This window comes from Pseudomonas sp. GW821-FHT09C10 (genome assembly GCF_059418085.1).
In genome coordinates this window covers 229,637-287,307 of the sequence record NZ_JBWKPE010000007.1, presented here as the reverse complement: position 1 = coordinate 287,307, position 57,671 = coordinate 229,637, and the positions used below count along the sequence as shown (strand labels likewise).

Sequence of the window (57,671 nt, the reverse complement as noted above, 5' to 3'; positions counted from 1 at the left end):
GCAGGGCAGCCACATCATCGGCCACACGCGCATGGCCACCGAAAGCGCGGTGACCATGGAAGGCAGCCACCCGTTCTCCACCGGCGCCGACCTGTGCCTGGTGCACAACGGCTCGCTGTCCAACCACTTCCGCCTGCGCCAGGAACTCAAGCGCGAAGGCATCCACTTCGAAACCGACAACGACACCGAAGTCGCCGCCGGCTACCTGACCTGGCGCCTGCAACAGGGCGATTCGCTCAAAGAGGCGCTGGACCATTCCCTGGAAGACCTCGACGGCTTCTTCACCTTCGCCATCGGCACGCGCAACGGCTTTGCGGTGATCCGCGACCCGATTGCGTGCAAGCCGGCGATCTTGGCCGAGACCGACGACTACGTCGCCATGGCCTCCGAGTACCAGGCGCTGTCGAGCCTGCCGGGCATCGAGAACGCGCGGATCTGGGAGCCGGCACCGGCCACGTTGTACATCTGGGAACGCCCGTCAGCTTAAGGAGCGCACACATGAAAACCATCGATCTCTCCACCGCCACCGTGCGTGACCTCAACCAGGCGCTGCACGCCCAGGTCATCGACAACGAGTGGCGCGTGACCCATTCCAACGGCAAGCACAACCTCGCGGTGGGGGTGAACCAGGCCGTGTCCATCGATATCGAGGGCCACGCCGGCTACTACTGCGCGGGCATGAACCAGCAGGCCTCGATTACCGTGCACGGCAATGTCGGCGTGGGCTGCGCCGAGAACATGATGTCCGGCTCGGTGCGCGTCAAAGGCAGCGCGTCCCAGGCCGCCGGGGCCACGGCCCATGGCGGTTTGCTGGTGATTGAGGGCGATGCGGGCGCGCGTTGCGGGATTTCCATGAAGGGCATCGACATCGTCGTCGGCGGCAGCATTGGCCATATGAGCTGCTTCATGGGCCAGGCCGGGCGCCTGGTGGTGTGCGGCGACGCCGGCGATGCGCTGGGGGATTCGCTCTACGAAACCCATATCTACGTGAAAGGCACGGTGGAGTCCCTGGGCTCGGACTGCGTCGAAAAAGAGATGCGCAGCGAGCACCTGCAAGAGTTGCAGGAACTGCTCGACCGCGCCGGCTTCGCCCACCAGGCGGCGGATTTCAAGCGCTACGGCTCGGCCCGTCAACTCTACAACTTCAAAGTCGATAACGCCTCCGCGTACTGATCAGGAGCTTCACCATGACTGAACAAACCCCTCCGGTCCTGCGCGAGTCGGCCGCCTTCGACCGCCTGACCATCCAGGAAATCCAGCGTGCCGCCGAAACCGGCATCTACGACATTCGCGGTGGCGGCACCAAGCGCAAGCTGCCGCACTTCGATGACTTGCTGCTGCTCGGCGCCAGCGTGTCGCGCTACCCGCTGGAAGGCTATCGCGAGAAGTGCGGCACCGATGTGATCCTCGGCAACCGCTTCGCCAAGAAGCCGATCCACCTGAAGATCCCGGTGACCATCGCCGGCATGAGCTTCGGTGCGTTGTCGGCCAACGCCAAGGAAGCCCTGGGCCGTGGCGCGACCATCGCCGGCACCAGCACCACCACCGGTGACGGCGGCATGACCCCGGAAGAGCGCGGCCAGTCCCAGCACCTGGTGTATCAGTACCTGCCATCACGCTACGGCATGAACCCGGATGATTTGCGCAAGGCCGATGCCATCGAAATCGTCCTCGGCCAGGGCGCCAAGCCCGGCGGCGGCGGCATGTTGCTCGGCATGAAAGTCACCGAGCGTGTGGCCGGCATGCGCACCTTGCCGATCGGCGTGGACCAGCGCAGCGCCTGTCGCCACCCGGACTGGACCGGCCCCGATGACCTGGCAATCAAGATTGCCGAGCTGCGCGAAATCACCGATTGGGAAAAACCGATCTACGTGAAAATCGGCGCGAGCCGGCCGTATTACGACGTGAAGCTGGCGGTCAAGGCCGGTGCCGATGTGATCGTGCTCGACGGCATGCAAGGCGGGACTGCCGCGACCCAGGAAGTGTTTATCGAGCATGTGGGCATCCCGATTTTGTCGGCCATCCCGCAAGCGGTACAGGCTTTGCAAGAGATGGGCATGCACCGCAAGGTCCAGTTGATCGTCTCGGGCGGGATCCGCAACGGTGCCGATGTGGCCAAGGCCATGGCGATGGGCGCGGATGCGGTCGCCATCGGCACGGCGGCGCTGATTGCCCTGGGCGACAACCACCCACGGCTGGACGCGGAACTGAAAAAGATCGGCTCGGCCGCCGGCTTCTACGACGACTGGCAGAACGGCCGCGACCCGGCCGGCATCACCACCCAGGACCCGGAGCTGTCCAAGCGCCTCGACCCGGTGGAAGGCGGGCGGCGGTTGGCCAACTACCTGCGGGTGATGGTGCTGGAGGCGCAGACCATGGCCCGTGCGTGCGGCAAATCGCACCTGCACAACCTCGACCCCGAGGACCTGGTGGCGCTGACGGTGGAATCGGCCGCCATGGCCCGGGTGCCGCTGGCGGGGACCAGTTGGGTGCCGGGTTCCGGTTACTAGCGGGCCCCTGTAGTGAGCGGGCTTGCCCCGCGCCGGGTGGCGAAGCCACCCCAATAAAGCCGCCGCATTCATTGAGGTAGAAATGCGGCGGTTGGTTTACGGGCGGCTTCGCCACCCAGCGCGGGGCAAGCCCGCTCACTCCACCCAGGTACTTCCCATTTCTTTTGCAGGAGCTTTGAACATGGTCAATCGTCTTCTTGGCAAATCCCTCTTCGGTTTATTGCTGGCCAGTGCCTTTGCACCCTTGGTCCAGGCCGCTGACGCCCCCACCTTGAACACCGGCAGCACCGCCTGGATGGTCACCGCCGCCGTGCTGGTGCTGTTCATGTGCTTGCCGGGGCTCGCGTTGTTCTACGGTGGCCTGGTCCGTGCGAAAAACATGCTCTCGCTGTTCACCCAGTGCTTCGGCATCGCCGGGTTGGTGGGCGTGCTGTGGGTGATCTACGGCTACAGCATGGTGGTCGACACCACCGGCATGGTCGAAGGGCAGGTGACCTTCAACAGTTTTGTCGGCGGCCTGAGTCGCGCCTTCCTGGCGGGCATGACCCCGGAGAGCCTGGTGGGGGATATTCCGGAAGGGGTGTTCGTGACCTTCCAGATGACCTTCGCCATCATCACCCCGGCCCTGATCGCCGGCGCCTTTGCCGAACGTATGAAGTTCTCGGCGGCGCTGCTGTTCATGGCCCTCTGGTTCACCCTGGTCTATGCCCCGGTGGCGCATATGGTCTGGGGCGGTTCGGGGGCCTTGATGCATAACTGGGGCGTGCTCGACTTTGCCGGCGGCACCGCCGTGCACATCAATGCCGGTGTGGCCGCGCTGGCCGCGTGCCTGATCCTCGGCAAGCGCAAGGGCTATCAGAACACGCCGATGCCGGCACATAACCTCAGCCTGACCATGGCCGGCGCGGCGATGCTCTGGGTCGGCTGGTTCGGCTTCAATATCGGCTCCGGTGGCGGCCTCAGCGGCACCTCGGGCATCGTCATGCTCAACACTCAGTTGGGCGCCTGCGCCGGGATCCTGGGCTGGATGTTCACCGAGTGGTTCAAGGTCGGCAAGCCCAGTGCCCTCGGCCTGGCCAGCGGCGCGTTGGCCGGCCTGGTGGGGATCACCCCGGCGTGTGCCTACGTGGGCGTCGGCGGTGCGTTGGCCATCGGTTTGCTGTGCGGGGTGTTCTGTTATTTGAGCGTGACGGTGTTGAAACGCCGTTTCGGCTACGACGACAGCCTCGACGTGTTCGGCCTGCACGGCATTGGCGGGATGATTGGCGCGGTGTTGACTGGCGTGTTCTGTGTACCGTCCATGGGTGGCCTGGTGGAAGGTGTGACCATGGGCGGGCAGGTGGTTGCTCAGCTCAAGGGGGTGCTGCTGACTACGGTGTACTGTTTTGTGATCAGTTGGATCATCCTCAAGGTGGTCAATGCCCTGGTTGGCTTGCGTGCCCATGAGTCGGTGGAGGAGATGGGGCTGGATCTGGCCGAGCATAATGAGCGGGCCTACAACCACTGAAGCTCATGCGGCTCACACTGTTTGCCAGTCAGTCAAGAGTGAGCACTGTACCTGTGGTGAGGGAGCTTGCTCCCGTGACGGATCAGCAGCCGACGGCTATCCAACTGATGCCCCGCGACTAAAATGTGGGAGGGGGCTTGCCCCCGATGGCGGCCTGACAGCCGACCAGGATGTTGGATCAGATCGAGTACATATCCGTTGCTGCGGTAAAGGCGGCTATTGGTTCCGCCCTTACGGCGGCTCACTTTGGAAAAGCCCCAAAGTAAGCAAAGGGCTCTTGCCCCACCACTTGGCACCTCGCCCAGGCTCGGTGTGCCCGTAATCCGACAGTGATGTGGGGGGCCGCCGCCACGCGCCATCCATGGCGCGGGGCGGCTAAACCGGCATCCCTGCCGGTTTACCCCCCACATCACTGTCGGATTCCGGCCAGCGTGGTTAACGGGGCGCCTGAGATCAAGATCAAGATCAAGATCTACAGCAAGAGCAAGAGCGGCTCGCTTCGCATCGTGGTTAGCGTTGCGGTCAGTCAGTCAGCTTGGTTGTAGCTGAGCCACGGCCATCGGGGGCGAGTCCCCTCCCGCATTTGCCTTGCTGCGTTGCAGCTGGCTCGCCACCAGGGTGTTCTTCAGCAGGTAGGCAATCGTCATCGGTCCCACACCGCCGGGCACCGGCGTGATCGCGCTGGCTACGGTGCGTGCGCTGGCGTAATCCACATCCCCCACCAACCGCGTGCCGGTCTCGGTGGTGATGCGGTTGATCCCCACATCAATGACCACTGCGCCGGGCTTGAGCCAACTGGCATCGATCAACTGCGGCCGGCCTACGGCGGCGACGACGATGTCGGCCAAACGGCACAGCGCCGGTGCATCGACGCTGCGCGAGTGCACCACGCTGACCGAGCAGTTGGCTTGCAGCAGCAGGGTTGCCATGGGTTTGCCGACAATGTTCGAACGCCCGATCACCACCGCGTGCAAGCCGCTCAAGTCGCCGCAGGTTTCGTGCAGCAGGCGCATGCAGCCGCTGGGCGTGCAGGGCGTGAGCACTTCGATGCCTTGCACCAGGCCACCGACGTTTTCGCGGTGGAAGCCATCCACGTCCTTGATCGGGTCGATCGCGTGGATCACCGCGGCCTCGTCGATATGCGCCGGCAGCGGCAACTGCACCAGGATGCCGTTGACCGTCGCATCGGTATTCAGCTGGGCAAGCAGGTCGAGCACCTGCGTCTGGCTGGCATCCTCCGGCAGCCGGTATTCCAGGGAGCGAATTCCGACTTCCTTGGCCCGCAGCAGCTTATTACGCACGTAGACGTGGCTGGCCGGGTCATCGCCCACCAGCAATACCGCCAGGGCCGGGTAGATTTGCTGCGAGGCAAGCAGCAGGACCTCTTCGCGAACCTCGTCGAGCACCTGGGCAGAGATGGCCTTGCCGTCGATATCGCGGGCAGGCGTGGGGAGAGAGCTGGTCAAAAGCGTCACCGTTGTCTGGGGAAATAAGGCGCTGAGGGATAAGAATCCCTCAGCCATAGGCAGGCCAGAAGGCTCAGGCTACCAGTTGATGGCAGGCATACACCACCAGCACACCGGCGACCAGCGTGGCATAGGGCAGCCAGCCGGCGCGGCGCTGGCCGTCATCGGCCTGGATATACAGGTCGGTGAGCATGGCGGCGGGGAAGCGGCCCTTGTCCTGTACATAGTGGCGGTAGCAGAACACCGGCAGGATCAGCAGCGCCAACAGCAGGCCGGTGACCAGCGTGCCTGCGCCCCAGATGTCCGCGCCCAGGCCCATGCAGGCCAGGTTGACGAAGCTCAGCACGGCGCCGGCCGCCAGCAGCACGGTGGGGGCTTTGTACGGACGCACCCAGTCGGGGCGGTCCAGGCGGTGGATCCAGCCGGCATTGAGGTTGAGGAAGTTGAAGATGATGTAGCTGACATTGGACGCCGCAAGCACGAACACGTAGTCCGACATCAGCAACAGCAGCAGGTTGAACGACAGGTCGGTCCACATTGCCGCTGTCGGCGCGCCATGTTCGTTGGTGCGCCCCAGGTACTTGGGCAGCCAGCCATCCACCGAGGCCTGGTACAGGGTGCGCGACGAACCGGACATCGAGGTCATGATCGCCAGCAACGTCGCCAGCACCAGCATGATCAGCACGATATTGGCCACCACCTTGCCGCCGCCGATGCTGTCGGCCATCACCTGGCCAACGCCCATGCCGCTGTAGATCGCGGGCGAGAGCAGGCCGCTGTACACCGCGGGCGTCACGATTGCGCCACTGGCGTCGAGCACCGCCGGCGTCACCAGTTGGCCCAGCCCGAGGCTGCCTTGAAACGCCAGCGGCACCAGGGTGAATACCAGGATGCACAGCAGGCCGGCGTAGAAGATCGCCTTGAAGGTGTCGCGCTTGGGGTCCTTGAACTCACGGGTGTAGCACACCGCCGTTTCAAAGCCGTAGGTGGACCACGCCGCCATGAACAGCCCACCGGCCATCAGTGACCAGCCGGACATATCCCACGGCCCATCGATGACTTGCCCGGCCGCGTCATGGGCCAGGGGGTACAGCGGCAGGAAGTTGGCCTGGGTCGCATCCCCAGTGAACAACGGCACCACGCCCACCAGCAGCAGCGGAATCAACGAGGTGACGCCGAGCACCAGGGTCAGGCGCGCCGACCGCAGGATGCCGCCGTGCTGTACGGCAAACACCGTGAGCAAAATCAACAAGCCAATGGCGAACGTCGCGTTGATGCGCAACGACAGGCCGCTCTTCACCCAGCCCAGGTCCAGCAGGGTCAATTGCCAGGTGTTGATCAACGCATCGGCGGGAAACAGCGCCGTGAGGATATACCCCGCCGCCAGCCCCGAACCGATGGACAGCACCGGCGACCAGGCCAGCCAGTTGCACCACACCGACACCGGTGCGATCAGCTTGCTGTAGCGCACCCAGGCCACCGCGCCGTACACCGAGGCGCCGCCGGATTTGTGCGGGAACAGCCCGGCGATCTCGGCATAGGTGAAGGCCTGGATAAACCCGAACAGGATCGACACGATCCACACGATCCATGCCGGTTTGCCCACCGTGGCGGCAATCGCACCGATGGAGAACAACACCAGCGCGGGCACGCCACTGGCGACCCAGAAGGCCCCGCGCCAGTCGATCTTGCGGTGCAGGCTGCCCACCGAGCCGGCAGCCTGCGGTACAGCCTCGAACGTCGTCGCTTCCATCTTCGTATTCCCATGTCTGAATAGCGGTTAGGTTGGGGCAGTCAAAATGGGGTGGCACACACGTTTCGGGACGATCAGCTACGCACCCGGCTTTTGTCCGGGTCGTAGAAAATCGCTGCGCTGACCGTGGCGCTGATGCGCTTCTGCAGGCCATCGACTTTGCCAATCTCAAGTTCAGTGCCGGGCTCGGCGCAGCTCACGTCGACCCGGCACAGTGCGATATTGCTGGCCAGCAGCGGTGAGCGGCAGGCACTGGTGATCACCCCGACCTGGGCCCGGCCCTGGTACACCGGGTCGCCATGGTGGGCGGCCTCGTTGCCGCTCAGGTGCAGGCCAACGAGCTTGTGGCTGGGATGGGCACTGCGCCGCAGCAGGGCGTCACGCCCGATAAAGTCGTCGGTCTTGCTCTTGAGCGGCACGCTGAAACCGATACCGGCCTCGAACGGATCGGTCTGATCGCTGAACTCGTAGCCGGCGAAAATCAGCCCGGCTTCGATGCGCAGCAGGTCCAGGGCTTCCAGGCCCAGGGGCACCAGGCCCAAGGGTTGGCCGAGTTGCCAGATGCGGTCCCAGACCCGTTCGGCGTCTTCGGGCTGGCACCACACCTCAAAGCCCAGTTCGCCGGTGTAGCCGGTGCGCGAAATCATCAACGGGCAGCCGTCGAAACCGTCCAGCCGACCGACCAGGAAGCGAAACCAGCCGAGGGTTTCCACACTCGGTTGTGTGGGCGGGGTCCAGACCATCTGCTTGAGCAGTTCGCGACTCAACGGCCCCTGCACCGCCAGGTTGTGAATCTGCTCGCTGGCGGACTTGACCCACACCTTCATGCCCAGTTTCTGTGCCTGCTCGCGCAACCACACGCCGGCGTAGTCTTCGCCGCAGATCCAGCGGAAGTTGTCCGGGCCCAGGCGCAGCAGGGTACCGTCGTCGAGCATGCCGCCGTGGGCGTGGCACATCGCCGAATACACCACCTGGCCCACCGCCAGGCGCCGTATGTCGCGGGTCAGGCAGTACTGCAACAGGGCTTCGGCATCGGGGCCGATGATTTCGAATTTGCGCAGGGCGGTCAGGTCCATCACCGCCACCCGTTCGCGGCAGCCGAGGTATTCCTCGGTGACGCCGTAACCGTCGTAGCGCAGCGGCAGCCACCAGTTGCGGTAGTCGGTGAAGCTGCCGGTGAGGGCGCCGGTACGTGAGTGAAACGCGGACTCACGGGTGAGGATCGGGTCGGCATCCGCCGTGGTTCGAGTGCTCATGGCGATGGAAAAACGCTCCTTCTCGCTGTAGATGCGGACATGGATGTCGGTCGGGTTCCAGCCATTGGCCGGGTCAATGTCATCCGGGCACGAGGTACTGCCACACAGCAGGTCGGTCATGGCCCGCAGCAGCACGTAATCGCCGGGCCGTGACCAGGGTTCATCCAGGGTCATCTGCTGGTGCGCATCGATACCGGTGTTGAAGAAGAAATTGATCGCCGGCCAGCCGTTGCGCGCCTGCACGCCATGGGGGGCGAGGACGCGGCTGAGGTTGTCGCTGCAGTTGTCGTGCCCGAAATAGCCATGGGTTTCGTAGTAGCGCGCCGCGCAGGCCAGGGCGAATGAATCGTGGCGCCCGACCGTGTCTTGCACCACCTCCAGCATCGGTTGCATATGGCGGTCGAAAAACTTCGAGAACAGCCCCGGTGCCGGGTAGGCGCTGCCGTTCAGGGTGCGCGTGACGGTCTGGTCCAGGTCCAGCTCGACGCCGCGATCCAGGGCGCGCCGGTCGAGGGCGACGAAGTCCGAACACTGGCGGCCCGCGACGTCCAGCACCTGGATGTACTGCCCTTTGGCGACGGTGTAGCTGTGGGCGGTGCCCGCGCGCAGGGTGAATTCGTCGAGTACATCGCCCAACGGCTCGGGCAGGGCCGGCAGCAGCAGCGGCGACGGATTGGCCCGCGTCACGATCAGACGCAGCTCGCTGGGCCGGTATTGCCGGTCGACGGCGGTGGCCTCGGCGGGGGCGGCGACGATCACCAGCAGCGCGTCCTCGGCGACAAACTGCCGGCTGTGGCCGGGCGGGCTGTCGGCGTCCCACAGCGAGGCCGCCAGCGGCAAGGCCTGTGCATCGATGCCACGCCGCTGGAGCGCCTGGCCGATACGCCCAGGCACGCTGCACGCCGTCGACCCGCTCAGGCCCCAGCTCGCCAGGGCGCTGCGGCCGCCGGCGTCGAGGGCCAGCAGTGCGCAGGTTTGCCGGCCTTCGACGTCGATCACTTGCAGGCCGTCGCCGGGCTGCAAGTCGACCAGGGTCACGCCGCCGGCGGCCACGCGGTAGCGTTCCAGGTTCGGCGCGCGGGCAAACAGCCCGGGTTCGCGGGGCTGGGAAACACGCGGTGCATTCATCATCAGCCGACCGACTTGATGGGGGTCGCGGGCTCGCCCAGGTACGCCGCCATCGAGTCATCCAGGGCCTGCAACCACGGCGTGTGGTGCGGCGGCGACTGGGTGCCGGTCATCAGCGAGCGATAAGACTTGTCGCGATAGCCCATGATGTTTTCCGCCTTGTCGTGCTTCCAGTGCAGGAAGGTTTCGTTGACGGCGGCGATGTCGAAATTCGGGTAGTCGGTGGCGTCCACCAGTTGCTGGATATAGGCGCCCTGGTACTCGAACATCTGCTGGTTGGTTTCCAGGGCCTGTTCCCGTGCGTGCCACGCTTGGCTGTCGGCGACCATGTCGGCGTGGCCGGGCAGTTGAATGCGCCCGAGGATCACATCTCGGGCATACCAGGCCTGGGCGTCGAACATGTTGAAGGAGTACCACTGGTCCTGCATGCCGAGGTAGATCAGGCGGGGGTTGGGTTCCCAGAACACGCCCTTGTAGAGGTTCATCGGCCACAGGCGGTTGTCGGTCTTGAGGCTCAGTGCATCGGGCAGGAACGGGAAGTGGTGCTTGTAGCCGGTGCACAGGATCACCGCGTCGATGTGCTTGCTGCTGCCATCGACAAAGTACGCGCGGTTGTTTTCCAGGCGCTGGAGCAGCGGTTTTTCTTCCCAGTTATCCGGCCAGGCATAGCCCATGGGCGCGCTGCGGTAGCAACTGGTGATGCTGCGCGCGCCGTATTTGTAGCATTGCGAGCCGATGTCCTCGGCCGAATAGCTGCTGCCGACGATCAGCAGGTCCTTGTCCTTGAACTCCAGCGCCTCGCGGAAATCGTGGGCATGCAGGATGCGTCCGGCGAACTGTTCGAAGCCTTCGAAGTACGGCACCTTGGGCGTGGAGAAGTGGCCGCAGGCGTTGATCACGTAGTCGAATGTTTCGCAGGTCAAGGTGTCGCTGGTGTAGTCGTGGGCGTAGAGGGTGAAGCGCTGGCTCTGTTCGTCGAAGGTGACTTGGCGCACCACATTGTTGAAGCGGATGTAGTCGCGCACGCCAGCCTTTTCCACGCGGCCCTTGATGTAGTCCCACAGCACTTCACGCGGCGGGTAGGAACCGATGGGCCGGCCGAAATGCTCTTCGAAGGTGTAGTCGGCAAACTCCAGGCATTCCTTGGGGCCGTTGGACCACAGGTAGCGGTACATGCTGCCGTGCACCGGCTCGCCGTTCTCGTCGAGGCCGGTGCGCCAGGTGTAGTTCCACATGCCGCCCCAGTCCTGCTGTTTTTCAAAGCACACCAGCTCAGGGATGGCGGCGCCTTTGTCACGGGCCGACTGGAACGCGCGAAGTTGCGCCAGGCCGCATGGGCCGGCACCGATGATTGCAACACGTAGGGTCATGAGCGTGCCTCCTGAAGGTTTCAGCGAAAGATCACTGTCTTGTCCTGGTTGATGAACACCCGGTGTTCCAGGTGGTATTTCAGGGCTTTGGAAAGGGCCACGGTTTCGGTGTCGCGGCCGATGGCGACCAGCGAGTCGGGCAGGTGGGTATGGTCGACGCGCTGGATTTCCTGCTCGATGATCGGGCCTTCATCCAGGTCGCTGGTGACGTAGTGGGCGGTGGCGCCGATCAGCTTGACGCCGCGGTCATAGGCTTGGTGATACGGCTTGGCGCCCTTGAACCCTGGGAGGAACGAGTGGTGGATATTGATCGCCCGGCCCGACAGTTGCTGGCACAGTCCGTCGGACAGGATCTGCATGTAGCGCGCGAGCACCACCAGGTCGGTCTGGGTGTCTTCGACGATGCGCATCAGCTCGACTTCCTGGCCGGCCTTGGTGTCCTGGGTGATCGGCAGGTAGATGAAGCGGATGCCTTCGCGCTCGGCCATCGCCCGCAGGTCCAGGTGGTTGGAGACCACGGCGGTGATGTGCATGTCCATCTCGCCCTTGCGGTGGCGGTAGAGCAGGTCGGTGAGGCAGTGGTCGAACTTGCTGACCATCAGCAGTACGCGGGTCGGTTGGCGCGAGCTGAACAACTGCCAGTGCATGTCGAAGCCACCGGCCAGGTCGCCGAGGCCTTTGCGCAGGGCGCCGATGTCGCCGCTCACGCCGGTGTTGAAACGGAACACCGCGCGCATGAAAAACTGCCCGGTGAACTCATCGTCGAACTGCGCCAGCTCGCTGATGTAGCACTGCTGTTGGGCCAGGCACGCGCTGATCGCGGCGACAATCCCGGACGCCGCCGGGCAGGTGATCTTGAGGATGTAATGTTCGCGGGAGGCGTCCATCGAAAGCTCCTGAGTTCAGTGAAGGAAGGCTCAGCCCTTGGCCGTGCGCTTGGTTTTTTGCGGGTCGTCGAAGGGCAGGGCGTGGGTGCTGGCGCTGGCCTCGAGGCTGCCGCGAACCTGCAAGGCAATACCGGGTTCGGAGCAGGCGACGCTCATGCGCGCGATGGCCATCGAGCGTTTGCTCAGGCGCGAATACATGCCGCAGGTGATCACGCCGACGTGCTGGTTGCCCTGCCACACGGTGTCGCCGGCCTCGGCGGCGCGGACGCCCTCAAGCAGCACGCCGGTGATCTTGAAACGCTCCTGGCCGCGCAGGCGCAGGTGTTCTTCGGCGCCACGGAAGGCGTTCTTGCCAGGTGAAACAGTGAAATCCAGGCCCATTTCCCAGAGGGTGTCGCCGGCCTTCTGGTCGGCGAAGGGGTACATCTGCGAGTTGTCGTAGGGGAAAAACATCAGCGAGCTTTCCACCCGCAGCCAGTCCAGGGCGGTGAAGGCGCAGGGAATGATCCCCAGGCTCGCGCCTTGTTCGAGGATGCTGTCCCACAGGAACGGCGCATCGGCGGCCTTGCAGAAAATCTCATAGCCACGTTCGCCGGTGTAGCCGGTGCGCGAGATCATCACCGGGCGGTCGAACAGGCGGGTTTGCAGGTGGTGGAAGTACGCCAGTTGGCGGATGCCGGGCACGTGTTCGGCGAGGAAATCCACCGCCAGCGGACCTTGCAGCGACAGGTCGTGCAGGTCGTCATCGAACAGCACCGCCACTTGCCGGCCCTGGGCCGAGCGCACGAGCATTTCATGCCCGGTGCCGGCGCCATGCACCACCATGAACGCGTTGGGGCCGGTGCGGTAGACGATGCAGTCATCGACGAATTTGCCATCCTCGTCGAGCATCGAGGCATACACCGATTTGCCGGGGTAGAGCTTGGCAATGTCACGGGTGGTCGCCCACTGCAACAGGCTCTCGGCGTGCGGCCCCACGTAGTGGACTTTTTTCAGGCCCGACACGTCCATCAGGCCGGCACGGGTGCGGATCGCCTGGTGGTGGTCGGCCAGCTCGGTGCTGTAGGTCCAGGCGGTGCCCATGCCGTTCCAGTCTTCGAGTTGAGAGCCGAGGGCGCGGTGCCGCTCGGCCAATGCAGAAATGCGCCAGGAGTGGGTCATGTGAAGGTCCTTGTCGGGAAAATGAGGGTCAGGCGTGTGGGTCGAACTGGCTCAGCCACTCGACCAGCGTGTGGCGGTAGCGGGTCATGCCCTTGTAGTCGGCGATGGGGTCGGGCAGGTCGCGCAGGACGCGGTGCAGGCGGCAGCCCCAGCCCGGTTGCGTGACCAGTTCGTCGAGGCTGATCAGGTAGGTGCGAATGCTGAACATCACCGCGTGGCTGCGTGGCAGGCGTGCCATGACTTGCAGCTCGACCCGCAGGTGCACCTGCTGCCCGACGTTTTGCGCGGTGATCCGCCCGCGATCGGCGCCCCATTCGTGGAATGTCTCCGGGGAGGAATCCAGGCGCGGGTTGATCGTCAGGGTCCAGTTCAAGCGCCGCACCGGCTGGCCGACCTGCAGGTTGAGCAGGTATTTCAACGCGCGTTCGAACACGCCCATCTGGTGGGCCATCGGCACCGGCGCATGCCATTGCTTGAAACTCATGCCGGCGTCGAAGGCCAGCGACCAGTCGGCCGGGCTGGTGATCAGGCCGGCGTCCATGTACAGGTCGCCGTCACGCTGGTCGAGCAGGGCGAAGTCGCCCTGCACCTGGCGGCCGATGTACTCCAGCGGTGCGCAGGGCAGGCTGGTGGCGTCGCCGAAGATAAAGTGCTGGTCGATGTCCAGCAGGTGATTGCGCCACTGCCAGCGCTCGCCGTTTTGCGTCAGGCTGAACGACTGCGGGTAGTCGGCGGCCAGGTGTTGCATGATCATTTGCAGGGCATCCCAGGCGGCCACTTGCATGTGCGGCATCACCAGGTAACGGCGCGGGTCCTTGTCCAGTACCAGCGCGCGTTCGGCCATTTCCGAGCGGTAGTGTTCGTCGATGTCGAAGGCGTGCTCGTAGATGGAGCCTGGGTCACGTGAAGTCGCCGGTTCGATGTTCACCGAGTACAGGTAGCTGTCCTCGACAAACGGAAAGGGAAAACGCCGGATCGCCGCCGGGCTGTTGCGAAAGCTGAAGTCATCGCGGTAGCTCAGCACAGGGCTCGATTGCAGGGGCATGGCACTCACTCCTATAGGTCCAGCGAAACGCAGGGGCCGTTGCCGCGCGAGACGCACGGCATCAGAAATTCGGCCTGCTCGGCCGGGCTGAGGAAGCTGTCGCGGTGTTCGATGGCGCCGCCCTGGTGGCGCGTGATGCACTGGCCGCAGACCCCGCCACGGCACAGGTTGGGCACCTGCAGTCCGGCGTGTTCCAGGGCTTCGAGCAGGCTTTGCTCGGCCTCGACCCGCAGGCGTCGGCCGCTGCGCAGCAGGTGCAGGTCGAATGGCTGGCCGGGTTGTGCGCCCTTGAAGGCTTCCGAATGCACACGCCTGCTCGGCCAACCGAGGCGTGCAGCGTGTTGCTCAACCGCCTCGAGCAAGGGCTGCGGACCGCAGGTGTAGACGTGGCTGCCCAGCGGCCGGTTGCCGAGGATTGGGTTAAGGTCCGGGCGTCGGTCGTAGGTGTGCAGGCGCGGGCCGAGGCGCTGTTGCAGCTCGTCGAGATAGGCGTCGCTGAGGCCCCGGCGGAACAGGTAATGCAGTTCGAAGTCGGCCTGCTGTTGTTCCATCGCGGCGATATAGGCCATGAACGGCGTGATCCCGATCCCAGCGGCGATGAGGATATGCAGGCGCGCGGTGCCATGGGGGGCGAACAGATTGGCCGGTGGTGAAATCTGCAGGGTGTCGCCGACCTGCACCTGCCTGTGCAGGTACCGCGAGCCACCGCGCGAGGCGTCTTGCAGGCGCACGGCGATGCGGTAGTGCTGGGGCTGCGCCGGGTCGCTGGTGAGTGAATAGGCGTTGCGCACCGTGCCTTCGGCCAGCGGCAGGTGCACCTGCACATGGCTGCCGGGCGAGAAGCCGGGCAGGCTGCCCGTGGCGGGCGTCAGGGTGAATTCGCGCACCACCGGCGTGAGCATGCGTGCGGCGCTGACCCGGACGTTGAGGGCCGCGTTCATGGCTGGAACCCCGCGTAGGGCTGGTCGGGGTTGATGCACACGCCGAGATAAGCCCCCAGGCGCCGGGAAAAATGCGTGCGGACCTCCAGCCCGACGTGGCAGCCGATGCAGTTCAACAGCGGCTCCGGCCCGGCCGCCTGGGTCAGGCCGCAGTGCGCGCAATACACCTGGCGCAGGCCCGTCGTGGTGCAGGTCATGTCGATCTCGTCCTCTTCCATACCCGCGGCACGCGCCTCGCCGTGCACACGCCAGATAAAGGCTTCGTCGCCCAGCAGGTAGAGCCGGCAGCCCACGGTGGCGCTGGCCAGCGCCTGTTGCAGGCGCCGCGCAAAGTCGGGGTGTTCGCCGTTCAACAGCAGGGGCATGTGCAGTTCGCTGATGAACCCTGCGCTGGCGGCGGCTGATTGCATCACCACGATGGGGCGGCTGCGGGTGTGGGTCATGGGGGCTCTCCACGGTGGGTTTTGTTTCCTGTTGGGAGAGATACTTTCCTATGGGGAAAATCTTCTCAATCTGGAAAAAGGGCTATGCCTTTGGAGATAAGCCTTGCGCGCCGGCCATTCGGGGCATGGAAGTTGCTGGGCCTTTCGACCACGCAGCGCAACCGGACGGGGAGTTATCGTAGAGTGCTGACACGACCAAAAGGCTGGCCGCTCTGGTTGGGGCCTGTACGTCCCGAACAGGCGCGCAGCGTGCGCAGGTTATTGGCCGAGTTGCCACTGCACGCTGACGGTGCCTTGTCGGGTTTCCTGGACCGTTTCGACGCACTGCTGCCGCCTGCCAGGCTCAACCTGATCCTCGGCGGCGAAGACCTGGGCCCGACGCGACGAGGGTGGGTCGACGGCTGCCAGGCGGTCGCGCATTGCCCCTGGCGCGACGCCAGCGTGACGGACGCCGCCCAAGCCTGCGGACCCTGCCGGCAACGGGGCGTGCACCGTCTGGTGTGCGCCTTGCCCGAGGGTGAAAAGGGCGCATTGCTGCTCGACACCCCCCGGCGCGCCGGTGGCAGTTGGCGCCAGCTACTGGAAGAGGCGGCGCAGGCGGTGGGCGTGAGCGTGCGCCTGCGCAGCCAAACCCGTGAGCAGCAGCGCAAACAGGCGACCTCCCGCCACGGTGCCCTGGCCCGTGAGCTGCACGATTCGGTGGCGCAGCAGTTGGGTTACCTGTCGTTCCAGGCCCATGGCTTGCAGTCGCAACTGGGCGAGCCGGCACTGCAGGACCTGTGCACCGGCCTGAGCCAACTGCAACGCCAGGTGCGCGAGCTGATCACCAGTGCGCGCCTGACCATGGACGGGCGCTCGCTGCGCCAGGCCCTGGCCGATTCGGTCGCGGAATTTTCGCGGCGCTGCATCATCGTCTTCGAACTCGACAACCGCCTGGCCGACGACGCCCTGAGCCCGGAAACCGAATTGCAGATCCTGCAGATCATTCGCGAGGCCCTGGCCAATGCGGTGCGGCATTCCCACGCGCGCCACGTGCGCATCGAACTGCGCCAGACCCAGGACGGCGACGCCTCGGTGTCGGTGGAAGACGATGGCATCGGCTTGATCCCGGCCTGCGACGAGCACAACCATTTCGGCCTGGCGATTATCCGCGAGCGCGCCGCCAGCATCGGCGCACGGCTGAGCATAGAAGCGATCCGCCCGCACGGGGTGCGCGTGCACCTTGGCCTGCGCCGCCACCACGATCTGCCACAGGGGAGTCTCGATGGACTGCACGACCTTATTACTGATCGATGATCACCCGTTGTTTCGCAAGGGCCTGGCGCAGTTGTTCGATGCCAGCGGCGACTTCGAAGTGGTGGGGCAGGCGGCCAGCGGCCGCGAGGGCATCAACCTGGCCGTGAGCCTGACGCCGCAACAGGTGCTGCTGGATTTGCACATGCCCGGCCTCAGCGGTTTGCAGGTGCTGGACGAACTGCGCCAGTTGCGCCTGGATTGCCAGGTGGTGGTGCTCACCGCCTCCATGGACCGCGCCGAGTTGCTCACGGCCTTGCGCCTGGGCGCCAGCGGTTATGTGCTCAAGGAAACCGAGCCGGATGCGTTGCTGGCGTATATGCGTAACTGCCACAAGGGCGCGATCGTGCTGGATTCGAGCCTGATTGCCTTGCTCGCCGACCAGGCCGAGCCCACGCAAGCGTGTGAAGCTGCGGGCAGCGAAAACCTTACCGAGCGCGAAGGCCAGACCCTGGCGCTGATCGCCGCCGGCATGAGCAACAAACAGATCGGCAGGGAACTGGGGATCAGCGACGGCACGGTGAAAATCTACGTGCGCAGCCTGTTGCAGAAGCTCGGCCTGCATTCGCGCCTGGAGCTGGCGGCCTGGGTGCACAGCGGTGCCTTGATGAAACACGAGGAGCGCCACTAGATGAGGGACAGCCCCGAAGCGTTTGCGCCGCCGCCGATTGACCTGATGGATTGCTTTCCCGCCGCCTTATTGCAACTGCGCGACAACGGCCAGATCGCCCACTTCAACCTGGCCTGGGCCGAGTTGATGGGCGCGCCGGGCGCGGAGCGCAACCTGATGGACTACGTGCACCAGGAAGACCGCCCGCTATGGCGCCAGGCCCTGAATGAACTGCGTCGCCGCCCCGACACCTCATTCAACCAGCGCCTGCGCTTTGTGCACCCCAGTGGCGAACTGCGCTGGTTCGAGATCAGCCTCAAGCGCGGCCCCCAAGGCTTCTACCTGGTGGCCGGGGACGTTACTGCCCACAAGCGCCGCGAAATCGCCTGGCAGGCCAGCCAGCGCAGCAGCATGAGCTTGCTCGACAGCATGCCGGGCCTGATCTATCGCGGCCGCAACAACCGCGACTGGACCATGGAATTCGTCAGCGCGGGCTGCCTGGAGTTGACCGGTTACCCCGCTGAGCGACTGGTGGACAACCATGAGTTCACCTACAACAGCCTGATCCTGGTGCAGGACGCCGACTATGTGTGGCGCGAGGTGCAATATGCGTTGTCACGGCAGGAGCCGTTCGAGCTCAATTACCGGATTCGCTGCGCCGACCGCTCGATCAAGCACGTGTGGGAGAAGGGCGTGGGGATCTATGCCGATACCCGTGAGGTGTTGGGGATCGAGGGGGCGATTTTCGAGCGCAAGAGTTGACGGATAAACGCACTTCAAATGTGGGAGGGGGCTTGCCCCCGATGAGGGCGTGTCAGTGAATGCATCTTTAACTGACACAACGCTATCGGGGCAAGCCCACTCCCACATGGGATTCAATGCGCGCCAGCGGCCTTGTTCAGATCACTCTCCGCCCACTGCGTATACACACACGCATCCGCCGTCGCCCAGCGCACACGCACCGGGTCGCCGGCCTTGAGGGGCATGCCCGCAGCGGACAGCGCCTTGACTGTCATCGATGTGCCGCCGAGGGTTTTCACTGTGCAGGTCTGGCTTTCGCCGAGGAACAGCACCTCACCCACAATCGCCGACACTTCATTCCAGCCCGCCGCCAACGGTTGTTCAGCGGCCTGTTCGACACTCAGCGCCAGGGCTTTTTCCGGGCGTACCATCAGCAGCACCTCCTGCTCGGTGTGCAGCCCGCTGGTCAGGCGGATCGACACGGGTTGGCCTTCGAAGGCCGCCACGGCATTGCCCTGGGCCTTGAGCTTGAGGAAGTTGGAGTTGCCGAGGAACGACGCCACGAACGCGTTCGGCGGGTTCTGGTACAGGTCGAAGCCGCTGCCCAGGCCGACGATCTTGCCGTGGCTGAAAATCGCGATGCGCTGGGACAGGCGCATGGCTTCTTCCTGGTCGTGGGTCACGTAGACGATGGTGATGCCCAGGCGCCGGTGCAGTTGGCGCAGTTCGTCCTGCAGGTCTTCGCGCAACTTCTTGTCGAGGGCGCCGAGGGGTTCGTCCATCAGCAGGATGCGTGGCTCGTACACCAGCGCGCGGGCGATGGCGACCCGTTGCTGTTGGCCGCCGGACAATTGCGAAGGGCGGCGATGGGCGAACTGTTCCAACTGCACCAGCTTGAGCATGGCGTCGACGCGCTTGTCGCGTTCGGCGCTGGCCAGTTTGCGAATCGCCAGGGGGAAGGCGATGTTGTCGCGCACCGACAAATGCGGGAACAGTGAGTAACGCTGGAACACCATGCCGATGTCGCGCTTGTGCGGCGGTACGTTGACCAGCGATTGGCCGCTGACCAGGATCTCGCCGCTGCTTGGGGTTTCGAAGCCGGCAAGCATCGACAGCGTGGTGCTTTTGCCCGAGCCGCTGGAGCCGAGGAAGGTGAGGAATTCGCCGTCCCGGATGTCCAGCGAGATGTTGTCCACGGCAGCGAATTCACCGTAGTGCTTGTTCAGGTTGCGCAGGCTGACCAGGGGTTGGCCATGGCTCTGCGCGACATCGTTGATCACTGCACTCATGTTCTTCTCCTCGGCGCTCAAGCGCGGGTTTCGGTACGCCGGCGAACGGCGGCGGCAATCACCATGACCAGCACCGAGAGGCCGATCAGCAGCGTCGATGCGACGGCGATCACAGGCGTCAGGTCCTGGCGCAGGGTGGTCCACATTTTTACGGGAAGGGTTTGCAGGGTCGGGCTGGCCATCATCACGCTGAGCACCACTTCGTCCCACGAGACCAGGAAGGCGAACAGCGCACCGGCGACCATCCCCGGACGAATCGCCGGAAAGGTCACCTTGAACACCGCCTGCAACCGCGAGGCGCCGCAGATCACCGCCGCGTCTTCGATCGACTGGTCGAACAGTTTCAGCGAGTTGATGATCGAGATGATGGTGAACGGCAGCGCCACGATCACATGGCTGACCACAAAGGCGAACATCGTGCCGGTGTAGCCAAGCTTCAGGAACAGCGCGTACACCGCCACGGCGATGATCACCAGCGGCACGATCATTGGCAGGGTGAACAGGCCGTAGAGCAATTCACGGCCGGGGAAGCGCCCGCGCACCAGGGCAAAGGCGGTGGGCAGGCCGAGGGCGACGGCGAATACGGTGGTCAGCACGGCCACCTTGAGGCTGGCCATGGCCGCGTTCATCCAGTCGGCGTTGGAGATGAACTGGCCGTACCATTTCAGCGTCCAGCCCGGCGGCGGGAACACCAGCCATTGCGACGAGCCGAACGACAGCAGCACGATGAACACGATCGGCAGCAGCAGGAACAAGCCGATCAACCCGGTGGTGGTGTAGAGGCCCAAGCGCATCCTGCGGCTCATGGCATTGGGGGTCAGGAGCATGACGGCTTACCTCGCGTTGCTGGCGCCAACCGGGGATTCCGGCTGAAGCTTCAGGTAGAAGTAGAACAGCACCAGGGTGATGAAGATCAGCAACGCGGCGCCGGCACTGGCCAGGCCCCAATTGAGGAACGATTGCACCTGCTGGATGATGAACTCGGGCAGCATCATGTTCTGCGCACCGCCGAGCAGCGCCGGGGTGACGTAGTAACCGAGGGACATCACGAACACCATCAGGCCGCCGGAGAACAACCCCGGCCGGCACAGCGGCAGGAACACGCGAAAGAAGTTGGTCCACGGGCTCGCGCCGCAGATCGAGCCGGCCTGCAGGATCATCGGGTCGATGGCCTGCATGGTCGCCTGCAATGGCAGCACGATGAACGGGATCATGATGTAGCTCATGCCGATCACCACGCCGGTGAGGTTATGCACCATCTCCAGGGGCACATCGATGATGCCCATGGCCATCAGCGCCTTGTTGATCACCCCGGAGGCTTGCAGCAAGACCAGCCAGGAGTAAGTGCGGGCGAGCAGGCTGGTCCACATCGACAGCAGCACAATATTCAGGATCCAGCGCCCCCAGCCGCGCGGCACCAGGGTGATCGCCCAGGCCAGCGGAAAGCCCAGCAGCAGGCTGAACAGGGTCACCAGGCCCGCCACCGAAAAGGTGTTGAGCAGCACCCGTGCATAGGCCGAGTTGGCGAACAGCTGTTCATAGTTGCCCAGGCCCGGCACCGGCTCCAGCACGCCGCGCAGCAGCAGGCCGATCAACGGCGCCAGGAAGAACAGGCCGAGGAACAGCAGGGCCGGGATCAGGTTGCTCGAGCCCCGCCAGCGCTGTGCCAGGGACGGCGCCCCGGCCTTGGGCGAAACCGCACCGGCAGCGCCGAGGGCGCTCCCGGTCGGTGTGGTTGCCGTCATTTTCATTTGACTAGCCATTCATTCCACCGTGTCGCAATGGCCGGACCGTTCTTGGCCCAGTAGGCGAAATCGAGGGTGATCTGGTCCTTGACGTAGGCGGTCGGCAGGTTCGGCGCGAGCACCGAATCCAGGCGCTGCACGCTGTCGATGTTCACCGGCGCATAGGCGGTCAGGTTGGAGAAATCCGCCTGGCCCTTGGCGCTGCTGGCGTTGGCGAGGAACTTCATTGCAGCCGCTTTGTTTTTCGAACCTTTAGGCACGACGAGGATATCGGCCATGACCAGGTTCTGCTTCCAGCTCACGCCCACGGGCGCGCCGTCTTCCTGCAGGGCGTGGATGCGACCGTTCCAGAACTGGCCCATGCTGACTTCGCCGGACGCCAGCAACTGTTGCGACTGCGCACCGCCGCCCCACCAGACGATGTCTTTCTTGATGGTGTCGAGTTTCTTGAAGGCGCGGTCCAGGTCCAGGGGGTAGAGCTTGTCGGCCGGGACGCCGTCGGCCAGCAGCGCCAGTTCGAGCACACCGGGGCTTGGCCATTTGTAGAGGGCGCGTTTGCCGGGGTAGGTCTTGGTGTCGAATAGCGCGGTCCAGTCCTGGGGCTTGCCGGCGCCGAGCTTGCCTTCGTTGTAGCCGAGCACGAAGGAGAAGAAGAACGAGCCCACGCCATGGTCGGAGACGAAGCGCGGGTCGATCTTGTCGCGCTGGATCACCGAGAAGTCGAGGGGTTCGAGCAGGCCTTCGGCGGCGGCGCGCAAGGCGAAGTCGGCCTCGACATCCACCACGTCCCACTGCACGTTGCCGCTTTCGACCATGGCCTTGAGTTTGCCGTAGTCGGTGGGGCCATCCTGGACCACGGTAATGCCGCTGGCCTTGCTGAACGGGTCGGCCCAGGCCTGCTTCTGCGCATCCTGGGTGCTACCGCCCCAGCTCACGAAGTTGACGCTTTCGGCCGCCATGGCCGCGTGAGTGGCCGTGGCCAATAAACCCGCGAACAGCACCGCGGTTGCACGTTTGTTCAACACCATTTTCACGCCCTCATTTGTTTTGTTATTGAGCGGGCTTGGTAATGCCCGCCTATCGGGAGCAGTAGGTCCATCGGGGGCCTCTAATCGAGACCCCGAAAGGCGACCGTGCCAAGGGCTGTTATTGGTGCTCTCCCTGGCGGGCGCACTTGGCGGAAGCGTTCGGTCTATGGAATATCATATTATGGTATTCCAAACTTTGTGCAAGCATTTTGCCTTACCGGTTATCCGTCATTCGGTGAAGGGAATGCTCTCGACCACCTCCAGGTCGTAGCCGGTCAGCCCGGCGTATTTGAGGGGCGGGCCGAGGTGACGCAGCTTGCCGACGCCGAGGTCCTGCAAGATCTGCGCCCCGGTGCCCACTTCGGAATAGATGCGCGACTGCGAGCGGTTGAACTGGCGCGGTGCCTGGGTCAGTTGCGGCACGCGTTCCAGCAGCGCCTGGGACGACTCATGGTTGGCCAGCACCACCACCACGCCGCTGCCTTCAGCGGCGACACGTTGCAAGGCCGCCCACAGCGTCCAATTGGACGGGCCGCTGTAGTCGGCACCGACCAGGTCGCGCAGCGGGTCGATCACATGCACGCGCACCAGCGCCGGGGTATCGCGGCGCAACTGGCCCATCACCATTGCCATGTGCACGCCGCCGTCGATGCGGTCTTCAAAGGTGATCAGGCGGAATGTGCCGTGCACCGTGGGCAGGTCGCGTTCGCCGATGCGCACCACGGTGCGTTCGGTGCTGAGGCGGTAGTGGATCAGGTCGGCGATCGTGCCGATCTTGATGCCGTGCTTGCGCGCGAAGATTTCCAGGTCGGGACGGCGGGCCATGGTGCCGTCGTCGTTCATCACTTCGACGATCACCGACGCCGGGGTGTGCCCGGCCAGGCGCGCCAGGTCGCAGCCGGCTTCGGTGTGGCCGGCGCGGGTCAACACGCCGCCGTCCTTGGCGCGCAACGGGAAGATATGCCCCGGCTGCACGATATCGGCCGGTCCGGCATTGCTGTCGACGGCCGCTGTCACGGTGCGTGCGCGGTCGGCGGCGGAGATGCCGGTGGTCACGCCGCTGGCGGCTTCGATGGACACGGTAAACGCAGTGCTGAACACGCTGCCGTTGCTCGGCACCATCTGTTCCAGGCCGAGGCGCTGGCAGTGTTCGTCGGTGAGGGTCAGGCAGATCAGGCCACGGGCTTCGCGGGCCATGAAACTGATAGTCTCGGCGGTGCAGCAGGCCGCAGGCAGCAACAGGTCGCCTTCGTTTTCCCGGTCTTCGTCGTCCACCAGGAGCACCATCTTGCCTTGGCGGTAGTCTTCGATGATGTCTGCGATGCTGTTGAAGGACATGGAGAGTGCTCGATTTGTTGGTTGTATGTATTATGGTATACCACAAAAATTCAACAAGAGGATGTCACGATGAAGGCCTACTGGATTGCCCATGTGGATGTGTCCGATGCCGAGCAATACACGCAGTACACCCAGCGCGCGCCGGCGGCGTTTGCAAAGTTTGGCGGGCGGTTCCTGGCCAGGGGCGGGCGCAGCGAGGCGATGGAAGGCGGGCCTGCACGGCAGCGTAATGTGGTGATTGAGTTTGAGAGCTATGAGCAGGCGGTGGCGTGTTATGAGTCCGCTGAATATCAGGAGGCGAAGGTGCACCGTGAAGGGGCGGGGCTGGCGCAGATCATCATTGTGGAAGGGCTGGCGCCCTAGGTCATCAGGCCGAACATGGGCCAAATGTGGGAGGGGGCTTGCTCCCGATAGAGGTCTGTCAGCTACAAGGATGCTGACTGATACACCGCTATCGGGAGCAAGCCCCCTCCCACATTTTGATCCGTGTTTGGCCGTGTGGTCAGCGGATAAAGTGAATCTTGCCGCTGTCATCATTACCGATGTAGATGCCATACACCCCAGCCTGGCGTTCCTCGATATACCGTTCGAGAATCTGCCGGATCGCCGGGTAGTAGATGCTCTCCCAGGGAATGTCCTCGGGCGCGAAGAACTTGTAGTCGAGGGTCTCCGGGCCGAACTGGCCGGTGATCTCCAGCGCGATGGCGCGGAAGATGATGTACACCTCGCTGATCCTGGGCACGCTGAAGATCGAGTAGGGCGATACGATCTCGGCGCGTACGCCGCTTTCTTCCCAGACTTCACGCAACGCCGCCTGCTCGGTGGTTTCGCCACCTTCCATAAAACCGGCAGGCAAGGTCCAGGTGCCCGGGCGGGGCGGGATCGCCCGTTGGCACAGCAGGTATTTGCCGTCCTGCTCGATGATGCAGCCGGCGATGATCTTGGGATTGATGTAGTGGATATAGCCGCAGCCCCGGCACATCAGGCGCTCATGGGTATCGCCCGGTGGCAGCTGGTGACCGAGGTCACTGCCGCCGCATGTCGGGCAAAAGCTGGGGCTGGCCAAGGTCAGTGACCTATGCGCGGTTCTTTCAGCGCGATGGGCAGGGTGATTTCCGGAATCTTGCCGGTTTCTTCCTGTTTGCGCTTGAGGTAGTCCAGGGCCACGGCGGCCGCCGCACGCACGTGATCGACGCAGGCCTGGTGGGCCGCCAGCGGGTCGCCGCTCTTGATCGCCTGGACCATGCGTTCCATTTCCTGGTTACTGGTGCCGCGACGGTTTTCCTGGGACACCGAGGTGGCGCGCAGGTAGCTGATGCGCGCTTGCAGCTGGCGCAACTGGGTGGCCGCCACATGGTTGCCCGAACCTTCGAGCAGCACGTCGTAGAAGCCCTGGACCGAGTCGATGACCTGTTGCAGTTCACCGTCCTTGAGGGCCTTGCGGTTTTCTTCCAGGGCTTTTTCCAGGGCCTTGATGTCCTTGGCCTTGGCGCGCAGGGTGAACAATTGCACGATCAAGCCTTCGAGTACGCAGCGCAGTTCATAGATGTCGACGGCGTCGGCCAGGGTGATGATCGCCACCTGCGGGCCCTTGGCATCGGCGAATTCCACCAGGCCTTCGGACTCCAGGTGACGCAAGGCTTCGCGTACCGAGGTGCGGCTGACGCCGAGGCGGTCGCACAGGTCGCGCTCCACCAGGCGGTCACCGGGCAGCAGTTGGAAGTTCATGATGGCGCTGCGCAGTTTTTCCAGCACGATTTCGCGCAGGGTGACCGGGTTGTGATTGACCTTGAAGCTGTCGTCGAGGGGCGCGCGTTTCATGGGGTCTGCTCTGAATGTGGCGGTTAACTGGAGGCCTCGGCCGGCCGGGGCCGATTGAGGGCCGAAAATCGTGCCCAAGTTTATCATGCTGCGTTCCTTAAGCGACAAACCCTCACGGCCCCCGCGCGCCTCAGGCCAGGGCCGGCAGCGGGCCCAGCTTGCCCTTGTGGTAGATCATCGGCGTGACCGGCTCCTTGGGCAGGATCAGGTTCTTTACCGCGCCGACGATGATCGCGTGATCGCCGCCGTCGTATTCGCGCCACAGTTCGCACTCGATGATCGCCGTGGCCTTGGCCAGCAGCGGGTTGCCCAACTCGCTCAGGTGCCACTCGATACCCTTGGCCTTTTCCTTGCCTTTGCTGGCGAAAGCATAGGCCTCGGCGGTCTGGTCGGCGGACAGCAAGTGGATCGCGAAGCGCTTGCTGTCGCGCAGGATCGGGTAGGTGTCCGACCCATAGTTGGGGCAGAACAGCACCAGCGCCGGGTCGATCGACAGCGCGCTGAACGCACTGGCGGTGATGCCGACGATGCCGCCGTCCGGGTCGAGGGTGGTGACCACCGTGACGCCGGAAGGGAATGAGCTCATGACGTCTTTGTAAATGCCGGGTTCGATCATGGTCGGGGTCTCTTAACGCATCACGAAAGGGTCAGGCATGGGCGCCTGGGAGAGGTTGATCCACACCGTCTTCAGCTCGGTGTAGGCGAGCACCGAATCGATGCCGCTTTCACGTCCGTAGCCGCTGTTCTTGAAGCCGCCGATAGGCGCCATCGCCGACACGGCGCGGTAGGTGTTGACCCAGATGATCCCCGAGCGCACGTCCCGCGCCAGGCGGTGGGCGCGGCCAAGGTCGCGGGTCCAGATGCCGGCGGCGAGGCCGAATTGCGAGTCGTTGGCGATGGCCAGCGCTTCGGCTTCGTCCTTGAAACGGATGACCGAGGCCACCGGGCCGAACACTTCTTCCTGCATGATCTTCATCGAGTTGCTGTCGCACTCGAACAAGGTCGGCTCATAGAACCAGCCCTCACCGAGGTTCTGCGGGCGTTTGCCGCCGGTGCGCAGGCGCGCGCCTTCAGCGATGGCGTCCGCGACCAGGCCTTCGACCACGGCCAGTTGCTGCGCGGTGGCCATGGGGCCCATTTCGCTGGCGTCGTCCTGGGGGTTGCCGATGCGGATGCGCTGGGCGCGAGCCACCAGGCGCTCAACGAATTCGTCGTAGATTTCATCCTGCACCAGCAGGCGCGAGCCGGACACGCAGCTCTGCCCGGACGCCGCGTAGATCCCGGCAATCGCACCGTTGATGGCGCTGTCGAGGTCGGCGTCGGCAAAGATGATATTGGGTGACTTGCCGCCCAGTTCCAGGGACAGCCTGGCGAAGTTCTCCGCACTGCTGCGCACCACGTGGCGGGCCGTGGCCGCGCCGCCGGTGAAGGCGATCTTGCGTACCAGTGGGTGGCGGGTGAGGGCGGCGCCGGTGCTGGGGCCGTAGCCGGTGACCACGTTGACCACGCCCGCTGGGATCCCGGCTTCAAGGGCCAGGCGCGCAAGTTCGAGGATGGTCGCCGAGGCGTGTTCCGACGGTTTGATCACGATGGTATTGCCCGCCGCCAGGGCCGGCGCGAGTTTGATCGCGGTCAGGTACAGCGGGCTGTTCCACGGAATGATCGCGGCGACCACGCCCATGGCTTCGTGCACGGTGTAGGCGAACAGGTCGGGCTTGTCCAGCGGCAGGGTACCGCCTTCGAGCTTGTCGGCCAGGCCGGCGGTGTAGTGGAAGAACTCCGGCAGGTAGCTGACCTGGCCACGGGTTTCGCGGATCAACTTGCCGTTGTCGCGGCTTTCGAGCTGGGCCAGTTGCTCCTTGTTCTCGGCGATCAGGTCACCCAGGCGGCGCAGCAATTTGCCCCGTGCGGTGGCGGTGAGGCCACGCCAGGCCGGGCTGTCGAAGGCGCTTTGCGCGGCCTGCACGGCGCGCTCCACATCGGCTTCATCGGCGTCGGGCAGTTGCGCCCAGGGTTCGGCCAGGGCCGGGTTGAGGCTGTCGAAAGTCTTGCCGGACAGGGCATCGACCCATTCACCGCCGATGCACATCTGGAAGCGTGCGAGTGTCATGCAACGATCCCCTTGATTGGATTGTTTTGGGCGTACACCGTGTCGAGGAAGCCCAGCAGCAGCTGGTTGACCAGGCGTGGCGATTCTACCGGCATCATATGCCGTTGCTCGGCCAGCACCGCAACGGTGGCGCCGGGAATACGATCGGCCAGTTGCCGGGCCATTTCCGGGGTTGAACCGGGGTCGAGTTCGCCGGTGGCGACCAGGGTCGGTACGCGCAAGCCCTTGAGGTCGTCGGCGCGGTACATGTCCTGGGTCGCGAACAGTTCGTAGGTGGTCAGGTAGCCCTGGGGGTCGTTGCCCGCCAGGGTTTCACGCAGGGCGGCGATCTGCGCCGGGTTGGCCGCCTGGTACTCGCGGCTGAACCAGCGCGACAGCGCGGCTTCAGCATTCGCATCCGGGCCGTGTTCGGCGGCCTGGGCGGTGCGTGCGATCACGCCGGCACGCTGTTCCGGGCTGCGATTGAACACACTGTTGAGCACTACCAGGGATGTGAGGCGCTCGGGGTAGTGCAGGGCAAACGCCCGGGCGACCAGGCCGCCCATGGAAAAACCGATCACCGTGGCCTGGGGCAATTGCAGGTGGTCGAGCAGCTCCAGCAGCTGGTCGGCATACCCCAGCAGCGGCGTGCCGGCGGCCGGGCGCGGGCTGGCGCCATGGCCGAGCATGTCGTAGGTGATCACGCGGTAATTCGTGGCCAGGCCAACGACTTGCCCGCCCCACATTTCTTTATTCAGGCCCACGCCGTGGATCAAAACCACAGGCTGGCCTTGGCCGGTCGCCAGATAACTGGTGCCAGCCGGGGTGCGTTCAGCGGTGAGCCGAATCATGGAGCGCTCCTGCATGCTTTTTGTTTTGGCCGGTCTTGCTTACTGGGCTTTTTCAGCGGCCAGCTCTTCCAGGTCGATATAGCGGTTGCCGATACGAGGGTGCAGGCGGCCGCCATCGGCGCAGCCCAATACCACGACGATTTCGTCGGCACGCGGCGAATCTTCGATGTGCATTTCCAGGGTGATGTAGTGCGAACGCAGGCCTTCGTCGTCCTTGTGCATCATCGGGATCTGGATCGAGGTGCCAGGGCCGCCGCGCTTGTTGGTGAAGCTCAGGTAGCTCTTGGCCTTGACCGCTTCACGGTAGTGATTGCCGAAGCGCAGGGTATGGATGATCGCGCTCGCGTGTTCGATCTCGCCATCGGCCCCGACCACGGCAGCCTTGCCATACGCCTCGATGTTTTCGGCGCCGCCAATGATGCCCACCAGGCGCTCGACCATCAGCGCGCCGAGGTCGGAGCAATTGGCCCGGATCTCGGGCTTCAAGTCTTCGACGAAGCCACGACCCAGCCACGGGTTCTTCAGCACCACGGCGAGGCCGACCATTTTCACCGGGGTGTCCGCGGCCTTGCCGCCTTCGATAAAGGTTTCTTCTACGTAGCTGACGATCTTGCGGATTTCGAAACTCATGAGCTGCTCCGTCTGAGGTAAATGGATCTGTGTATGATGGTATACCATAATATGACAAGTGCAAGCGCCACAAGACCGGGTCGGCAAACGGTGCACCTGGATGATGGGTTTTTTTGATCTCGATCAACCTGTGCGAGATGCCCATCTGGTAAAAACGCCCCCTTTTTTAAACTTGACGCCGCTTCAAGCCTGGCAAGGCGAACTTGCCGTGTTACGCCATACTCACCTCCAGCTGTGGCATACAGCGCCTGGCTCTATGCCGCTACCACCGTGCCGTCTTCCGAGACCGGACTTTGAACCTATGCCCGAACGCAACTACAGCTTGATTCGCAAGCTCGCCAGCACGTCCCTGCGCCTGAATACCGTGCTGATCTGCGCGCTTTTTCTTAACCTGTTAACGCTGGCCGCCTGCTATTGGGCGTTGAGCAAGGTGGTTGCCGAAGAGCGCAACAAGGTGACGCTGCATTTCAACCGGCTGGTGGGTGATATCCATCAGCACGAAAAATTCATCAACAGGATTGCGCAACACGGCAACCAGGTCTCGCAGAACCAACCGACGTCGGGTCTGACGGTACAGAGCCAAATGCGTGTCGACACGCCAGGCGTGCGGATCTTTGAGGCGGCGCAATATACGTTTTCGATGCCGTTTACCCTGGCGCAACAGCACGTAACGTCCGGCCCGCATCCGGGCAATTTCGCCTTGGGGGTGATGCTGGCGAATTTTTACAGCCGTTTCTGGAGTACCTCTGTCTACCCGGCACCGCAGGTGTTCGTCATCGGCGCGCTGGGCAACACCAGCATGGCTGTGCCTGCCATCGACCGGTTTCCGGGGCGTGTGCTGCTGACGACGGAGAACTACCTGGCGGCAGTCGAGCGGATTTACAGCGCGCTGCCAGTCGGTAAAGACTCGACGGGGGCAGTCCACGTGCGCTGGGCGCCAGCGCAGCATTTCATTGCCGGCGAGTCCCGTGAGCTGTTGGGTTATCTGGATTTCAGGCTGCCCGATGCGATCTGGTGGACCCCTGAGGTCAAGCGTCGGATTTTCATCGTGACCCTGTTGGATCTGGAGCGCATCAATGATCCCGAGCAATTGTTCGAGCGGCCGATCTACGACCGCTTGCAGCTGTTGTCTCCCCAGGGCGACTCGTTGATAGATGCAGTCGGTGTAGCGCAGAGCTACCGGCAGGGCCTGAATTTCACTGCGCAAGGCCTGCTGTTCAAGATGGGCGGCCCCAGTGCCGGTGGTTGGGTCGCGTTATACGAACTGAATTATCAAAGCTTTTTCGGCTACGCCAAGTGGCAGTTGCTTGGCGGCATTGGCCTGCTGCTGGCCAGTGTGTTGAGCAGTTGGGTGGCGATTCGCTGGTACGCGCGCAAGGTGGTTTCGCCCGCGCGCCAGGCCCATTTTGAGATCGTCGAAAGCGACACTTTCAGCCGTACGGTAATCCAGACTGCCCCTGTGGCACTGTGTGTGCTCAGGCGCGCGGATCGGCACCTGATCATGCAAAACCCACTGGCCGAACGAATGCTGGGGGATGCCCAGGCGGTGAGGCAGTTGAGTGAGTCTTGGGGGCTCAATCCTAACCCGGCGCAACCCGACGGCGATGTGATTTTCCACGGCCGCCACGGCTACACACTGCACGGCAGTTTCGCCTCAGCCCGCTATCGCGGCGAGGCGGTGGTGCTCTGCGCGTTCAGCGACATCAGCGCGCACAAGGCGGTGGAGCAGAAGCTCGCCGAGGCCAGCGCTGCCAAGTCGCGGTTCCTGGCGACCATCAGCCATGAGATCCGCACTCCACTCTATGGCGCGTTGGGTACCCTGGAGTTGCTGGGGCTCACAGAGTTGACCGAGCAACAAAGCAACTATCTGCACATTATCGAGCGCTCCTCTTCAATGCTTCTGCAACTGGTCAGCGATGTGCTGGACATGTCCAAGATCGAAGCGGGGGAGATGGCGCTGGAGTCGGCGGATTTCAGCCCCCTCGCACTGGCCGAGGAGGTCGTCGCCGAATACGGCGGCACCGCACAGGGCAAGGGTGTGCAGTTGCGCTTGAATGTCGATGCCGGTGTGCCGGTTGGGGTGCATGGGGATGCGCGGCGTATCCGGCAGGTCCTCACCAATCTGCTCAGTAATGCCCTCAAGTTCACCGAGCACGGCGGTGTAACGCTGCAGGTGAGCGCCGCGATTAGCGACGACAGGGCTACGCTGACGTGGCAAGTCACCGACACCGGCGTGGGTATTGCGGCCGAGCAGCAGGTTCATCTGTTCGAGCCGTTCTACCAGGCCCACCGACATGCGCATACCGTTGCTGGCACCGGGCTTGGCCTGTCCATCTGCGCGCAACTGGCCCAACTGATGGGCGGTCGGTTGAGCGTGGCCAGCGAACCCGGGGTGGGTAGCTGCTTCAGTTTCAGTGCCAGCTTTGCCTTGGGGCATCAGGCACCGCTGACCGCCGTGCGCGCTCGCTTGTCTCGGCATCCCGGTAAGTTGGGCCTGAACCTGCTGGTCGCCGACGACAACCCGATGAACCAGGCATTGATCAAGGAACAACTCGAGCAGCTCGGCTGTCGCGTCACCCTGGCAAGTCACGGTCTTGACGCATTGGCGCGCTGGTCTCCGGCTTTCGATGCGCTACTGACCGACATCAACATGCCGCAGATGGATGGGTTCGAGTTATTGAGTGCGCTGCGTCAGCAGGGCGTAACGCTTCCGATCATCGCCATCACCGCCAGCGCCCTGCCGGAAGAAACCCGACGCTTCGTCGCAGCCGGTATGGATGCCTGGCTGGTAAAGCCCGTGAGCCTGAGCGATTTGTACGCAGTGTTGCGACGCTGCTGCCCGCCCGCGCAAATACTTGAGCCGCAGGAGGAAGAACTGCCGGCGTTTGTGGCGATCTCACCGCGACTGCATGAACTGTTTGTAAATACCACGCGTGCAGACCTGAAAATCCTGCGCGACGCCAGCCAGCAACACAACATAGCTGCCATGGTGCCGCAGTTGCATCGGCTGCGCGGCTCGCTGGCTGCGGTGCAGGCGAAGCAGCTGGCAGACGCATGCAAAGCGCTGGAGCAGCAACTGATCGCCACGCACAAAATTCCCAAGGGCGTTATTGAACTCATGGACGGTATAGAGCGACTACTGGCGGGCCTTGCGCCGAATACGGACGGCGAGCCCCCTACATCCAATGACTGAGACTGGAATACAAACCATGAAAAAGACCACTGTGTTAATAGCCGACGACCATCCGATTGTGGCGATGGCGGTGCAGGAAATAGTCGAGCGCGATGAACGCTTTGAAGTGGTGGGTATCGCCAAGGGTCCTACTGAATTGGTGCAGATGCATCAGCAGTTTTCGCCTGATGTCGTGATTGCCGACTACAGCATGCCCGGCGACGGAATTCATGGCGATGGATTGCAGATGATCGAGTTGCTGTGCCGGCGCTTTGGTGACACCCGCATCCTGGTATTCACCATGCTATCCAATCCCCTGATTCTCAGCGGCCTCTATCACCTGGGTGTGTGGGGCGTAATATTGAAAAGTGGTGATTTCAATGAGATTGCGGTAGCACTGCAGGCGTTGTCGCAGGGACGCAAATACCAGCCACCAGCGCAAGCGCTGTCGAACATCGACAGCCAGATGCAAGCCAGGGCCGCTCGGCTGACGATGCGCGAATACGAAGTGCTTCGGCATTTTGTATCGGGCTTGAGTGGCCGTGAAATCGCGGCACGATTGCATAGAAGCACCAAGACAGTGAGCGCACAAAAGGTCTCGGCGATGCGCAAGTTGGGCGTGGAAAATGATCAAGCGTTGTTGACCTTCTGTGCGGATGCGCAGCTTTTCCTGTAAGTCGTGCCTGCGGTTTACGTGGGCTGAACCGAAAGATAGTTCTCGCCCTGAGCCTATTTTCAGTTTGATCTTAAAGACAGCCACCGAGTCGGCTCGCATAATGGCCCCACAGCGTCAGCCCGCACCTCAATAGACTAAGTCACGTCACCTACTTGTAGCCGTGTGCTGGTTGAGTTGCACTAGAAAAGAACAGTTTCTTATTGCAGTTGTGCGCAACAGTGCACTTCAAGGCGGCGGGTCACTGTGTGCCAAAAAAGGATTAATTTCCAAGTAAGGAGGTGGATGCCCAGCAACTCGTGAAGTGAAGTTCGGCCCTGTGATGCGTTATTAAAGTAACGCAAATTAATATAAATTTGAGAGATGATAAAGTATGAAGAAGCAACGTTTACTGCCTGTGCAGGCGGCGCTCCTGAGTGTGTGTGGTGGTCTGATGTTGTCTACTACTGTCAGTGCCGCGGAAGCCGGTACTATTACTTTCAACGGTAAAGTTACGGATGAAACTTGCCAGGTAACCACCGGCTCATCGGGCGATTTTACCGTGGACCTGGCCACCGCCAAAGTGGCTGACCTGGCCCAGGCCGGTGCTACCGCGATGCCGTCCAACTTCCGTATTGCGGTCAATCAATGCTCGCCGACCGTGACCAATGTACGCGCGCAGTTTCTCTACGATGCCAACCTGGTCGACATCAGTTCGGGCGTGCTGAAAAACCAGTTGAGCGGCGATACCTCCGCCACCAATGTGGGCCTGCAGCTTTACAACTACGCAGACAACTCCTTGATCAAACCAGGCGACGCTGGCGCTGCCAAGAGCTTCACCGTGGAAGACGGTGCGGCTGAAATGATCTACGGCGTGCAGTACTACGCGACCGGCAAATCCACGGCAGGCCTGGTGAAGAGCCAGGTCAAATACCAATTGAGCTATAACTGAGAATGTCCCTCTGCGCAGACATCGCGCAGAGGGGACTACCCTGACTATGCGGATATATCGTCTATTAATAGGTTGCCTCCTCATTTATTTAATGAGCTTCGATGCTCGCGCCAATATCGTTTTGGGCGGGACTCGGTTGATCTATCCAGGCGGCGAACGTGAAGTCACGCTGCCCCTGTCGAACAAGGGCGCGACCCCGGCACTGGTGCAATCGTGGATGGATGACGGCGCCACCGACTCTACGCCGGAGAACAGCTCCGCGCCGTTCCTGATCATGCCGCCGCTGACCCGTATCGAAGGCCAGGCCTCGCAGACCCTGCGGATCCTGTTCAATGGAACAGCATTGCCGCCAGACCGTGAATCGCTGTTCTGGCTGAATGTACTTGAAGTACCACCCGTGCCGGAAAAGTCGAGAAACAAGAACAATTTGTTATTGGCTGTTCAAAGTCGAATTAAAGTGTTCTATCGGCCCGCGACACTCCGCAGCTCCTTGCATGACGCCGCGAAGAATTTGAAGTGGCAGGTGTTCGGCGACGGCGCACAGTTGAAGTTACGCTGCACGAATACCTCGCCCTTACATGTCTCGTTTGCCGATATACAGGTGAAGTGGGCGGGCAAGACACTCAGTAATACTGACGGTAATCATATGGTTGCCCCGGGCGGCGAAGCCGTGTTTGAACTGCACCCGCAGACCGCGCGCCTGCCTGAACTAAAAGCCCAGGGCATACAGTTTAATTATATTAACGACTATGGTGCCTTGAAAACCGTGAACGCGCAGTTCGACTAAGTTCAATTACCCTTTCGCTAAAAGTCTATGAACCGTTTTGATCGATCGATATTACGCAGAAAAGTATTTCTGGCGTCACCGTCATGCTCAATCGTTCGTTTCTGGGCGGTGGCGTGCCTCGTGTTCAGCACGGCAGATGACAACGTAATGGCGGATGAGCCGGTGCTGCCGGCGGCTGCTGCACAGGTGGACTTCCAGGATGCCGAGTTCACCAGTTCGTTTCTGGTGGGAAATGCCAAGCGTACGGATATGTCGCGTTACCAGAAGGGCAACCCGGTATTGCCAGGAAATTACGATTTGGACGTTTACATCAATGGCAAGCAGGTGACGCGCGCCAAGGTCGAGTTCGCAGATGAGGCCAACAGCAATATCGCGCAAGCCTGTTTCACGCTCGCAGCGATGAAACGGCTGGGCATCGATACACAGCCATTGGTGCCGTTCAACGGTTGTCGCAAGCTCAAGGCGGTGTTGCCCAACACGGTCTCCTATGCCGACATCGGTGAGCAGAAGCTCTACCTGCAAATCCCCCAGGCCAACTTGCGGCGTACCCCGCGTGGTTATGTAGAGCCCGAGTACTGGGACGCGGGCATTACCGCGGCGAAACTCGATTACAACCTGAACTATTTCAGCACACAGAACGACCATTACGGCAGCACCGACTCTGCCTACATGGGCTTGCGTGGCGGGTTCAATTTTGGCCTTTGGCAGTTCCGACATAACGCCAATGTGAACTGGACCCAGGGGGGCAAAGCCGAATGGACCCGCATGTCCACCTACCTTCAGCGGCCAGTGGCGCAGCTTAAGAGCCAGGTGACCCTGGGCGAGATCAATACCAAAGGCGTGGGGTTCGACAGCATCGCCGTGCGCGGTGTCAGCCTGGCCTCGGACGAGCGCATGTTTCCCGATTCACAGATCGGTTTCGCGCCGGTGATCCGCAGTTTCGCGCGCAGCAATGCGCGAGTGGAGGTGTGGCAGAACGATATAAAGCTCTATCAGACCACGGTCACGCCCGGCAACTTCGTGATCGACGATCTGTACCCCACAGGCTATGGCGGCAACCTGAATGTCGTGGTTACCGAGGCCGACGGAAGTGAGCGGCGCTTCGATGTGCCTTATTCGTCGATCACCAACCTGATGCGTCCGGGGCGTGCCAAATACGACCTGGTGGCTGGCCGGCTGTATAACCAGAACCTGGCCAGCGATGCCCATCTGTTCCAGGGCACGTTGTTCTATGGTCTGAACAACAGCCTGACCGGCTACGGCGGGTTCCAGGTCAGCGAAGGCTTTCACGCGGGGCTCGCGGGTGTCGGACTGAACACCTCGCTAGGGGCGTTTTCGGTCGACCTGACCCAGGAGACCACCCAGCTGGGCGCTCGTAGCGGTTCGGCTTCGGGGCACAGCGTCAAGGTGGCGTACAGCAAGTTGCTGAGCGAAACCCGCACTAACTTTACCCTCGCTGCCTACCGCTACTCGTCGTCCAAATACATGACGCTTTCCCAGGCGGTCGATGCGCGTGAGCGGGTCAAGACCCCGGGCTATCAGGATGAATGGCTGTGGTATGGCAATGAGCGTGACCGCTTCGATATCAGCATCGATCAGCCGGTAAGCACTTATGGCTCGCTGTTCCTGACCGGTAGCACCAGCAAGACCTGGGGGGACTCGGGATCCTCGAGCCGGCAGTTTGAAGTGGGCTTCAACGGCAGCGTCGGGGATGTCAGCTACAGCCTTTCCGCCAGTCGCAATAACGATGAGTTCGTCGGCGCCCAGACCCAGTACTTCCTGAGCCTGAATATTCCATTGGGCAGCGGCGCCAAGTCACCGACGCTGAGCACGCAGTACACCGGCGGGCGCGGGCAAGGCAGCACGCTGCGCAACTACTTGAGCGGGGTGGCCGATGACGAGGGGCGCCTGAGCTACGGGGTCGCCCACGCGGCGGACACCAACACCTCAAGCTCGGGCAGCGTCAATGCTCAATACCGCGGCGACCGCAGCACCGTTCGCGCGTCGTACGAACAGGGTGGGGACTACAAATCCACCTCGCTGGGCAGCGATGGCAGCCTGGTGGTGCACAGCGGCGGGGTGACGCTATCGCCGAATACTGGCGACACCATTGCACTGGTCTCCGCACCGGGCGGCGAGGGCGCGAGCATTGGTGGATTGTCCGGCCTGGTCATCGATAAAAACGGCTATGGCGTGATGCCGTATTTATCGCCCTATCGCATGAACAATATCAACCTGGACCCCAAGGGCAGCTCGATGGATGTCACGTTCCAGAACACCACGCAACAGGTCGCACCCTTTGCCGGCGCAATTGTCCGCGTCGATTTCCAGACCCGGGTCGGGCGGTCGGCGGTGATCCATATCACTAATGGCAGCAACCTCAAGTTGCCGTTCGGCGCGGATGTACGCGACGAGCGTGGCAATGTGGTCGGTGTGGTCGGCCAGGGCAACAACCTGTTTGTCCAGGGCGTTGAAAACAACGGCGCACTGAGCGTGAACCTGCCGGACGAATCAACCTGTCAGGTTGCATATCGATTCGGCGAGAAAACGGCGAGCGGCACCAAGGGGCTGCTACAAACGCAAGCGCCGTGCCTGCTGCGCGAAGGTACCCGTCTGAGCAGTCGATGAAAATGACCAGACTTATTTATGCAGTGTTTCAGGTGTGTGCCTGGCTAATGGTTTCAACGTCGGCTTATGCGGTGTGCGGGATGATGCCCAACTATCAGGAAGGCGCGGTAGTCGATATAACCATGGGCCGCATATCGGTACCTTCGGGGATTGCCGTGGGTGACGTGTTTTACAGTAAGGAGTTTCCTATTGTTGGCAGTTTTTTCGCCATTGTTTCTTGCAAACCGGGTGATACAACGCAATGGCGGGTCGTACAAGGTACTGCCACTACTATAACTAACGTCTACACAACTAACATTGCCGGTGTCGGCATGCGTACCAGTTGGATACCCGCACAATCGGCTTCACCGTTTTATGCTGGAGAACAGACCACCTGGAAACTTGGGATGCCCGGTGTCAGTGGCTCGGCGGCGCAAAACACCTTGGTCTTCAATGTCGGCGGAACAGTTGTCGTTGAGTTGATCAAGCTGAGCGACACCGTCGGTTCCGGTGCATTGGCGGGTGGTACCTACACCAACAACACGGCGCAGATGGCTTACCCGTTCAACAGTGGTGTGTTCCTGACCACGCGCATCACCGGTGGCGGCAGTGAAATCGTGCCGGAAACGGGTACCTGCTCGATCGGCGACCTGAGTGTGGACCTGGCTCCGGCGCCATTCGGCCGCTTCACCGGGCAGGGCTCCACCACGGGCGACACACCTTTCAACGTGCCGTTTACCTGTTCCGGAGCCAACGGCGCAGTCACCCTGACCCTGGACGCAGACAAGTTCATGCCCGACGGCAGCCTGGGCCTGATCAAACCGCAGGCCGGCGTGAACAATGCCTCTTGCGTGGCGCTACAAGTACTCGATGCCACTAGTGGGCTGCCCGCGATACTCGGGGCGACTCAAGTCGTGGGCACGGTGTTTAACAATTCGACAAGTTTCAACTTGCCCTATTTAGTGCGTTATTACCAAAGTTCTGGCGGCACTAATTGCGTCACACCCGGGCTTGTAAAAGGTACCGCAACGGTCACTGTGAAGTATCAATAAAAGGCGCTTTAACGGGTTTGCCACTCCCTCTCTGACTGGGGGCATGGCGGGCACTTTTTTGTCGAGCGCTTTTGTTGGAAGACAACTAACATCAAGGAATGGATCAATGAACTTTCCGAAGAAACCCCTCAGTTTTGCAATCAGTTATGCCCTCTTCGTTGCACTAGTGCCCGTGCAGGCGGCCACTATCGGGTCTGTTGACGTATCGTCCGAGGCGGGCGACCTGCTGGTACTGGATAATGACCAGGTTTCGTTCGCCGGCAAAGGTGCGGCCGTTCGCGTTATGGGGGGGCAAAATGAATTCATCGGCACGACCATGGATATCCACGCGACCGCCGGCGGGCCAAACGATGCGGTGACGGGGCTGCAAGTGCAGGGTGGTGGGCGGGGCACACTGCAGGGCTCAACGATCAAGGCCAGCGGCTATTTCGGTGACGGCGCCAGCGCCAGCGGTGCAGGCTCGCACGTGCAGCTGGGGCAGACCGACATCACCACCGACGGCGCCCGTGGCCGTGGGGTCATGGTCAATCAGGGCTCCAGCGCGCAGATCATCGGCGGCACGGTCACCACCACAGGGCTCATGGCCGACGGGCTCTCTGCCATGGGCGCTGGTTCGACCATCAGCGCCAGTGGCACGAGCGTATCGACCGCCGGCAATGCGGCCTACGCAGTGCGGGCGCAACAGGGGGCGCGCATCAAGTTGAACAACGTCAGCGCCACCGCCCATGGCCAGACTGCCGCGATCGCCATCACCGGTACGGACAGCGTGGTCACCGCCGACGGCGTGACCGCACAATCCGACGGCGCCCAGGGCGTGGAGATGCAAGAAGGACGTCTGGAGTTCAGCAATGGCAGCATCCAGGCCAAGACTGACGGCATCCTGATCCGGCCGAGTTCTCCCAACGGTGGGGGGACGGCGGTAGTGCGCAATTCCCAGGTCCTCTCTCAAACCGGCAACGGCATCAACCTTGATGCCAAAGGTGCGTCCCTGGAACTGTACGAGTCCCAGATCAGCGCCAAAGGGGATAATGGTTCGGCGATCTGGATGCCCGGCAGCGACAGCCACGCCGACGTGCACGACAGTCAGCTGGAAACATGGGGCACACAGGCGGCCGCGGTGGACAATCGCGCCGGTATTTTCCAGATGGACGGCGGCCGCGTGGTCACCCACGGTGACTCGTCCCACGGGCTCTATGCATCAACCGACGTGATCGGTGGCCAGTCGGGGGCGCCCGGGGCGACGTTCGATGTGATGAACGTGGTGATCGAGACCTTTGGCGTAGGGTCGGTCGGCGCCTTAGCCCGGCTGGGCGGGACACGGATGGTGTTGTCCGACAGCCAGCTGTTGACCCACGGTGATCTCAGTCATGGCCTACTGGTTTCAGGCGATGATGCCAGCTTGCAGACGACTCGCACGAATGTGGTCACCGAAGGTAACTCGGCGTATGGCCTGTCGGTCAGCAACAATGCCACGGCAGACCTGAGCGACACCCACATCGAGACCGCTGGAGAGAAAGCCTACGGGCTGGTGAGCCAGGCAACCATCGCGGGTATCACCAACCAACTCGATCTCACTGACAGTACGGTAGTGGCCCACGACAGCAGTGCCTTGCGCGTCTCCGGCGGCAGCTTGCTCAGTCATCTGACCCACAGCAGCCTGGTGGGGCGCAGCGCCGATCAGCCCGCGACGGCAGTATGGATTACCGACGGTGCCAATGGGCTGGCCGCCGACCTCGTCCGGCTGGACAGCGATCACTCGTTCATCGATGGCGATGTCCTGGTCGAGGGTGGCGCGCTGCAGTTGAGCCTGAACAATCAGTCACGCCTCGAAGGTGCGGTGAACGATACCCTTGGCCATTCCAGCCTCAGTCTGGACGACAGCAGCAGTTGGCTGATGCGGGGCGACTCCAGTGTCGGCCAACTGACAAATAAGGGCAGCGTGGAATTCGCCACGCCGGCAGCGAGCGATTTCATGCGCCTGAAAGTCGCCGGCGACCTTCAGGGCGACGGGCAGTACATCATGAATACTGACCTGGGCGCGCTGCGCGGCGACCGGCTTGAGGTGGGCGGCCAGGTGACCGGTAATAACCAGTTGCTGGTGCGCAACAGCGGCGCCGAGCCGTCGGGCGGTGGGCAGAAATTGCTGTTGATCGACAGCCAGTGGGGCGTCGGCGACTTCACGCTGGCCAACCGTGGCCAGGAGGTGGATGTGGGCACCTACCGCTACACCTTGCAACGTGACGACAGTGCGAGCGGCCAATCGCAGTGGAGCCTGGTCAACATCACCGAGCAACTGTCCACCGCCGCCAGCGCGGCGATCAACAGCAGCGCGTTGGCGACCCTGCGTGACACCTGGGATGCTGAGCGCGGCAGCCTGATCCAGCGCCTGGGCGATGTGCGCGGCGATGGCCACGACGAAGGGGTGTGGATGCGCAGCTATGGTCAGGAGCAGCAACTGGATAACGGCGCAGGGCGGCACTTCACGCAGAACCTCAACGGCGTCCAGGTGGGGGTGGATGGCCGGATGGCGCGCAGCAACGGTTCGCTGATCCTCGGCGGCCTTGCCGGTTACAGTCACGCCAATCGCAGCTTCAATGGCGAGGGCAGCGGTAAGCTCGAAAGTTACTACATCGGTACCTACGCCACTTACCTGGACGATTCGGGTTGGTACACCGACAGCCTGCTGACACTCAATCGCTGGTCCACTCGGTTCGACGTGGACGCTACCGACGGCAAACGCGTCAGCGGTAAAACCCACAGCAACGGCGCTGGCCTCTCGGTGGAAACCGGCAAGCGCCTGGATTTCTCCCACGGCTGGTTTGTTGAGCCCCAAGCGCAGTTGTCGGCGTTGTACGGTGGCGGTGATCGTTACCGGTTGAGCAACGACATGCGCGTCGACGCCGACGATGGCATTTCAACCCAGTTGCGTGGCGGCGCGCTGGTTGGGCGCCAGATGCGGTTAGAGGGTGATATTGCGATCCAGCCGTACCTCAAGGCTGGCTGGATCCAGGACCTGTCAGCGCGCAACCAGGTCAAGACCAACGACGTCAGCAGCCACCCCGACGGCAATGGCGGTGGCTGGTATGCCGGGGCAGGTATTACTGCGGCCATGGGCAGGAGCCAGCATCTATATGCCGATGTCGAGACCAGTGACAGTTCTACCCAAAAGCGCCCGTGGGCTTTGAACATTGGTTACCGGCTGGCGTGGTAAATCGGCGGCGACCAATGTTAATAAATGTTAAATCGAAAAATTACTTCACATAATCCGTTCATTGGTGGATGATCGACTGCAATTCCAATGCGGCTCGCCGGTGTAGCGCGAGCCGCCGTTTACCCCTGGAGTACCCCATGAATAATAAGAATGTCGGTGTGATCGGTCTGGGCGCGATGGGGCTGGGCATTGCCCGCTCGCTGTTGCGCGCAGGTTTCAATGTGCATGCCTGTGATGTGCGCGACGCGGTGACCCAGCAGTTCGCCAGCGAAGGCGGGGTGGCGTGCGCGTCGCCGGCGCAGATGGCCGAGGCCTGTGATGTGATCATCACCGTGGTGGTCAACGCCGAGCAGACCGAGACCGTGCTGTTCGGTGAGGGCGCTGCCGTGGCGGCGCTGCGTCCCGCCAGCCTGGTGATCGGCTGTGCCACCGTGGCCCCGACCTACGCCGTGGACCTCGGCCGGCGCCTGGGCGAACACGGCCTGCTGTACCTGGATGCGCCGATTTCCGGCGGTGCGGCCAAGGCCGCCGCCGGTGAGATGACCATGATGACCTCCGGCCCGCAGGCCGCCTATGCCAAGGCCGATGCAGTGCTGGCGGGCATGGCCGGCAAGGTGTATCGCCTGGGCGACGTCCATGGCCTGGGCTCCAAGGTCAAGATCATCAACCAGTTGCTCGCCGGCGTGCATATCGCCGCCTCCGCCGAAGCCATGGCCCTGGGCCTGCGCGAAGGGGTGGACGCCGATGCCTTGTACGAGGTGATCACCCACAGCGCCGGCAATTCCTGGATGTTCGAAAACCGCGTGCCGCACATTCTCAAGGCCGACTACACGCCACTGTCGGCGGTGGATATTTTCGTCAAGGACCTCGGCCTGGTGCTGGATACCGCGCGTGCGAGCAAATTCCCGCTGCCGTTGTCGGCCACTGCGCACCAGATGTTCATGCAGGCTTCCAGCGCCGGTTTTGGCCGCGAGGACGACTCGGCGGTGATCAAGATTTTCCCCGGCATCGACCTGCCGACTGCCAAGCCCGAGCCGGTGTAAGGAACGCTTTATGACTAACCACACCACGCGCCCGTTGCTGGGCTGCATCGCCGATGATTTCACCGGCGCCACCGACCTGGCCAACATGCTGGTGCGCGGTGGTATGCGTACGGTGCAGAGCATCGGCATCCCCAGCCGCGAAGTCGCGGACGGGCTGGATGCGGACGCCATCGTCATCGCCCTCAAGTCGCGTACCACGCCGGTCGCAGAGGCTGTCGAGGAATCCCTGGCCGCGCTGGACTGGCTGCGTGAGCAGGGCTGCGAACAGATTTTCTTCAAGTATTGCTCGACCTTTGACTCCACTGCCGCCGGCAATATCGGTCAGGTCAGCGAGGCCTTGCTCAAGGCGCTGGGCAGTGATTTCACCCTGGCCTGCCCGGCGTTCCCGGAAAACGGCCGGACGATTTTCCGTGGCCACCTGTTTGTGCAGGACCAGCTGCTCAATGAGTCGGGCATGCAACATCACCCGCTGACGCCCATGGGCGACGCGAATCTGGTGCGCGTGCTGCAGAGCCAGACGCAACTGCCGGTCGGGCTGCTGCGGTACGACAGCATCGCCGCGGGCGTCGAGGCGACCCGTAAAAAAATCGCCGAACTGCGCGAGCAAAGCGTGGGCATTGCCATCGCCGATGCGCTGTCCGATCAAGACCTCTACACCCTTGGCAGTGCCTGCGCTGACTTGCCATTGCTTACCGGCGGCTCGGGCCTGGCCTTGGGCTTGCCGGGCAATTTCCGCCGTGCCGGTAAACTGCGCGACTTCGATGCTGCGACGCTGCCGACTATCAGCGGTGGCGAGGTGGTGCTCGCCGGCAGTGCCTCGGTGGCGACCCTTGGCCAGGTTGCGGCCTGGTTAGAGGCGGGCCGCCCGGCGTTGCGCATTGATCCGTTGGCCCTGGCCGCCGGTGAGCCGGTGGTGGCGCAGGCCCTGGCGTTTGCCCGCGACAGTGCACACACCGTATTGATCTACGCCACCAGCACCCCCGCCGAGGTCAAGGCCGTGCAAGAGCGGCTCGGCGTCGAGCGCGCCGGGGCCCTGGTGGAGAACGCCTTGGGCGAGATCGCTGCCGGCTTGCGCGAGCAGGGCGTGCGACGCTTTGTGGTGGCCGGCGGGGAAACCTCTGGCGCGGTGGTCAAGGCCCTCGGCGTCAACCTATTGCAGATTGGTGCGCAGATCGACCCTGGCGTGCCGGCCACCGTCAGCAGTTCCGCCGAGCCGCTGGCACTGGCGCTCAAATCCGGCAACTTCGGTGGCCGTGAGTTCTTCGCCAAAGCCCTCGCGCACCTGGCCGGAGGTGCCCAGTGACTGGCATCGACGAACAGGCCCTGCGCGAAGAAATCTGCGATGTCGGCCACAGCCTGTATCAACGTGGCTACACCGTCGGCAGCGCCGGCAATATCAGTGCGCGCCTCGACGATGGCTGGCTGATCACCCCCACCGATGCCTGCCTCGGGCGCCTCGTGCCAGGTGCTATTGCCAAGGTCAACCTGAAAGGCGAGTGGGTGTCCGGGGACAAACCGTCCAAGACCCTGGCCCTGCATCGCCAGGTGTATGACCGCAACCCCTCGGTGGGCGGTGTGGTGCACACCCACTCCACCCACCTGGTGGCGCTGACCCTGGCAGGCGTGTGGAGCGCGCAGGATATCTTGCCGCCGCTCACGCCTTACCAGGTGATGAAGGTCGGTCACATTCCCTTGATCGGCTATCAGCGTCCGGGTTCGCCCAACGTCGCCGAGCAAGTCGCGCAACTGGCCAACCGCGTGCGTGGGGTGATGCTTGAACGCCTCGGTCCGGTGGTCTGGGAAAGCTCGGTGGCCAAGGCCAGCTACGCGCTGGAAGAGTTGGAAGAAACCGCACGGCTGTGGTTGATGAGCAACCCTACGCCGGCGCCGCTGGATCAGGCGGCACTGGATGAATTGCGCGAGACCTTCGGCGCGCACTGGTAACCCGCAAGACGACACGGCAAGTGCTGCCCGAGTGCCTGGTTTGACGCTCGACGGACCCGGCTTGTCTGAAAAACAATAACAACAGGACATTCTTGAATGAGCCCACTGATTTTGATGTTGACCGCCGGCGCGGGTATCGCGCTGCTGCTGTTTCTGGTCCTCAGGTACAAATTCCAGCCGTTTGTCGCGTTGATGCTGGTGAGTATCGTGGTGGCGCTGGTGGCCGGGGTGAAACCGGCTGACCTGGTGGCGACGATCGAGGGCGGCATGGGCAAGACCCTTGGCCATATCGCGATCATCATTGCCCTGGGCGCGATGATCGGGCGGATCATCGAGCTGTCCGGCGGTGCCGAGGCCCTGGCCAAGTCGCTGATCGAGCGCTTCGGCAACAGCCGTACACCGCTGGCGCTGACCATCGCCGGGTTCATCATCGGCGTGCCGGTGTTCTTTGAAGTCGGGGTGATCATCCTGATGCCGTTGGCCTATGGGGTGGCACGCCGGGCGCGCAAGCCGCTGCTGGTGTTCGCCTTGCCGATGTGTGCGGCGCTGCTCACCGTGCATGCCTTCCTGCCGCCCCATCCAGGCGCCGTGGCCGCCGCCAGCCAACTGGGCGCCGACCTGGGCCGGGTGCTGATGTTCGGCCTGCCGATCACCGCGTTGCTGTGCTACATCGGTTACCGCGTGGCGGGGCGCATGACCCGACGCTTCTATCCGATGACCGACGATATCCGTGCCGAAGTCTATGGCCCTCACGTGACCAATGAAGACCTGAGGGCCTGGACTAACGGCAATCACCAGGCGGCGCAACAGAGCGCTGTGGCCGAGTCCTCTATGGGCCTGGAAGAGTCCACCAGCGCCATCGCCGCCAAGCTGCCGGCGGCGCCTGCACCCGGTTTCGGCCTGATTGTCAGCCTGATCCTGCTGCCGATTGTGCTGATTTTGCTGGGCACCCTGGCCACGTCGCTGCTGCCGGTCGACTCGACCCTGCGTGGGGTGATGACCGTACTCGGCGCGCCGCTGGTGGCGCTGCTGATCGACACCTTGCTGTGTGCCTGGCTGCTCGGCTCGCGCCGTGGCTGGAGCCGCAGCCAGGTCTCTGACGTGATCGGCTCGGCGTTGCCGGGCGTGGCGATGGTGATCCTGATCGCCGGCGCCGGTGGTGTGTTCGGCAAGGTGCTGGTGGACACCGGCATCGGCGCGGTAGTCTCCGACATGCTGCGCACCACCGGCTTGCCGGTACTGGCCCTGGGCTTTTTGTTGACCATGCTGCTGCGCGCGGTGCAGGGTTCGACCACCGTGGCCCTGGTGACCACGGCGGGGATCATCAGCCCGCTGATCGTGACCCTCAACCTTACGCCCAACCACCTGGCGCTGCTGTGCCTGGCCATGGGCGGTGGCGGGCTGGCGATGTCGCATATCAACGACGCCGGCTACTGGATCTTCACCAAGCTCGCCGGGCTCAACGTGGCCGACGGTCTGCGCACGTGGACGGTGATCACCACCTTGCTCGGCACCTTGGGTTTCTTGATTACCCTGCTGATCTGGCCTTTTGTCTGACTCTTGGGAGCTTTTATGCCTCGTTTTGCTGCCAACCTGAGCATGCTGTACCCGCAACATGATTTTCTCGAGCGCTTCGCGGCGGCGAAGGCCGATGGTTTCGACGCGGTGGAATACCTGTTCCCCTACGACTACAGCGCCGAGGCACTCAAGCAACGCCTGAGTGACAACGGCCTGGTCCAGGCCCTGTTCAATGCACCACCGGGCGATTGGGCGGCGGGGGAGCGCGGCATCGCCACGCTGCCAGGGCGTGAGGCCGAGTTTCGCAGTGGCTTCGACCGCGCGTTGGAATACGCCGCCGTGCTCGGCAACGACCGCGTGCACGTCATGGCCGGCTTGCTGCCCTCGGAAGGCCTGCGCCAGCGCCACCAGGCCGTGTACCTGGAAAACCTCGCCTACGCCAGCGCAGCGGCGGCCAAGGTCGGCGTCACCGTGTTGCTGGAACCGATCAACACCCGCGACATGCCGGGGTTTTTCCTCAACCGCCAGGACCAGGCCCACGCCATCTGCCGGGAGGTTGGTGCGCGCAACCTCAAGGTGCAGTTCGACTGCTACCACTGCCAGATCGTCGAAGGCGACTTGGCCACCAAACTGCGCCGCGACTTCGATGGCATTGGCCATATCCAGATTGCCGGGGTACCGGACCGTCACGAGCCAGACCTGGGCGAACTGAACTACGGGTTCCTGTTCGAACTGATGGACCAGTTGGGCTACGACGGCTGGGTCGGCTGCGAATACCGGCCAAAGGCCGATACCTCGGCGGGCCTGCAATGGTTGCGGGACTGGAAAGCGGCTCGGTAGTCGACGAGCGTCTGTGTCGGTTCGGTTCAAATGTGGGAGGGGCGGTGCGACGATTCGACTTGCCCCCGATAGCAGTGTGTCAGCCAACACATCTACCAACCATGCCGCCGCCATCGAAGCCTCGCTAAAGCTCGACATCTCCCACAGGGATCAGCAGTGCCCACGAGATCTATAGCCGGGCAACTTTTTACCTGCCAACAACAACCAAATGTGGGAGGGGGCTTGCCCCCGATGCGGTGGCTCAGCCAACACCTCTACCAACCCTGCCGTCGCCATCGAAGCCTAGCTAAAGCTCGACCTCTCCCACACAGGAAGGGCATCACTCCGGCAACGGATCACCCGGCAGCATCAATTCAATCCCGCGCTTGCGGATGCCATCTGCCGCTGCCGGAGCCAGGGCGTCGTCGCTGATGATCACGTCGAACGGTTCCAGCCCGGCGATGCGGTACATGCTGAAGGTGCCGTATTTGGAGCTGCTCGCCACCAACACCACCTGGGACGCCGATTGCATCGCCACTTGCTTGACCTCGACTTTCAGCGCCGAGGGGGTGGTGATGCCTCGGTGCAGATCCCAGGAGCTGGTGGAGACAAAGGCGATGTCCGTGACCACCTGGCGCAGGGTCGCCACGGCCAGCCCGCCGACGGAAGAATGATTGTCATGGTCCAGTTGGCCGCCGGTGTGGATCACCGTGACCTGCGTCGCATCCATCAGGGCCTGCACGATCCCGAAGTCGTTAGTGACCACCGTCATCCCCGACAGCGCCTTGATATACGGGACGATCTCCAGGGTGCTGGTGCCGGCATCCAGGTACACCGTCATGTCCGCGTGCAGCAACCGTGCGGCCAGTCGTGCCATGGCCTGCTTTTGCGGCAACTCCACCACGGCTTTGGATTGATGGCTGGGTTCGCTGTGCAACTGGCTGGCGATCCGGACCCCACCGGTGACGGAGTACGCCCGGCCTTCCTGCTCCAGCAGGGCGATATCGCGGCGCACGGTCATGTGCGAGCAGTCGAACATCTCCATCAACTGGTGCACGCTCATCACCTGATGCTTGCGCAACTGTCGCAGGATCTGTTCTCGACGCTGCTCGGGAATCATCGGGGGGCTGCTGTCGGTGGCCGTGTCCTTCGGGTTGGGCATTAAGGCTCCGCAGTGGTTGGGTAAGAGGCGGGGAGTGCGTGGCTATAGTAGCCAATACACGCCCCCGCCGGCGACCCCGGTGTGACAGCGGTCAGAACTTGAACCGCCCCACCAACCCCTTGAGCTGACCGGAAATATCCGTCAACCGCCCCGATCCGGTCTGCGCCGAGTGGGCAAAGCCTTCGACCAGTTGCGCATCGGCATGGATCTGCGCGATGTGCCGGTTGATCTCTTCGGCCACCTGGTGCTGTTCTTCGGCCGCGGTGGCGATCTGGGTGTTCTGGTCGCGGATCGAGTCCACCGAGCCTTGGATCTTGTCGAAGCTGTCGCGGGCCTGCTGGATGCGTTCCACGCTGGTGTGGGACACCTGAAGGCTGCCTTGCATCTGCTGGGTGACTTCCTGGGTGCGGCGGGCGAGGTTGCCCAGCAGGCTGTCGATTTCACCGGTGGAGTCGGCTGTGCGGCGTGCCAGGGCGCGGACTTCGTCGGCGACCACGGCAAAACCGCGGCCCTGGTCACCGGCGCGCGCGGCTTCAATCGCGGCGTTGAGCGCCAGCAGGTTGGTCTGTTCGGCGATCGAGCGGATGGTGTCGAGGATGGTGTTGATGTTCTGGCTGTCCTGCTCCAGCAACTGCATGGTCTGGGTCGACTTTTGCAGGTCTTCGCTGAGCTTGAGCACGCTGCCGGTGGCTTCGCCGATATGCTGCTGGCCATTGTGCACGTCGCGGTAGCCTTCGTCGGCACTCGCGGCGGCGGCGCTGCAGGAACGCGCGACCTCGTTGGCGGTGGCCACCATTTCGTTGAACGCGGTGCTTACCAGCTCCACGGCTTCACGTTGGCGCCCGGCGGCCTGGTTCATGTTGTTGGCGACTTCGCTGGTGTCGGCGGCGGCGGTTTGCAGGTCGGAAGAGGCGTTGCCGATGCGCTGCACCAGTTGCGCGATCATGCTCAGGAACTGGTTGAACCAGCCCGCCAGGCTGGCGGTTTCATCCTTGCCTTGCACCTTGAGTTGGCGCGTCAGGTCGCCTTCGCCTTCGGCAATCTCCTGCAGGCCGTCGGCCACCCCGCGAATCGGACGCACGATCACGCTGGCAAAGCTGGCGCCGACAATCGCGAACACCACGGCCAGGGCGGCGGCAATCGCGGCGATCAACCACGTGAGGCTGGTGGCGCCGGCCATGACTTCATCGCGTTTGATCAGGCCGATAAAGCGCCAGCCCAGATCCTTGGAGCTGACCACGTTGGCCATGTAGGCCACGCCGTTGATGTCGACCTGGGTCACGCCGTCGCCGCGCTTGGCCAGTTCGGCGTAGTTGGGGCCCAGGTCGGCCATCGGCTTGAAGTTGTGCTTGGCGTCGCTGGGGTCCACCAGCACGTTGCCGTTGGCTTCCACCAGCATCAGGTAGCCGCTGTCGCCCAGCTTGATGTTGCGCACCAGTTCGGTGAGCTGCTTGAGCGACACGTCCAGGCCGACCACGCCGAGGATATTGCCGGTGGCATCGGCAACGGTGTGCACGGTGCCGATCAGCACCACGTCGTCCGGTGCCCAGTAATAGGCGCCGGTGCGCACGGTGGTGCCTGGGGCGGCGATGGCGGCTTTGTACCAGGGGCGTACGCGTGGGTCGTAGTTGTTCAGTTTGGCATCGTCAGGCCAGCTGGCATAACCGCCGTCGGCGAGGCCCAAGGACAAGTAGGCGGTGCTCGGGTGGCTCTTGGCGAACTGATCGAAAATCGCCAGCAGGTCTTTGTTGGTCTGGGTCAGGGGGATTTGCGCGGCGTCGGCGCCGGCGTAGCTCTTGAGGTCCTTGGCCGCGACAACGCGCGGGTCCTTGGCGACGAAGTCGACGTTCTGGCTGATGCCATCGAAAAACTGCTTCATGCCGTTGTCGATCTGACGGATCTCGCGACCGCTGCTGTCGAGGAAATTGGCCAGGGCCCCCTCGCGCAAGTTCAGCACAACCATAACGGCCACCAGGATGACTGGCAGGCACGCGATAGCGGCAAACGCCCAGGTCAACTTTTGCTTGATATTCATGACTTCACCCGCGGGTATTTATATTTTTGGCAAGGAGAAAACAGTGGCGTCGAGCGTCGCATGTGTTGTTTTGAGGGGATGTGGCCCATGCGTACTCCCTTTGTATCGACTGCGGGAGCACGCACTTTAGGCCGAAGGGCGTGTTTATCCGATGCGCTCGCCGCCCAGCGCATCACGCTGCATCGATTGCAGGTTTTTCTCGATGGTTTCGCAGATGGCTTCCATCTGGATCTGGTGTTCGCTGGAGCGGAACGGGCTTTGCAGGTCGGTGCCGATACGTTCGATGGCCAGCAGCATAAAGCCCACCACGGTGGACGCCAGCGGGGTGAACCAGCCCAGGGATTCCACCAGGCCCACGGGCACGATCAGGCAGAACAGCGAGATAAACAGGCGCGGGAAATACACGTAGGGGTAGGGCAGTGGCGTGTTGGCAATCCGCTCCATGCCGCCCTGGGCATTGGACAAATCCACCAGGGTCGACTCCAGCCGTGCCAGGCGAATGCTGTCCAGGTGCCCGGCCTTGTATTCCCTGGCCAGCAACGCCGCCGAGCCGGTGAGGATGTCATTGGCGAAATTATTGGTGGCGCCGTTGCGGGCGAATTCCTCGGCGGGGATAAAGGCGCGTACTTCATCAGGGCACGGCTCGCCCTTGAGGTGCGCGGCCAGGCAATTCACATAGGCCACATGGCGGCGCAGCAGGGTGGCCTTGACCGGGTTCACTTCGCCGTCGGGGTCGTCCAGCAGGGTCAATACCTGCCGCGCGAAGCTGCGTGAATTGTTGACCATCGCGCCCCATAGCGTACGGGCCTCCCACCAGCGGTTATAGGCGCTGCTGTTGCGAAAGCTGATGAGCACGATCAGTGCCGAGCCCAGCAGGGTGAGGGGCATCAGCGGCAAATTGATCTTGGCGGTGAGGAACAGCATGAAGTCCACGGTGACGGCGACGTCCCACAGCAACAGCCAGAACAGCGACCAGCCCACATAGCCCATGGTCTTGATGATCAGGCGGTACTTTTTGATGATGGCGGCTTTCAAACGACAACCTCGCGGCGAACGATAGGCAACAATGCCTTAGCTCGGACGCCGGCTTGCGGGGAAGGTTCGCCGCGGCGACTGAAACGGTTAAGCCGCCTGGGTTTTTTGGAACAATTTTGGTAACGACGATGTCCCCTGAGCTAATCACGCTAGATTGCGCTCAAGGCAAAACGCCATTACCGGTGCTGCAATTGAGATCAGTGAATCCAAGTTGTTTGATCAGGGCTCTTTCTCATGTGCAGTGGTTCGTTGAAGCTGGCGATTGAACAGTCGGCGCGGGCGTTTGAGCGCCATATGGATTTTGACGGGTGTATTCGTACCCATTATTCGGCTCTGCTGGAGTGCTATTCAAAAAGACCGTTTTTCTACAAGACGGCGCTGAAGTTCAATCGCTTGATGGTGTCCTTTACCTTATTGAGCACGTATTTCACCAAGCCGGTCCCCTTGCTGTCCGAGGTGAAAGCGTTTTGTGTGGCGCGCGGGTTCTGTTCGCGAAACAGCCTGGAGTCGATCTTCCTGCTGTTCAGGGCACTGGGGTTCATGACGGTGTCGAGGCATCCGGACGACAGCCGCCTGCGGCTGTTCAGCCCATCGTCCCAAGCCTGCGCGGAGATCCGGCCGATGCTCACGTCCATGGTCGAGCCGCTGGGCGTGATGTGCCCCGAACCCGCGGTGTGCGCCTCAATGGCCGGGTTGGATGATCGCGCCTATCTGGCCCGGTATTTCAAAGGGTTTTCGGTGCTTCTCTGCCGTAACCTGAGCATTGACCTGTTGATGCCCGATTGTTATTGGCTGGTAAAACGCGATGCCGGGCATATGTTGATGCTGGCGATCTATAACGATGCGTGTACGCGGGATAACCAGGGCGCAAGTTTCAGGTCTTCGTCCTACCTTTCCATCGCTGAGCAGCTTTCGGTGTCCAAGACCCATGTCATTCGTCTGGTGCAAGAGGGAGCCGAGCGGGGCTATTTCAAGATTCATTCCAAGACGCAACTTGAGGTCCTGCCACCTTTTGTCGTGCTGGTAAGACGGTTCATGGCCTATTCGTTTGCGATTTGCCTGCACAGTCTTCAACTGAGTCATGCCGATGACACACCGGCTACGCATTCACAGGGAGTGACGGGATGCCGGCAAATGTGAAACTCAGGCCACGGATGCAGAGGCTGTTGTCGCCTGCCATCGCCCAGGCCGAACTGATCGGGATTTTCGCCTGGCTGGCGGTGTTGCTGGTGGATCGTGGGGGGATGTTCGGCTGGCCGGTGGTGCTGGTCACGCTGGGGCTGTGCGTGGTGTATGGGGTTCACCGGGTGGTGACGCATTATGTGCTGTGGCGGGCGCTGGGCGGCTTCTACATGGTGCTGCTGTCAGCAGGTTTTGCCTATGTGGTGCACACCCGCCCCGCGTTGCAGGTGTTCGCCTTGCCGCTGGCCGTGACCTTGGTGATGAGCAGCGCAATCCTGTTTATCGTGGTCCAGGATTTTCTGGTCTGCGCCGCCCTGGTCTGGTTACTGACGTGGCCCAACATTCAGCTGAGCCTTTATGACGGGGTCGACACCTATGTGTTTATTTTTTGTGCGGCGTCGGTGTCGATCGGCTTTATCTTGAATGTCTACTACCTGAAAAACCTGCGCTCCGTGTTGTTGGTCGAGAGTGAGTTTCGGGAATTGGCCGAGACGGATTACTTGACCGCCATCCTGAACCGGCGCGCCTTTATGGAGGGCTTCGCCAAACTGATTGCGGCCGGCGATACCGGTTACTTCATGATGTTGGATATCGACAGTTTCAAATTGAAGAATGACCAGTTCGGCCATGATGTCGGCGACCGGATCCTCTGCGCCATGGCCGCGTGCCTGAAATCCACCCCCGGCAGCCACAGTTTCGGCAGGATTGGCGGCGAGGAATTCGGCGTGCTGCTGCTGGTCGATGACCCCGATCTCGCCACCGATTACGCGCTGCGCCTGCTGCAAGCGATCCGCTGCAGTGTCGCGCCGCCCCATCACTACACCTGCAGTGCGGGCATGACGCGCTTTACGGCCGGGGCCGATATGTCGGCGGTCCTCAAGCGTGCCGACCGCAATCTCTACGCCTCCAAGGGCAACGGCAAGGACCGTGTATATCTGGATGGCGCGCCGGTCTGCCACGGAGCGATTTAGCTCGAACGCCGGCTTGCGGGGACGGTTCGCCCTGAACCAGAAACGTTTAAGTGACGTGCGCTTCGGTTGAAGTGGGAGGAGGGCGCCATGCTATGCTCTGGAGGCTAATTGAGGGATTTCAGATGACTAAAACAGCCGATATCAGTGTTGCCAGCCACGTGCGCCGCCTGGCCAGGGCTCATCATGTTACCGCTGAGCGTGATGGCATAAGCCGAATGGCTGCTGCGATTACCAGCCTGGCTGGCGATGTGGTCGAGCTGGATGGTGTGGAGCAGTTGTTGGTCAATCTCAAGAGGAAGGGTGTTCTGAGTAAATCGGAAACCATGGCGCTTCAGGGCAGTTACCTCCAAGAGAAGCGACGCTCCAAGAAGAAGCTAAGCGCATGAATTTTGATCCCTTCGGCGATTTTGAGACCGCTGGGTACCTTCAAAATGCTCTACAGCTTAAAGATCCCATCGAAGTAAAAGAGTCAGAGCATCTATCGTTCGAACTGAGTATGGAAGACGCGCTTTGATACTTGGCCCCAAAAAAAATTATCGATTACTCGTCCGTACTCAAAGTGCACGAGCTCCTGTTCTCGGATTTTTATCACTGGGCGGGTAAGGATCGAACTGAGTTTGTTCCACATCTTGCCGTTTTCAAAGGTTCTCAAGACGATCCACACCATACCCCGTTTGAGCATCCGGCATCGATCAAGCTCTCCGTCGACTATGCATTTGAACTGGCGTCGAACAAGAAGCGCTTTAGGGATCGCCCTGGTGACGTCATGGGCCAGTTGGCATTCGCGCATCCTTTTCTCGATGGCAATGGGCGCACGATTCTGCTTGTTTTCATGGAGCTTTGTTATCGAGCCAAGTTCGCCATTGAATGGTCAAAAACCAACAAGGATGATTACCTCCGGGCACTCAGTGCGGAAATCAAAGAGCCGTTTAAAGGGCATCTGAATGATTACCTGCAACCCTTCGTGGTCGATATTGCACATCGTGATGAATGGCCAGGAATGATAGGTGGCCTAAAAGGTCTGGATGGGCTTGATAAGGAAAGGATTACCTACGAAAGCCTTGATAATCCTGAGGTTCAAAAGATTTACACAACCTACAGAGCGCAGTCGCTCGCTGCGCCTTCATCCGAAAAATAGGACCACGATGTCCAGAGTTGGCGTGATTTCCGACACCCACGGCCTGCTGCGCCCTGAGGCTGTCGCTGCCTTGCAGGGATGCGAGCAGATCATCCATGCCGGTGATATCGGCAGCCCTGAGATTCTTCAGCAATTGGCACAGATCGCGCCCCTGCACGTGGTGCGTGGCAACAATGACCAGGACGCGGCGTGGGCGGAGCTGGTGCCCGACCATCTGATGCTGGAGGTGGACGGATGGCGGACGTTGGTGGTGCATGATATCGCCGACGTACCCGCCTTACTCGACACGTCTACTCGGCTGGTGATCACCGGCCATTCGCACAAGCCCCTGATCGAATGGCGGGGCGCAACACTGTACGTAAACCCCGGCAGTGCAGGGCGGCGGCGCTTCAAGTTGCCGGTGACGTTGGCGGTGCTGGACGTGCGGGACATGACGATCGAGTCGCGGCTGATCGCGCTGCTGGACTGATCCGGCTTTTATCGTTGCGTCAGGATGCTCTGCAACAATCCCGGAAACCGTTCCTCAAGCACCTCGCCGCGCAATGAATTCATGTGGGTAGTGCCCACGCTGCGGGTGTGGACCAGGCCGGCATCGCGCAGGACCCGGAAGTGGTGGGACATGCTGGACTTGGGGCGCCCGCCGTCCAGTTCGCCGCAACTGGCCTCGGGCACGCCGGCCAGGCAGCGGACAATCTCCAGGCGCACCGGATCACTCAGCGCGTACAACAGGCGCTCGAGGGTCAGGTCTTCCGGGGTGGGGTGTTTAAAGGCTCGCATGAAACGAATCATAACAGGGGGCTATCATCGAATACCATAGTTCGATTACCATCGAACTATCGAATCATCCACTCGCTCCCGGAGTTCTCAATGTCCGCTTTGTTCGAACCGTTCACACTCAAAGACGTCACCCTGCGCAATCGCATTGCTATCCCGCCGATGTGCCAATACATGGCCGATGACGGCATTGTCAACGACTGGCACCTCGTGCACCTGGCCAGTATGGCGCGGGGTGGCGCCGGTTTGCTGGTGGTTGAAGCCACCGCTGTAGCGCCTGAGGGGCGTATCACCCCAGGTTGCGCCGGTATTTGGAGCGACGCCCACGCCGAAGCGTTCGTGCCCATGGTCAAGGCCATCAAGGCCGCCGGCTCGGTGCCCGGCATCCAGATCGGCCACGCCGGTCGCAAAGCCAGCGCCAACCGCCCGTGGGAAGGGGACGACCACATACCTGCCTCCGATGCGCGCAGCTGGGAAACCATCGCGCCGTCGGCCATCGCCTTCGGTGCCAACCTGCCGCAAGTGCCACGCGCCATGACTCTGGACGACATCGCTCGGGTCAAGCAGGACTTCGTCGACGCCGCCCGCCGTGCCCGTGACGCCGGCTTCGAATGGATCGAACTGCACTTCGCCCATGGCTACCTGGGCCAGAGCTTCTTCTCCGAGCATTCCAACCAGCGCACCGACGCCTACGGTGGCAGCTTCGACAACCGCAGCCGTTTCCTCCTGGAAACCCTGGCCGCCGTGCGCGAGGTCTGGCCGGAGAACCTGCCGCTGACCGCGCGTTTTGGCGTGATCGAATACGACGGCCGGGACGAACAGACCCTGGCCGAATCCATCGAACTGGCCCGCAACTTCAAGGCCGGCGGCCTGGACCTGCTGAGCGTCAGCGTCGGTTTCACCATCCCCGACACCAATATCCCGTGGGGCCCGGCTTTCATGGGCCCGATCGCCGAGCGCGTGCGCCGCGAAGCCGGCATCCCGGTGACCTCGGCCTGGGGCTTTGGCACGCCGCAACTGGCGGAAGGTGCGTTGCAGGCGGGGCACCTGGACCTGGTCTCGGTCGGTCGTGCGCACCTGGCTGACCCGCATTGGGCGTACTTTGCGGCCAAGGAGCTGGGGGTGGAGAAATCCTCCTGGACCCTGCCGGCGCCTTACGCCCATTGGTTGGAGCGGTATCGCTGATCGGATCCACTTCTAACGTTGTATAAAAATCCAAATGTGGGAGGGGGCTTGCCCCCGATAGCGGTAGACCAGTCGATGTTGCTGTGACTGATACACCGATATCGGGGGCAAGCCCCCTCCCACATTTGCCTCGCGTCCAATTTCCTACAGATCGATACAAAGCTGTTACCTGAAAAATAGTGAATGAGAACGTATGTCAAACGCGAATGACTTGGTATACCATTCCCGCGTTTTTTGGCAGGTTTGCCGCCCCATCTGGCTCATTCACTAGGTTCAACATCCATGCGTCGTACCCTGATTTCCCTCTGCGTGCTTCAGGCGTTTTCCCCGTTTACCTGGGCCGAGGTTGTCCCTGCCGACAAGGCCAGTCTTGAGCTGCAAGCCACCAATGTCACCGGCGAGGCGGACTACGAGACGGCGCAAGGGCCGGTCAAGGGCTACCACGCCACACGTTCCGCGAGTGCGACGCGCACCGACGCCTCGATTCATGAAACCCCGCAGTCCATCAGCGTCGTGTCCAAGGATGTGGTCGAAGATATCGGCGCCACCCGTTTGCAGGACGCCCTGGACTACGCCGGCGGCGTCGGCCGCGCCAACAACTTCGGCGGCCAGGGGCTCACCACCTTCACCGTACGTGGCTTCACCACCGGCGAGTTCTACCGCAACGGTTTCCCGATCAACCGCGGCTACCCGAACATGCCCGACGCCAACACCATCGAACGCCTCGAAGTGCTGCGCGGCCCGGCGACCATGCTGTATGGCCGTGGCGACCCTGGCGGCACCTTCAACGTGGTGTCCAAGCAACCGCTGGCCGAGCCGACCGTGACCCTCGGCAGCCAACTGGATGACCAGGGCATGCAGCGCGCCACCCTCGACGCTTCCGGCCCACTGGACGAACAAGGTCGCCTGGCCTATCGCCTGAACGTGGTGGGCGAGGGCGGTGACACCTTCCGTGACCATGTCGAAACCGAACGCTACGGCGTGACCCCGGTGATCACCTGGCAGGCCAGCGATGACACCAAGGTGATCTTCGAAGGCGACTTCATGCGCAACAACCACCCGCTGGACCGTGGCCTGACGCGCTACCCCAATCAAAAAGGCACCGCCTCGCGCGACACCTTCTGGGGTGAAAAAGACGCCGGCAAACTGCACAACGACAACAGCATGGCCCAGCTGCGTTTCGAGCACCTGCTCAATGACAGCTGGACCCTGGGCGGTGGTTTCCAGTGGCTGGACGGCACCTTGCAAGGCAATGCCATTGAAGCCAACGGCCTGGCCGCCGACGGTCGCACCCTGGGTCGCAACTTCAACTACCGCAAACTGGAATGGACCGACAAGGACACCCAGCTCAACCTCACCGGGCATTTCTCCACCGGTGGTTTCGACCACACCTTGCTCACCGGCGTCGAATTCGAAGACTACGACTACAAGTCGATCATCCAGCGCTCCAGCGGCGCAGTGGGGGCTTATTCAATCGACATCTTCAACCCGGTCTACGGCCAGGCGCGCCCGAACCTCACGCGCACGCCG

49 protein-coding genes and 3 pseudogenes (2 of these 52 running past the window's edge) are annotated in these 57,671 nt (G+C 62.5%); 27 read left to right on the top strand and 25 right to left on the bottom strand.

Annotated elements, in window-relative coordinates; all coding sequences use genetic code 11:
- From AC07OT_RS16105 to AC07OT_RS16090, 4 genes are all read left to right on the top strand, one after another.
- Positions 1–487, top strand: partial view of a class II glutamine amidotransferase gene (locus AC07OT_RS16105; RefSeq protein ID WP_065925860.1) — the 3' portion only. Its footprint begins 419 nt before the window's first position; the window shows 487 of its 906 coding nt (coding positions 420–906); its start codon lies off the left edge, out of view; it ends in the stop codon at positions 485–487.
- A gap of 11 nt (positions 488–498) precedes the next feature.
- Positions 499–1,173: a GltB/FmdC/FwdC-like GXGXG domain-containing protein gene (locus AC07OT_RS16100; protein WP_167654912.1), complete on the top strand. Its 675-nt coding sequence runs from the start codon at positions 499–501 to the stop codon at positions 1,171–1,173.
- 14 nt (positions 1,174–1,187) lie between these two features.
- Entirely contained in the window at positions 1,188–2,510 is a 1,323-nt protein-coding gene (locus tag AC07OT_RS16095; RefSeq protein ID WP_495108488.1) for an FMN-binding glutamate synthase family protein, read from the top strand.
- A gap of 181 nt (positions 2,511–2,691) precedes the next feature.
- The gene (locus AC07OT_RS16090) at positions 2,692–4,017 is read left to right on the top strand and encodes an ammonium transporter (protein WP_495108487.1); all 1,326 of its coding nucleotides are present in this window, start codon (positions 2,692–2,694) and stop codon (positions 4,015–4,017) included.
- A 530-nt stretch (positions 4,018–4,547) separates the two neighbouring features.
- On the opposite strand, the gene folD is transcribed toward AC07OT_RS16090, so the two are convergent.
- The 9 genes from folD to AC07OT_RS16045 all read right to left on the bottom strand — a co-directional run bounded on the left by folD (position 4,548) and on the right by AC07OT_RS16045 (position 15,467).
- Complete coding sequence (folD, locus tag AC07OT_RS16085) at positions 4,548–5,483, bottom strand: bifunctional methylenetetrahydrofolate dehydrogenase/methenyltetrahydrofolate cyclohydrolase FolD (RefSeq protein ID WP_495108486.1); 936 nt, start codon at positions 5,481–5,483, stop codon at positions 4,548–4,550.
- A 73-nt stretch (positions 5,484–5,556) separates the two neighbouring features.
- Positions 5,557–7,236 carry an APC family permease gene (locus tag AC07OT_RS16080; RefSeq protein WP_098479811.1) on the bottom strand — a complete coding sequence of 560 codons (1,680 nt, stop codon included), beginning with the start codon at positions 7,234–7,236 and terminating at the stop codon, positions 5,557–5,559.
- Between the two features lie 74 nt (positions 7,237–7,310).
- Positions 7,311–9,620, bottom strand: coding sequence for a trimethylamine N-oxide demethylase (locus AC07OT_RS16075; RefSeq protein WP_495108485.1), 2,310 nt, complete (start codon positions 9,618–9,620; stop codon positions 7,311–7,313).
- A gap of 2 nt (positions 9,621–9,622) precedes the next feature.
- Positions 9,623–10,990, bottom strand: coding sequence for a trimethylamine monooxygenase (locus AC07OT_RS16070; RefSeq protein WP_027603586.1), 1,368 nt, complete (start codon positions 10,988–10,990; stop codon positions 9,623–9,625).
- Between the two features lie 20 nt (positions 10,991–11,010).
- Complete coding sequence (purU, locus tag AC07OT_RS16065) at positions 11,011–11,877, bottom strand: formyltetrahydrofolate deformylase (RefSeq protein WP_495108484.1); 867 nt, start codon at positions 11,875–11,877, stop codon at positions 11,011–11,013.
- Positions 11,878–11,907: 30 nt separating this feature from the next.
- Positions 11,908–13,038, bottom strand: a complete 1,131-nt coding sequence (locus tag AC07OT_RS16060) for an aminomethyl transferase family protein (RefSeq protein WP_495108483.1) — start codon at positions 13,036–13,038, stop codon at positions 11,908–11,910.
- Between the two features lie 28 nt (positions 13,039–13,066).
- On the bottom strand, positions 13,067–14,083 hold the full coding sequence (locus AC07OT_RS16055) for a heme-dependent oxidative N-demethylase family protein (RefSeq protein WP_495108482.1): 1,017 nt from the start codon (positions 14,081–14,083) through the stop codon (positions 13,067–13,069).
- A gap of 11 nt (positions 14,084–14,094) precedes the next feature.
- Positions 14,095–15,024 (bottom strand): PDR/VanB family oxidoreductase, encoded by a 930-nt coding sequence (locus tag AC07OT_RS16050; protein WP_495108481.1) that lies wholly within the window; start codon positions 15,022–15,024, stop codon positions 14,095–14,097.
- Entirely contained in the window at positions 15,021–15,467 is a 447-nt protein-coding gene (locus tag AC07OT_RS16045; protein WP_495108480.1) for a dimethylamine monooxygenase subunit DmmA family protein, read from the bottom strand. Before AC07OT_RS16045 ends, AC07OT_RS16050 begins: the two co-directional genes overlap by 4 nt.
- Positions 15,468–15,716: 249 nt before the next feature.
- Between AC07OT_RS16045 and AC07OT_RS16040 the strand changes: the two genes are divergently transcribed.
- From AC07OT_RS16040 to AC07OT_RS16030, 3 genes are read left to right on the top strand one after another with little or no spacing between them, the layout of a single operon-like run.
- Positions 15,717–16,763, top strand: a complete 1,047-nt coding sequence (locus AC07OT_RS16040) for an ATP-binding protein (protein ID WP_495108511.1) — start codon at positions 15,717–15,719, stop codon at positions 16,761–16,763.
- On the top strand, positions 16,732–17,391 hold the full coding sequence (locus tag AC07OT_RS16035) for a response regulator (protein ID WP_065926401.1): 660 nt from the start codon (positions 16,732–16,734) through the stop codon (positions 17,389–17,391). The genes AC07OT_RS16040 and AC07OT_RS16035 overlap by 32 nt, the downstream gene beginning before the upstream one ends.
- The gene (locus AC07OT_RS16030; RefSeq protein ID WP_495108479.1) at positions 17,392–18,132 is read left to right on the top strand and encodes a PAS domain-containing protein; all 741 of its coding nucleotides are present in this window, start codon (positions 17,392–17,394) and stop codon (positions 18,130–18,132) included.
- A 113-nt stretch (positions 18,133–18,245) separates the two neighbouring features.
- On the opposite strand, the gene AC07OT_RS16025 is transcribed toward AC07OT_RS16030, so the two are convergent.
- The 5 genes from AC07OT_RS16025 to ribBA all read right to left on the bottom strand — a co-directional run bounded on the left by AC07OT_RS16025 (position 18,246) and on the right by ribBA (position 23,511).
- The gene (locus AC07OT_RS16025; protein ID WP_495108478.1) at positions 18,246–19,400 is read right to left on the bottom strand and encodes an ABC transporter ATP-binding protein; all 1,155 of its coding nucleotides are present in this window, start codon (positions 19,398–19,400) and stop codon (positions 18,246–18,248) included.
- A 17-nt stretch (positions 19,401–19,417) separates the two neighbouring features.
- Positions 19,418–20,227, bottom strand: a complete 810-nt coding sequence (locus AC07OT_RS16020; protein ID WP_495108477.1) for an ABC transporter permease — start codon at positions 20,225–20,227, stop codon at positions 19,418–19,420.
- Between the two features lie 6 nt (positions 20,228–20,233).
- Positions 20,234–21,151, bottom strand: coding sequence for an ABC transporter permease (locus AC07OT_RS16015; protein WP_065926398.1), 918 nt, complete (start codon positions 21,149–21,151; stop codon positions 20,234–20,236).
- Entirely contained in the window at positions 21,148–22,173 is a 1,026-nt protein-coding gene (locus AC07OT_RS16010) for an ABC transporter substrate-binding protein (RefSeq protein WP_027603596.1), read from the bottom strand. The genes AC07OT_RS16015 and AC07OT_RS16010 overlap by 4 nt, the downstream gene beginning before the upstream one ends.
- Positions 22,174–22,401: 228 nt before the next feature.
- Positions 22,402–23,511: a bifunctional 3,4-dihydroxy-2-butanone-4-phosphate synthase/GTP cyclohydrolase II gene (gene ribBA / locus AC07OT_RS16005; RefSeq protein WP_495108476.1), complete on the bottom strand. Its 1,110-nt coding sequence runs from the start codon at positions 23,509–23,511 to the stop codon at positions 22,402–22,404.
- A gap of 69 nt (positions 23,512–23,580) precedes the next feature.
- Here ribBA and AC07OT_RS16000 point away from each other — a divergent pair, with 69 nt between their 5' ends.
- The gene (locus tag AC07OT_RS16000) at positions 23,581–23,874 is read left to right on the top strand and encodes a DUF1330 domain-containing protein (RefSeq protein WP_495108475.1); all 294 of its coding nucleotides are present in this window, start codon (positions 23,581–23,583) and stop codon (positions 23,872–23,874) included.
- A 139-nt stretch (positions 23,875–24,013) separates the two neighbouring features.
- Here AC07OT_RS16000 and AC07OT_RS15995 read toward each other — a convergent pair whose 3' ends face one another.
- The 6 genes from AC07OT_RS15995 to AC07OT_RS15970 all read right to left on the bottom strand — a co-directional run bounded on the left by AC07OT_RS15995 (position 24,014) and on the right by AC07OT_RS15970 (position 28,902).
- A complete protein-coding gene (locus tag AC07OT_RS15995; RefSeq protein WP_141157386.1) occupies positions 24,014–24,577 on the bottom strand; it encodes an NUDIX hydrolase in 564 nt (187 codons plus the stop codon).
- Positions 24,578–24,579: 2 nt separating this feature from the next.
- On the bottom strand, positions 24,580–25,332 hold the full coding sequence (locus AC07OT_RS15990; RefSeq protein WP_027603600.1) for a GntR family transcriptional regulator: 753 nt from the start codon (positions 25,330–25,332) through the stop codon (positions 24,580–24,582).
- Positions 25,333–25,462: 130 nt separating this feature from the next.
- On the bottom strand, positions 25,463–25,948 hold the full coding sequence (locus AC07OT_RS15985; RefSeq protein ID WP_027603601.1) for a flavin reductase family protein: 486 nt from the start codon (positions 25,946–25,948) through the stop codon (positions 25,463–25,465).
- Between the two features lie 12 nt (positions 25,949–25,960).
- Positions 25,961–27,442: an aldehyde dehydrogenase gene (locus tag AC07OT_RS15980; RefSeq protein ID WP_027603602.1), complete on the bottom strand. Its 1,482-nt coding sequence runs from the start codon at positions 27,440–27,442 to the stop codon at positions 25,961–25,963.
- Positions 27,439–28,272: an alpha/beta fold hydrolase gene (locus AC07OT_RS15975; protein WP_027603603.1), complete on the bottom strand. Its 834-nt coding sequence runs from the start codon at positions 28,270–28,272 to the stop codon at positions 27,439–27,441. Before AC07OT_RS15975 ends, AC07OT_RS15980 begins: the two co-directional genes overlap by 4 nt.
- Positions 28,273–28,311: 39 nt before the next feature.
- Positions 28,312–28,902, bottom strand: coding sequence for an amino acid synthesis family protein (locus tag AC07OT_RS15970; RefSeq protein WP_065939735.1), 591 nt, complete (start codon positions 28,900–28,902; stop codon positions 28,312–28,314).
- A gap of 301 nt (positions 28,903–29,203) precedes the next feature.
- On the opposite strand from AC07OT_RS15970, the gene AC07OT_RS15965 reads away from it, so the two are divergent.
- The 12 genes from AC07OT_RS15965 to otnI all read left to right on the top strand — a co-directional run bounded on the left by AC07OT_RS15965 (position 29,204) and on the right by otnI (position 46,680).
- Positions 29,204–32,095 (top strand): ATP-binding protein, encoded by a 2,892-nt coding sequence (locus AC07OT_RS15965; protein ID WP_495108474.1) that lies wholly within the window; start codon positions 29,204–29,206, stop codon positions 32,093–32,095.
- A gap of 16 nt (positions 32,096–32,111) precedes the next feature.
- Positions 32,112–32,750: a response regulator gene (locus AC07OT_RS15960; RefSeq protein ID WP_495102183.1), complete on the top strand. Its 639-nt coding sequence runs from the start codon at positions 32,112–32,114 to the stop codon at positions 32,748–32,750.
- Positions 32,751–33,180: 430 nt separating this feature from the next.
- Entirely contained in the window at positions 33,181–33,678 is a 498-nt protein-coding gene (locus AC07OT_RS15955) for a fimbrial protein (RefSeq protein WP_168209015.1), read from the top strand.
- Positions 33,679–33,769: 91 nt separating this feature from the next.
- Entirely contained in the window at positions 33,770–34,465 is a 696-nt protein-coding gene (locus AC07OT_RS15950; protein ID WP_495108473.1) for a fimbrial biogenesis chaperone, read from the top strand.
- Positions 34,466–34,585: 120 nt separating this feature from the next.
- On the top strand, positions 34,586–37,093 hold the full coding sequence (locus AC07OT_RS15945) for a fimbria/pilus outer membrane usher protein (protein ID WP_495108472.1): 2,508 nt from the start codon (positions 34,586–34,588) through the stop codon (positions 37,091–37,093).
- Positions 37,090–38,124, top strand: coding sequence for a fimbrial protein (locus AC07OT_RS15940; protein WP_495108471.1), 1,035 nt, complete (start codon positions 37,090–37,092; stop codon positions 38,122–38,124). The genes AC07OT_RS15945 and AC07OT_RS15940 overlap by 4 nt, the downstream gene beginning before the upstream one ends.
- Positions 38,125–38,230: 106 nt before the next feature.
- On the top strand, positions 38,231–41,335 hold the full coding sequence (locus AC07OT_RS15935) for an autotransporter outer membrane beta-barrel domain-containing protein (RefSeq protein WP_495108470.1): 3,105 nt from the start codon (positions 38,231–38,233) through the stop codon (positions 41,333–41,335).
- Positions 41,336–41,403: 68 nt separating this feature from the next.
- Positions 41,404–42,378, top strand: a complete 975-nt coding sequence (gene ltnD, locus AC07OT_RS15930) for an L-threonate dehydrogenase (RefSeq protein WP_495108469.1) — start codon at positions 41,404–41,406, stop codon at positions 42,376–42,378.
- Positions 42,379–42,388: 10 nt separating this feature from the next.
- Positions 42,389–43,681 carry a 3-oxo-tetronate kinase gene (gene otnK / locus AC07OT_RS15925; protein WP_495108468.1) on the top strand — a complete coding sequence of 431 codons (1,293 nt, stop codon included), beginning with the start codon at positions 42,389–42,391 and terminating at the stop codon, positions 43,679–43,681.
- A complete protein-coding gene (otnC, locus tag AC07OT_RS15920) occupies positions 43,678–44,322 on the top strand; it encodes a 3-oxo-tetronate 4-phosphate decarboxylase (protein ID WP_495108467.1) in 645 nt (214 codons plus the stop codon). The genes otnK and otnC overlap by 4 nt, the downstream gene beginning before the upstream one ends.
- 96 nt (positions 44,323–44,418) lie before the next feature.
- Complete coding sequence (locus AC07OT_RS15915) at positions 44,419–45,879, top strand: GntT/GntP/DsdX family permease (RefSeq protein WP_495108466.1); 1,461 nt, start codon at positions 44,419–44,421, stop codon at positions 45,877–45,879.
- Between the two features lie 15 nt (positions 45,880–45,894).
- Positions 45,895–46,680 carry a 2-oxo-tetronate isomerase gene (gene otnI / locus AC07OT_RS15910; RefSeq protein WP_495108465.1) on the top strand — a complete coding sequence of 262 codons (786 nt, stop codon included), beginning with the start codon at positions 45,895–45,897 and terminating at the stop codon, positions 46,678–46,680.
- 319 nt (positions 46,681–46,999) lie between these two features.
- On the opposite strand, the gene AC07OT_RS15905 is transcribed toward otnI, so the two are convergent.
- From AC07OT_RS15905 to AC07OT_RS15890, 4 genes and pseudogenes are all read right to left on the bottom strand, one after another.
- Positions 47,000–47,821, bottom strand: coding sequence for a DeoR/GlpR family DNA-binding transcription regulator (locus AC07OT_RS15905; RefSeq protein WP_495108464.1), 822 nt, complete (start codon positions 47,819–47,821; stop codon positions 47,000–47,002).
- Positions 47,822–47,912: 91 nt separating this feature from the next.
- Positions 47,913–48,428: pseudogene (locus tag AC07OT_RS15900) on the bottom strand (methyl-accepting chemotaxis protein); the annotation flags it as partial.
- 348 nt (positions 48,429–48,776) lie between these two features.
- Positions 48,777–49,784: pseudogene (locus tag AC07OT_RS15895) on the bottom strand (HAMP domain-containing protein); the annotation flags it as partial.
- 216 nt (positions 49,785–50,000) lie between these two features.
- Positions 50,001–50,891, bottom strand: coding sequence for a bestrophin family protein (locus AC07OT_RS15890; protein ID WP_115489070.1), 891 nt, complete (start codon positions 50,889–50,891; stop codon positions 50,001–50,003).
- 249 nt (positions 50,892–51,140) lie between these two features.
- Between AC07OT_RS15890 and AC07OT_RS15885 the strand changes: the two genes are divergently transcribed.
- The 5 genes and pseudogenes from AC07OT_RS15885 (at position 51,141) to AC07OT_RS15865 (ending at position 54,651) form a co-directional block, all read left to right on the top strand.
- The gene (locus tag AC07OT_RS15885) at positions 51,141–52,031 is read left to right on the top strand and encodes a hypothetical protein (RefSeq protein ID WP_495108463.1); all 891 of its coding nucleotides are present in this window, start codon (positions 51,141–51,143) and stop codon (positions 52,029–52,031) included.
- Entirely contained in the window at positions 52,016–53,044 is a 1,029-nt protein-coding gene (locus AC07OT_RS15880; protein ID WP_495108462.1) for a GGDEF domain-containing protein, read from the top strand. Before AC07OT_RS15885 ends, AC07OT_RS15880 begins: the two co-directional genes overlap by 16 nt.
- A gap of 122 nt (positions 53,045–53,166) precedes the next feature.
- On the top strand, positions 53,167–53,430 hold the full coding sequence (locus tag AC07OT_RS15875) for a hypothetical protein (RefSeq protein WP_495108461.1): 264 nt from the start codon (positions 53,167–53,169) through the stop codon (positions 53,428–53,430).
- A pseudogene (locus AC07OT_RS15870) lies at positions 53,427–54,182 on the top strand (Fic/DOC family protein). Before AC07OT_RS15875 ends, AC07OT_RS15870 begins: the two are co-directional and overlap by 4 nt.
- A 7-nt stretch (positions 54,183–54,189) precedes the next feature.
- Positions 54,190–54,651 carry a metallophosphoesterase family protein gene (locus AC07OT_RS15865; protein ID WP_065939743.1) on the top strand — a complete coding sequence of 154 codons (462 nt, stop codon included), beginning with the start codon at positions 54,190–54,192 and terminating at the stop codon, positions 54,649–54,651.
- Positions 54,652–54,659: 8 nt separating this feature from the next.
- Here AC07OT_RS15865 and AC07OT_RS15860 read toward each other — a convergent pair whose 3' ends face one another.
- A complete protein-coding gene (locus AC07OT_RS15860; protein ID WP_027603612.1) occupies positions 54,660–54,971 on the bottom strand; it encodes an ArsR/SmtB family transcription factor in 312 nt (103 codons plus the stop codon).
- A gap of 78 nt (positions 54,972–55,049) precedes the next feature.
- On the opposite strand from AC07OT_RS15860, the gene AC07OT_RS15855 reads away from it, so the two are divergent.
- Both AC07OT_RS15855 and AC07OT_RS15850 read left to right on the top strand, forming a co-directional pair.
- On the top strand, positions 55,050–56,141 hold the full coding sequence (locus tag AC07OT_RS15855) for an NADH:flavin oxidoreductase/NADH oxidase (protein WP_495108460.1): 1,092 nt from the start codon (positions 55,050–55,052) through the stop codon (positions 56,139–56,141).
- A 282-nt stretch (positions 56,142–56,423) separates the two neighbouring features.
- Positions 56,424–57,671 carry the 5' portion of a TonB-dependent siderophore receptor gene (locus AC07OT_RS15850; protein ID WP_495108459.1) on the top strand. 879 nt of this gene lie beyond the right edge of the window, so the window shows 1,248 of its 2,127 coding nt (coding positions 1–1,248); its start codon is at positions 56,424–56,426; its stop codon lies beyond the right edge, outside the window.

What these genes read in the sequence shown, in the direction of transcription:
- AC07OT_RS16100 (WP_167654912.1), top strand. Translation starts at nt 499, where the DNA reads ATGAAAACCATCGATCTCTCCACCGCCACCGTGCGTGACCTCAACCAG.
- AC07OT_RS16095 (WP_495108488.1), top strand. Translation starts at nt 1,188, where the DNA reads ATGACTGAACAAACCCCTCCGGTCCTGCGCGAGTCGGCCGCCTTCGAC.
- AC07OT_RS16090 (WP_495108487.1), top strand. Translation starts at nt 2,692, where the DNA reads ATGGTCAATCGTCTTCTTGGCAAATCCCTCTTCGGTTTATTGCTGGCC.
- AC07OT_RS16080 (WP_098479811.1), bottom strand. Translation starts at nt 7,236, where the DNA reads ATGGAAGCGACGACGTTCGAGGCTGTACCGCAGGCTGCCGGCTCGGTG.
- AC07OT_RS16075 (WP_495108485.1), bottom strand. Translation starts at nt 9,620, where the DNA reads ATGAATGCACCGCGTGTTTCCCAGCCCCGCGAACCCGGGCTGTTTGCC.
- AC07OT_RS16070 (WP_027603586.1), bottom strand. Translation starts at nt 10,990, where the DNA reads ATGACCCTACGTGTTGCAATCATCGGTGCCGGCCCATGCGGCCTGGCG.
- purU (WP_495108484.1), bottom strand. Translation starts at nt 11,877, where the DNA reads ATGGACGCCTCCCGCGAACATTACATCCTCAAGATCACCTGCCCGGCG.
- AC07OT_RS16060 (WP_495108483.1), bottom strand. Translation starts at nt 13,038, where the DNA reads ATGACCCACTCCTGGCGCATTTCTGCATTGGCCGAGCGGCACCGCGCC.
- AC07OT_RS16055 (WP_495108482.1), bottom strand. Translation starts at nt 14,083, where the DNA reads ATGCCCCTGCAATCGAGCCCTGTGCTGAGCTACCGCGATGACTTCAGC.
- AC07OT_RS16050 (WP_495108481.1), bottom strand. Translation starts at nt 15,024, where the DNA reads ATGAACGCGGCCCTCAACGTCCGGGTCAGCGCCGCACGCATGCTCACG.
- AC07OT_RS16045 (WP_495108480.1), bottom strand. Translation starts at nt 15,467, where the DNA reads ATGACCCACACCCGCAGCCGCCCCATCGTGGTGATGCAATCAGCCGCC.
- AC07OT_RS16035 (WP_065926401.1), top strand. Translation starts at nt 16,732, where the DNA reads ATGGACTGCACGACCTTATTACTGATCGATGATCACCCGTTGTTTCGC.
- AC07OT_RS16030 (WP_495108479.1), top strand. Translation starts at nt 17,392, where the DNA reads ATGAGGGACAGCCCCGAAGCGTTTGCGCCGCCGCCGATTGACCTGATG.
- AC07OT_RS16025 (WP_495108478.1), bottom strand. Translation starts at nt 19,400, where the DNA reads ATGAGTGCAGTGATCAACGATGTCGCGCAGAGCCATGGCCAACCCCTG.
- AC07OT_RS16020 (WP_495108477.1), bottom strand. Translation starts at nt 20,227, where the DNA reads ATGCTCCTGACCCCCAATGCCATGAGCCGCAGGATGCGCTTGGGCCTC.
- AC07OT_RS16015 (WP_065926398.1), bottom strand. Translation starts at nt 21,151, where the DNA reads ATGAAAATGACGGCAACCACACCGACCGGGAGCGCCCTCGGCGCTGCC.
- AC07OT_RS16010 (WP_027603596.1), bottom strand. Translation starts at nt 22,173, where the DNA reads ATGGTGTTGAACAAACGTGCAACCGCGGTGCTGTTCGCGGGTTTATTG.
- ribBA (WP_495108476.1), bottom strand. Translation starts at nt 23,511, where the DNA reads ATGTCCTTCAACAGCATCGCAGACATCATCGAAGACTACCGCCAAGGC.
- AC07OT_RS16000 (WP_495108475.1), top strand. Translation starts at nt 23,581, where the DNA reads ATGAAGGCCTACTGGATTGCCCATGTGGATGTGTCCGATGCCGAGCAA.
- AC07OT_RS15990 (WP_027603600.1), bottom strand. Translation starts at nt 25,332, where the DNA reads ATGAAACGCGCGCCCCTCGACGACAGCTTCAAGGTCAATCACAACCCG.
- AC07OT_RS15985 (WP_027603601.1), bottom strand. Translation starts at nt 25,948, where the DNA reads ATGATCGAACCCGGCATTTACAAAGACGTCATGAGCTCATTCCCTTCC.
- AC07OT_RS15980 (WP_027603602.1), bottom strand. Translation starts at nt 27,442, where the DNA reads ATGACACTCGCACGCTTCCAGATGTGCATCGGCGGTGAATGGGTCGAT.
- AC07OT_RS15975 (WP_027603603.1), bottom strand. Translation starts at nt 28,272, where the DNA reads ATGATTCGGCTCACCGCTGAACGCACCCCGGCTGGCACCAGTTATCTG.
- AC07OT_RS15970 (WP_065939735.1), bottom strand. Translation starts at nt 28,902, where the DNA reads ATGAGTTTCGAAATCCGCAAGATCGTCAGCTACGTAGAAGAAACCTTT.
- AC07OT_RS15965 (WP_495108474.1), top strand. Translation starts at nt 29,204, where the DNA reads ATGCCCGAACGCAACTACAGCTTGATTCGCAAGCTCGCCAGCACGTCC.
- AC07OT_RS15960 (WP_495102183.1), top strand. Translation starts at nt 32,112, where the DNA reads ATGAAAAAGACCACTGTGTTAATAGCCGACGACCATCCGATTGTGGCG.
- AC07OT_RS15955 (WP_168209015.1), top strand. Translation starts at nt 33,181, where the DNA reads ATGTTGTCTACTACTGTCAGTGCCGCGGAAGCCGGTACTATTACTTTC.
- AC07OT_RS15950 (WP_495108473.1), top strand. Translation starts at nt 33,770, where the DNA reads ATGAGCTTCGATGCTCGCGCCAATATCGTTTTGGGCGGGACTCGGTTG.
- AC07OT_RS15940 (WP_495108471.1), top strand. Translation starts at nt 37,090, where the DNA reads ATGAAAATGACCAGACTTATTTATGCAGTGTTTCAGGTGTGTGCCTGG.
- AC07OT_RS15935 (WP_495108470.1), top strand. Translation starts at nt 38,231, where the DNA reads ATGAACTTTCCGAAGAAACCCCTCAGTTTTGCAATCAGTTATGCCCTC.
- ltnD (WP_495108469.1), top strand. Translation starts at nt 41,404, where the DNA reads ATGATCGACTGCAATTCCAATGCGGCTCGCCGGTGTAGCGCGAGCCGC.
- otnK (WP_495108468.1), top strand. Translation starts at nt 42,389, where the DNA reads ATGACTAACCACACCACGCGCCCGTTGCTGGGCTGCATCGCCGATGAT.
- AC07OT_RS15915 (WP_495108466.1), top strand. Translation starts at nt 44,419, where the DNA reads ATGAGCCCACTGATTTTGATGTTGACCGCCGGCGCGGGTATCGCGCTG.
- otnI (WP_495108465.1), top strand. Translation starts at nt 45,895, where the DNA reads ATGCCTCGTTTTGCTGCCAACCTGAGCATGCTGTACCCGCAACATGAT.
- AC07OT_RS15905 (WP_495108464.1), bottom strand. Translation starts at nt 47,821, where the DNA reads ATGCCCAACCCGAAGGACACGGCCACCGACAGCAGCCCCCCGATGATT.
- AC07OT_RS15880 (WP_495108462.1), top strand. Translation starts at nt 52,016, where the DNA reads ATGCCGGCAAATGTGAAACTCAGGCCACGGATGCAGAGGCTGTTGTCG.
- AC07OT_RS15875 (WP_495108461.1), top strand. Translation starts at nt 53,167, where the DNA reads ATGACTAAAACAGCCGATATCAGTGTTGCCAGCCACGTGCGCCGCCTG.
- AC07OT_RS15865 (WP_065939743.1), top strand. Translation starts at nt 54,190, where the DNA reads ATGTCCAGAGTTGGCGTGATTTCCGACACCCACGGCCTGCTGCGCCCT.
- AC07OT_RS15860 (WP_027603612.1), bottom strand. Translation starts at nt 54,971, where the DNA reads ATGATTCGTTTCATGCGAGCCTTTAAACACCCCACCCCGGAAGACCTG.
- AC07OT_RS15855 (WP_495108460.1), top strand. Translation starts at nt 55,050, where the DNA reads ATGTCCGCTTTGTTCGAACCGTTCACACTCAAAGACGTCACCCTGCGC.